This is a genomic window from Kiloniellales bacterium (assembly GCA_030066685.1).
GTDB lineage: Bacteria > Pseudomonadota > Alphaproteobacteria > Kiloniellales > JAKSBE01 > JAKSBE01.
In genome coordinates this window covers 1-57,671 of record JASJBF010000035.1, presented here as the reverse complement: position 1 = coordinate 57,671, position 57,671 = coordinate 1, and the positions used below count along the sequence as shown (strand labels likewise).

45 protein-coding genes (1 of these 45 running past the window's edge) are annotated in these 57,671 nt (G+C 69.4%); 31 read left to right on the top strand and 14 right to left on the bottom strand.

The window, feature by feature from the left end; all coding sequences use genetic code 11:
• From QNJ30_20585 to QNJ30_20565, 5 genes are all read left to right on the top strand, one after another.
• Positions 1-702 carry the final stretch of an alkaline phosphatase family protein gene (locus QNJ30_20585; GenBank protein MDJ0945872.1) on the top strand. Its footprint begins 873 nt before the window's first position, so 702 of the gene's 1,575 nt are visible here — the last part of the coding sequence; its start codon lies beyond the left edge, outside the window; its stop codon occupies positions 700-702.
• 138 nt (positions 703-840) lie between these two features.
• Positions 841-3,753 carry a molybdopterin oxidoreductase family protein gene (locus QNJ30_20580; protein ID MDJ0945871.1) on the top strand — a complete coding sequence of 971 codons (2,913 nt, stop codon included), beginning with the start codon at positions 841-843 and terminating at the stop codon, positions 3,751-3,753.
• Positions 3,750-4,496: a 4Fe-4S dicluster domain-containing protein gene (locus QNJ30_20575; protein MDJ0945870.1), complete on the top strand. Its 747-nt coding sequence runs from the start codon at positions 3,750-3,752 to the stop codon at positions 4,494-4,496. The genes QNJ30_20580 and QNJ30_20575 overlap by 4 nt, the downstream gene beginning before the upstream one ends.
• A 7-nt stretch (positions 4,497-4,503) precedes the next feature.
• Positions 4,504-5,445 (top strand): dimethyl sulfoxide reductase anchor subunit, encoded by a 942-nt coding sequence (locus QNJ30_20570; protein ID MDJ0945869.1) that lies wholly within the window; start codon positions 4,504-4,506, stop codon positions 5,443-5,445.
• A gap of 94 nt (positions 5,446-5,539) precedes the next feature.
• Positions 5,540-6,739 carry a carboxylate-amine ligase gene (locus QNJ30_20565; GenBank protein ID MDJ0945868.1) on the top strand — a complete coding sequence of 400 codons (1,200 nt, stop codon included), beginning with the start codon at positions 5,540-5,542 and terminating at the stop codon, positions 6,737-6,739.
• A gap of 81 nt (positions 6,740-6,820) precedes the next feature.
• Here the strand turns inward: QNJ30_20565 and QNJ30_20560 are convergent, their stop codons facing one another.
• Positions 6,821-7,027, bottom strand: a complete 207-nt coding sequence (locus QNJ30_20560) for a hypothetical protein (GenBank protein MDJ0945867.1) — start codon at positions 7,025-7,027, stop codon at positions 6,821-6,823.
• 290 nt (positions 7,028-7,317) lie between these two features.
• Here QNJ30_20560 and QNJ30_20555 point away from each other — a divergent pair, with 290 nt between their 5' ends.
• The 4 genes from QNJ30_20555 (at position 7,318) to QNJ30_20540 (ending at position 10,422) form a co-directional block, all read left to right on the top strand.
• Positions 7,318-7,881, top strand: a complete 564-nt coding sequence (locus QNJ30_20555) for an RNA polymerase sigma factor (GenBank protein ID MDJ0945866.1) — start codon at positions 7,318-7,320, stop codon at positions 7,879-7,881.
• Positions 7,878-8,675: a hypothetical protein gene (locus tag QNJ30_20550; protein ID MDJ0945865.1), complete on the top strand. Its 798-nt coding sequence runs from the start codon at positions 7,878-7,880 to the stop codon at positions 8,673-8,675. The genes QNJ30_20555 and QNJ30_20550 overlap by 4 nt, the downstream gene beginning before the upstream one ends.
• A 119-nt stretch (positions 8,676-8,794) precedes the next feature.
• On the top strand, positions 8,795-10,108 hold the full coding sequence (locus QNJ30_20545; GenBank protein MDJ0945864.1) for a sulfite oxidase: 1,314 nt from the start codon (positions 8,795-8,797) through the stop codon (positions 10,106-10,108).
• The gene (locus tag QNJ30_20540; GenBank protein MDJ0945863.1) at positions 10,105-10,422 is read left to right on the top strand and encodes a hypothetical protein; all 318 of its coding nucleotides are present in this window, start codon (positions 10,105-10,107) and stop codon (positions 10,420-10,422) included. Before QNJ30_20545 ends, QNJ30_20540 begins: the two co-directional genes overlap by 4 nt.
• A gap of 63 nt (positions 10,423-10,485) precedes the next feature.
• Here QNJ30_20540 and QNJ30_20535 read toward each other — a convergent pair whose 3' ends face one another.
• Positions 10,486-10,848 carry a PilZ domain-containing protein gene (locus QNJ30_20535; GenBank protein MDJ0945862.1) on the bottom strand — a complete coding sequence of 121 codons (363 nt, stop codon included), beginning with the start codon at positions 10,846-10,848 and terminating at the stop codon, positions 10,486-10,488.
• Between the two features lie 141 nt (positions 10,849-10,989).
• Positions 10,990-11,334, bottom strand: a complete 345-nt coding sequence (locus QNJ30_20530) for a cupin domain-containing protein (protein ID MDJ0945861.1) — start codon at positions 11,332-11,334, stop codon at positions 10,990-10,992.
• A gap of 241 nt (positions 11,335-11,575) precedes the next feature.
• On the opposite strand from QNJ30_20530, the gene QNJ30_20525 reads away from it, so the two are divergent.
• From QNJ30_20525 to QNJ30_20485, 9 genes are all read left to right on the top strand, one after another.
• Positions 11,576-12,148: a TetR/AcrR family transcriptional regulator gene (locus QNJ30_20525; protein ID MDJ0945860.1), complete on the top strand. Its 573-nt coding sequence runs from the start codon at positions 11,576-11,578 to the stop codon at positions 12,146-12,148.
• 4 nt (positions 12,149-12,152) lie between these two features.
• Complete coding sequence (locus tag QNJ30_20520) at positions 12,153-13,082, top strand: hypothetical protein (GenBank protein MDJ0945859.1); 930 nt, start codon at positions 12,153-12,155, stop codon at positions 13,080-13,082.
• Between the two features lie 17 nt (positions 13,083-13,099).
• Positions 13,100-16,531, top strand: a complete 3,432-nt coding sequence (locus QNJ30_20515) for an acyl-[ACP]--phospholipid O-acyltransferase (protein MDJ0945858.1) — start codon at positions 13,100-13,102, stop codon at positions 16,529-16,531.
• Positions 16,528-18,432 (top strand): 3-oxoacyl-[acyl-carrier-protein] synthase III C-terminal domain-containing protein, encoded by a 1,905-nt coding sequence (locus QNJ30_20510; protein ID MDJ0945857.1) that lies wholly within the window; start codon positions 16,528-16,530, stop codon positions 18,430-18,432. Before QNJ30_20515 ends, QNJ30_20510 begins: the two co-directional genes overlap by 4 nt.
• Positions 18,429-19,385 (top strand): hypothetical protein, encoded by a 957-nt coding sequence (locus QNJ30_20505; GenBank protein ID MDJ0945856.1) that lies wholly within the window; start codon positions 18,429-18,431, stop codon positions 19,383-19,385. The genes QNJ30_20510 and QNJ30_20505 overlap by 4 nt, the downstream gene beginning before the upstream one ends.
• A 25-nt stretch (positions 19,386-19,410) precedes the next feature.
• The gene (locus tag QNJ30_20500) at positions 19,411-22,158 is read left to right on the top strand and encodes a DUF2339 domain-containing protein (GenBank protein ID MDJ0945855.1); all 2,748 of its coding nucleotides are present in this window, start codon (positions 19,411-19,413) and stop codon (positions 22,156-22,158) included.
• Between the two features lie 365 nt (positions 22,159-22,523).
• A complete protein-coding gene (locus QNJ30_20495; GenBank protein ID MDJ0945854.1) occupies positions 22,524-23,579 on the top strand; it encodes a histone H1-like repetitive region-containing protein in 1,056 nt (351 codons plus the stop codon).
• Positions 23,580-23,855: 276 nt separating this feature from the next.
• Positions 23,856-24,200 carry a hypothetical protein gene (locus QNJ30_20490; protein MDJ0945853.1) on the top strand — a complete coding sequence of 115 codons (345 nt, stop codon included), beginning with the start codon at positions 23,856-23,858 and terminating at the stop codon, positions 24,198-24,200.
• Positions 24,187-24,603, top strand: a complete 417-nt coding sequence (locus QNJ30_20485) for a hypothetical protein (GenBank protein ID MDJ0945852.1) — start codon at positions 24,187-24,189, stop codon at positions 24,601-24,603. Before QNJ30_20490 ends, QNJ30_20485 begins: the two co-directional genes overlap by 14 nt.
• Before the next feature lie 153 nt (positions 24,604-24,756).
• Here the strand turns inward: QNJ30_20485 and QNJ30_20480 are convergent, their stop codons facing one another.
• Positions 24,757-27,129, bottom strand: a complete 2,373-nt coding sequence (locus tag QNJ30_20480; protein ID MDJ0945851.1) for a hypothetical protein — start codon at positions 27,127-27,129, stop codon at positions 24,757-24,759.
• Between the two features lie 155 nt (positions 27,130-27,284).
• The gene (locus tag QNJ30_20475; GenBank protein MDJ0945850.1) at positions 27,285-27,965 is read right to left on the bottom strand and encodes a response regulator transcription factor; all 681 of its coding nucleotides are present in this window, start codon (positions 27,963-27,965) and stop codon (positions 27,285-27,287) included.
• A gap of 806 nt (positions 27,966-28,771) precedes the next feature.
• Here QNJ30_20475 and QNJ30_20470 point away from each other — a divergent pair.
• Positions 28,772-29,434, top strand: a complete 663-nt coding sequence (locus tag QNJ30_20470; protein ID MDJ0945849.1) for a FecR domain-containing protein — start codon at positions 28,772-28,774, stop codon at positions 29,432-29,434.
• A gap of 16 nt (positions 29,435-29,450) precedes the next feature.
• A complete protein-coding gene (locus tag QNJ30_20465; GenBank protein ID MDJ0945848.1) occupies positions 29,451-31,475 on the top strand; it encodes an adenylate/guanylate cyclase domain-containing protein in 2,025 nt (674 codons plus the stop codon).
• A 244-nt stretch (positions 31,476-31,719) separates the two neighbouring features.
• Here QNJ30_20465 and QNJ30_20460 read toward each other — a convergent pair whose 3' ends face one another.
• The 7 genes from QNJ30_20460 to glpD form a co-directional block, all read right to left on the bottom strand.
• Positions 31,720-33,477, bottom strand: coding sequence for an ABC transporter substrate-binding protein (locus tag QNJ30_20460; protein ID MDJ0945847.1), 1,758 nt, complete (start codon positions 33,475-33,477; stop codon positions 31,720-31,722).
• A gap of 121 nt (positions 33,478-33,598) precedes the next feature.
• Positions 33,599-33,877, bottom strand: coding sequence for a DUF2160 domain-containing protein (locus QNJ30_20455; protein MDJ0945846.1), 279 nt, complete (start codon positions 33,875-33,877; stop codon positions 33,599-33,601).
• Positions 33,878-33,902: 25 nt separating this feature from the next.
• On the bottom strand, positions 33,903-34,706 hold the full coding sequence (locus tag QNJ30_20450; GenBank protein ID MDJ0945845.1) for a carbohydrate ABC transporter permease: 804 nt from the start codon (positions 34,704-34,706) through the stop codon (positions 33,903-33,905).
• A gap of 10 nt (positions 34,707-34,716) precedes the next feature.
• Complete coding sequence (locus QNJ30_20445; protein ID MDJ0945844.1) at positions 34,717-35,586, bottom strand: sugar ABC transporter permease; 870 nt, start codon at positions 35,584-35,586, stop codon at positions 34,717-34,719.
• A gap of 14 nt (positions 35,587-35,600) precedes the next feature.
• A complete protein-coding gene (locus QNJ30_20440) occupies positions 35,601-36,686 on the bottom strand; it encodes an ABC transporter ATP-binding protein (GenBank protein MDJ0945843.1) in 1,086 nt (361 codons plus the stop codon).
• 10 nt (positions 36,687-36,696) lie between these two features.
• Positions 36,697-37,803 (bottom strand): ABC transporter ATP-binding protein, encoded by a 1,107-nt coding sequence (locus QNJ30_20435; GenBank protein ID MDJ0945842.1) that lies wholly within the window; start codon positions 37,801-37,803, stop codon positions 36,697-36,699.
• On the bottom strand, positions 37,800-39,320 hold the full coding sequence (gene glpD / locus QNJ30_20430; protein MDJ0945841.1) for a glycerol-3-phosphate dehydrogenase: 1,521 nt from the start codon (positions 39,318-39,320) through the stop codon (positions 37,800-37,802). The genes QNJ30_20435 and glpD overlap by 4 nt, the downstream gene beginning before the upstream one ends.
• A gap of 1,097 nt (positions 39,321-40,417) precedes the next feature.
• Here glpD and QNJ30_20425 point away from each other — a divergent pair.
• Complete coding sequence (locus tag QNJ30_20425; GenBank protein MDJ0945840.1) at positions 40,418-42,637, top strand: DNA/RNA non-specific endonuclease; 2,220 nt, start codon at positions 40,418-40,420, stop codon at positions 42,635-42,637.
• 80 nt (positions 42,638-42,717) lie between these two features.
• The gene (locus tag QNJ30_20420; GenBank protein ID MDJ0945839.1) at positions 42,718-44,154 is read left to right on the top strand and encodes a M6 family metalloprotease domain-containing protein; all 1,437 of its coding nucleotides are present in this window, start codon (positions 42,718-42,720) and stop codon (positions 44,152-44,154) included.
• A gap of 109 nt (positions 44,155-44,263) precedes the next feature.
• Here QNJ30_20420 and QNJ30_20415 read toward each other — a convergent pair whose 3' ends face one another.
• Complete coding sequence (locus QNJ30_20415; protein MDJ0945838.1) at positions 44,264-45,049, bottom strand: DeoR family transcriptional regulator; 786 nt, start codon at positions 45,047-45,049, stop codon at positions 44,264-44,266.
• A gap of 108 nt (positions 45,050-45,157) precedes the next feature.
• Positions 45,158-45,673, bottom strand: coding sequence for a DUF2846 domain-containing protein (locus QNJ30_20410; protein MDJ0945837.1), 516 nt, complete (start codon positions 45,671-45,673; stop codon positions 45,158-45,160).
• 226 nt (positions 45,674-45,899) lie between these two features.
• Here QNJ30_20410 and QNJ30_20405 point away from each other — a divergent pair, with 226 nt between their 5' ends.
• The 9 genes from QNJ30_20405 (at position 45,900) to mutL (ending at position 57,617) form a co-directional block, all read left to right on the top strand.
• Positions 45,900-46,346, top strand: a complete 447-nt coding sequence (locus QNJ30_20405; protein ID MDJ0945836.1) for a MaoC family dehydratase — start codon at positions 45,900-45,902, stop codon at positions 46,344-46,346.
• Positions 46,347-46,499: 153 nt separating this feature from the next.
• A complete protein-coding gene (locus QNJ30_20400) occupies positions 46,500-47,468 on the top strand; it encodes a bifunctional riboflavin kinase/FAD synthetase (protein MDJ0945835.1) in 969 nt (322 codons plus the stop codon).
• Between the two features lie 71 nt (positions 47,469-47,539).
• A complete protein-coding gene (ileS, locus tag QNJ30_20395) occupies positions 47,540-50,377 on the top strand; it encodes an isoleucine--tRNA ligase (protein ID MDJ0945834.1) in 2,838 nt (945 codons plus the stop codon).
• Entirely contained in the window at positions 50,374-50,949 is a 576-nt protein-coding gene (lspA, locus tag QNJ30_20390; GenBank protein MDJ0945833.1) for a signal peptidase II, read from the top strand. The genes ileS and lspA overlap by 4 nt, the downstream gene beginning before the upstream one ends.
• A complete protein-coding gene (locus QNJ30_20385; GenBank protein MDJ0945832.1) occupies positions 50,949-51,527 on the top strand; it encodes a DUF3035 domain-containing protein in 579 nt (192 codons plus the stop codon). The genes lspA and QNJ30_20385 overlap by 1 nt, the downstream gene beginning before the upstream one ends.
• A gap of 164 nt (positions 51,528-51,691) precedes the next feature.
• On the top strand, positions 51,692-53,047 hold the full coding sequence (locus tag QNJ30_20380) for a pitrilysin family protein (GenBank protein MDJ0945831.1): 1,356 nt from the start codon (positions 51,692-51,694) through the stop codon (positions 53,045-53,047).
• 9 nt (positions 53,048-53,056) lie between these two features.
• On the top strand, positions 53,057-54,418 hold the full coding sequence (locus tag QNJ30_20375) for a pitrilysin family protein (protein ID MDJ0945830.1): 1,362 nt from the start codon (positions 53,057-53,059) through the stop codon (positions 54,416-54,418).
• A gap of 101 nt (positions 54,419-54,519) precedes the next feature.
• The gene (locus QNJ30_20370) at positions 54,520-55,809 is read left to right on the top strand and encodes a glucose-6-phosphate isomerase (GenBank protein ID MDJ0945829.1); all 1,290 of its coding nucleotides are present in this window, start codon (positions 54,520-54,522) and stop codon (positions 55,807-55,809) included.
• Entirely contained in the window at positions 55,806-57,617 is a 1,812-nt protein-coding gene (gene mutL, locus QNJ30_20365; protein MDJ0945828.1) for a DNA mismatch repair endonuclease MutL, read from the top strand. The genes QNJ30_20370 and mutL overlap by 4 nt, the downstream gene beginning before the upstream one ends.
• Positions 57,618-57,671: the final 54 nt, after the last annotated feature.

The window sequence follows — 57,671 nt, the reverse complement described above, 5'->3', positions numbered from 1 at the left end:
CTCAGCGCCGGTCCGGACACGGGGGCCAGACGCGCCCTCAGGACCGCGATCCGCCCGCTGCGCCACCTGCCGCCGGCGCTCAAGCGTCTGGTCTATCGGCTGCGACGCCTGCCCGGTCCGGCGTGGCTGGATGCCCGGGCCGGGACCGCCGGCGTTGGCTCGGACGACAAGCGGCTCGGCTCGCCGGTCTGCAAGGCGCTGACGGTCAACAACAACCGCTGCGGCGCGGTCCGGCTCAACCTTCGGGGCCGCGACCGCTACGGCATCGTTCCGCCCGAGGACGCCGAGCCCCTGATGGCCTTTATCGAGCAGGAGCTCCTGGCCTTGACCGATCCCGGTTCCGGCCGCCGCCTGGTGGCCCGGGTCGAGCGCGCCGACGACCTCTTCGGCGCCGAACGCTCGCCGCTGGTCCCCGACCTGATCGTCGTCTTCCGCAGCGATCTCGGGGCCATCGAGGCCTGTGAATCGCCCTCGATCGGTCGCTTCCGCTACAGCCTGCACAAGGCGGCCTACAAGCGCATGGGCGACCACACGCCGGACAGCCGCGCCTGGATCAGGGCGCCGGGCTTTCCGGCCGGGCTCGAGGGTGCCAGCGGCAACGTGCTCGATCTCGCCCCGACCATCCTCTCCCTGCTCGACGTTCCGGTTCCCGCAGAAATGACGGGCGTGGCCTTGGACCGGGCACTCAGCTCCGCCGCCTGACGCGGCCCGCGGCCGTCCGACGGCGCCTGATTCCTCAGCCAGTTGCCGCAAAAACGGCAGTCCAAGTCGGGTCGGATATGGCCCAACCCTCTCGGAACAGGGTAAAACCTTGTCTCGGCAAGGCGAGGGAGACGGGACTTGGCATCCAATCCGGCGGACCGGAGAGGCTTCAGCCTCGGCCAGGCGGTGCCGGAGGAGTCCTGTGCGCTGCCGGCGGCCGAGGAGGTCAAGGCGACGACCTGCTACATGTGCGCCTGCCGCTGCGGCATCAAGGTGCACCTCAAGAACGGCCGCATCCGATACATCGAAGGCAACCGCGACCACCCGGTGAACCGCGGCGTGCTCTGCGCCAAGGGCGCCTCGGGCGCCATGCAGCACTACTCGCCGGCGCGCCTGACCAAGCCGCTGAAGCGGGTCGGCGAGCGCGGCAGCGGCGAATTCGAGGAGATCGAGTGGGAGGAAGCCCTCGCGCTCGCGAGCGGCTGGCTGTCGGATATCCGCGAGACCGACCCCAGGACGCTCGCCTTCTTCACCGGCCGCGACCAGAGCCAGGCCCTGACCGGCTGGTGGGCGCAGATGTTCGGCACGCCCAACTACGCCGCCCACGGCGGCTTCTGCTCGGTCAACATGGCCGCCGCCGGGCTCTACACCCTGGGCGGCGCATTCTGGGAGTTCGGCGAGCCCGATTGGGAGCACGCAAAGTACCTGCTGCTCTTCGGGGTCGCCGAGGACCACGGCAGCAACCCGATCAAGCGCGGCCTCGCCAAGCTCAAGGCGCGGGGCGCCAAGATCCTCTCGATCAACCCGATCCGCACCGGCTACTCCGCCATCGCCGACGAATGGATCGGCATCCGCCCGGGTAGCGACGGCCTCTTCATCCTCGCCCTGATCCACGAGCTGCTGTCGGCCGGCAAGGTCGACCTCGACTTCCTGGCCCAGACCACCAACGCGCCCTGGCTGGTGATCCGTGACGAGGGCGCCGCCGACGAAGGCCTCTTCGCCCGGGACGGCGACGGCAATCCCCTGGTGTGGGACCGCAAGGCCGGGGCGCCGCGCCCGGTCACGGAGGCCTGCGAGACCCCGGCGCTCAAGGGCGAGGTCACCCTGCCCGACGGACGCGCGGCGGTGCCGTCCTTCCAGTTGCTGGTCGAACGCTGCCTCGATCCGGCCCATGCGCCCGACGCCGTCGCCGGGCGCTGCGGCATCGAGGCCGCGACCATCCGGCGCATCGCGGCGGAGCTGGCCGAGGTCGCCTTCGAGCGGGCGCTGGTCTTCGACCAGCCCTGGACCGACTGGGCCGGGCGGCGCCACGAAAAGATGGTCGGGCGGCCGGTCAGCGTCCACGCCATGCGCGGCATCTCGGCCCATTCCAACGGCTTCCACACCTGCCGGATTTTGCATCTCCTGCAGGTCCTGCTGGGCGCCATCGATACCCCGGGCAGCTTCCGCTACAAGCCGCCCTATCCCAAGCCGGCGCCGCCGCCGGTCAAGCCGACCGGGCGGCCGGACCAGATCCGACCCGGCGCGCCCTTGCCGGGGCCGCCGCTCGGCTTCCCGCGCGGCCCGGAAGACCTGCTGATCGACGGCGAGGGCCGGCCGCAGCGCATCGACAAGGCCTTCTCCTGGGACGCGCCGCTCGCCAACCACGGCATGATGCACAGCGTCATCGTCAACGCCTGGAACGGCGATCCCTATCCCATCGACACGCTCTTCATGTACATGGCGAACATGGCTTGGAACTCGGCCATGAACACCGCCGGCACCATGGAGATGCTCTCCGACAAGGACGAAGCGACCGGCGCCTACAGGATCCCGCGCATCATCTACGCCGACGCCTACTACTCCGAGATGGTCGCCTACGCCGACCTGGTCCTGCCGGACACCACCTACCTCGAGCGTTGGGACTGCATGTCGCTGCTCGACCGGCCGATCTCCGAGGCCGACGGCCCGGCCGACTCGATCCGCCGGCCGGTGGTGGCGCCGGACCGCGACGTGCGGCCCTTCCAGGACGTGCTGCTCGACCTCGGCGCCCGGCTCGGCCTGCCCGGCTTCGTCGCCGAGGGCGGCGGGCCGCAATACCCGGGGGGCTACTCCGACTACCTGGTCAACCACGAGCGCCAGCCCGGCGTCGGCTCGCTCGCCGGCTGGCGCGGCCCCGGCGGGGCGGCCGACGGGGTCGGCGCGCCCAACCCGGCGCAGCTCGAACGCTATATCGAGAACGGCTGCTACTGGCACCGGGCGCTGCCGCTCGAGCACCGCTACTACCGCCACGTCAACCGGGGCTACCTCGACTACGCCGCGGAGATGAAGTTCCTCGGCGCCGCCGAGCCGGTCTTCCTCCAGCTCTACTGCGAGGAGCTGCAGCGCTTCCGCCTGGCCGCCCGCGGCCGCGGTCCGGTCCGGCCGCCGGCCGACAAGGCGCCGCGGATCGAGGCCTACTTCGATCCCCTGCCGCTTTGGTATCCGCCCTTCGAGGACGAGGTGACGGGCGCCGCCGACTATCCGCTCAGCGCCCTGACCCAGCGGCCCATGGCCATGTATCACTCCTGGGGCGGGCAGAACGCCTGGCTGCGCCAGATCATGGGCGCCAACCGGCTCTACGTGCCGCGCGGCGTCATGGCCGCGGCCGGGCTCAAGGACGACGACTGGGCCTGGGTCATCAGCCGCCACGACCGGGTCAAGGCGCGGGTCCGCGGCATGGACGGCGTCAACGACCGGGTGGTCTGGACCTGGAACGCCATCGGCAAGCGCGCCGGCGCCTGGAACCTGGCGGTGGACGTGCCGGAGGCGACCACCGGCTTCCTGCTCAACCACGTCATCGACGAGCTGCTGCCGGTCCGCGACGACGGCTACCGCTACGCCAATGCGGACCCGGTGACCGGCCAGGCGGCCTGGTTCGACCTGCGGGTCCGCCTGGAGCCGGCCGCGCCCGAGGAGGCGGCGCTGACCAGCCCCTTCTTCGACCCGGTCGAGACGCCCGGCGGCCTTCGCGAGAGCCCGGGCGAGCTGCGCTACGGCGCCGAGTTCCGCGCGCCGGAGGAGGACGCGTGACCTCGCTGCCCGGGACCCCGCCGGCCAAGAAGCTCGGGCTGGTCATCGACCTCGACACCTGCGTCGGCTGCCACGCCTGTGCGGTCGTCTGCAAGGAGTGGAACACCGGCGGCTACCCGGCGCCGCTCACCGACCAGGACCCCTACGGCGCCGGCGCGACCGGAACCTGGCTGAACCGCATCCACAGCTACGAGCTGGAGGCCGAGGGAGAAGAACCCGGGCGCACGGTCTATTTTCCGCGCTCCTGCCTGCACTGCGACGAGGCGCCCTGCGTCACGGTCTGCCCGACCGGCGCCTCCTACAAGCGTGGGGAGGACGGCATCGTCCTGGTCGACGAGGACAAGTGCTTCGGCTGCGGCCTCTGCGCCTGGGCCTGCCCCTACGGCGCGCGGGAGCTCGATGCCGGCACCGGCGTGATGAAGAAGTGCACCCTCTGCGTCGACCGCATCACCGACGAGGGCCTGGACCCGGTCGATCGGGTGCCGGCCTGCGTTCAGGCCTGCCCGGCCTCGGCGCGCCACTTCGGCGATCTCGCGGATCCGACCTCCGACGTCTCGCGCCTGGTCGCGGCGCGCGGCGGCTACGACCTCATGCCCGAGATGGACTGCGCGCCGACCAACAAGTACCTGCCGCCGCGGCCGCGGCGGGCCGAGACGGCGGGGCAGGGCGAGACCCGGCGCTTGGAGCCGCTGGCCGAGGCGGGCGGCTTCCTCGGCTGGCTCGACCGGGTGCTGGCGGACTGACGCCGCGATGCATCCCGCGTTCTCGGTCGTTATCTTCACCAGCTTCGCCGGCGCCGGCTACGGCATGCTGTTCCTGCTCGGGCTGCTGGCCGCGGCGCGGCACCATCCCGCCGACCTGCGCTTCAACCTGGTTTGCCTGGTCCTGACCTTCGTGTTGATGATCGTCGGGCTGCTGTCCTCGATCCGGCACCTCAAGCATCCGGAGCGGGCCTGGCGCGCCTTCTCCCAATGGCGCTCCTCGTGGCTGTCGCGCGAGGCCGTCGCGGTCGTGCTGACCTTCGTCCCGGCGGTGATCTTCGCCGTGGCTTGGCTGGCCTTCGTCCGGCTCGAGGGCATCTGGGCCCTCTTTCCCCTGCTCTCGGCCCTGGGCGCGGTGCTGGTCCTGGTCTGCACGGCGCAGATCTATGCCAGCCTGCGCACGATACCTGAGTGGCAGGATCCGCTGGTCCTGCCGCTCTACCTCGCCTACGCGCTGGCCACGGGCACGCTCTGGGTCAACGCGGTCACCTGGTCCTTCGGGGTCTCCGCCCCCTTCGCGCCGATCTTCGCCCTGATCGCCCTGGTCCTGGCCTGGGGACTCAAGCTGCTCTACTGGCGGCGCATCGACGGCCTCAAGCACGAGACCTCGACCGCCAGCGCGACCGGCCTGGGCCGCCCGGGCGGCATCCGCACCTTCGACCCGCCCCACGCCGGCGCCAACTACGTCATGACCGAGATGGGCTTCCGGATCGGCCGTCGGCACGCCCGCAAGCTGCGCCGGATCGCGCTCGCTCTCGGGTTCCTGCTGCCCGCCCTGGGCTGCCTGGTCATGATCCCCGGCACCGGCCCCCTCGGTATCCTCGCCGCCTGGCTCGCGGCCGGGGCCGGCCTGGCCGGCGTCGTGGTCGAGCGCTGGCTGTTCTTTGCCGAGGCCCGCCACGTGGTGATGTCCTACTACCGCAGCCAGTAGGAGGGCCGGATCGGAGCCTTGATCGAGGTCAAGGCGCGATCGCCGCGCTTTGCGCTGAAGTTCTTCCCAGGGGGGCAACGTCGCCGGGGGAGGCATGGCCGCGTTTGCCGAGAAGGACGGCTTGCAGTCGAGCATCGGGATCGAGGAGGAATACCTCCTCGTCGACCGTGAGACGCGCGACTTGGCCAAGGATCCGCCGCCCAGCCTGCTGGCGGACTGCGAGGCGCGGCTTGAGGGCCAGGTCAGCCCCGAGCTGCTGCGCTCGCAGATCGAGATCGGCACCCGGGTCTGCGCCAGCGTCGCCGAGGCGCGCCGCGAGCTCGGTCACCTGCGCGCCACCATCGCCGAGGTCGCGGCCCAGCACGGCCTGGCACCCCTGGCGGTCTCGACCCATCCCTTCGCGCAGTGGCGCGAGCAGCGGCACACCGACAAGGACCGCTACCGGGCGATCGCCGGCGAGATGGAGGTCGTGGGCCGGCGCGCCTTGATCTGCGGGATGCACGTCCACGTCGGCGTCGAGGACCCGGAGTTGCGCATCGACCTGATGAACCAGGTCCGCTACTTCCTGCCGCACCTCCTGGTGCTCAGCACCTCCTCGCCCTTCTGGGGCGGCGAGGAAACCGGCTTGATGTGCTACCGGCTCTCGATCTTCCACAACCTGCCGCGCACCGGCATGCCCGAGCGCTTCGAGAGCTACGGCGAGTTCGAGCGCCTGATCCGTAACCTGGTCGCCGCCGGGGTGCTCCAGGACGGCACCAAGCTCTGGTGGGACGTCCGGCCCAGCGTCCGCTTTCCGACCCTCGAGCTGCGGATCCCCGACGTCTGCACCCGCCTCGACGACGCCGTCACCGTCGCCGCCCTCTACCAATGCTTGATCCGCATGCTCTGCCGGTTGCGCCGCGAGAACCAGCGTTGGCGCATTTATCCGCAGATCCTGATGGAGGAGAACCGCTGGCGGGCCCAGCGCTACGGGACCGAGGGCGAGCTGATCGACTTCGGCCGCTGGACCGCGGTTCCGTTCGCCGACCTTCTGGAAGAGATGATCGAGCTGATCCGCGAGGACGCCGAGGCCCTGGGCTGCATCGCCGAGGTCGCGCACGCCCGCGAGATCCTCGCGCGCGGCACCAGCGCCGACACCCAGCGCCACGTCTTCCACGCCGCTCTGGCCGCCGGCGCCGATCGCAAGGAGGCCCTGCAGGCCGTGGTCGACTGGCTGATCGAAGAGACCGTCCACGGACTCGAGCCGCCGTCGTCCGCGGCGGCGGCGTCGCCCGCGTCATCCGGGGCGGCATAAAAGACGCCCCGCCGGCGGGGGCGGGGCGTCCAGCTCTACATGAGGAAGTTTGCAGTCGTCTCTCGCCGAGACGTCCGGGGCCTACTGCGTCTGCTGCTCGCCCGTCGCCTCTTGGACCTGGGTTTCGGTCGTGCCTTCCAAGGCCTGACCTTCCATGGCCTGGCCCGGCTGCTCTGCGGCGCCGTCGAGGCTTTCGCTGGGATTCTGGGCGCTCTGGTCCTCGCCACAGCCGGACAGCAGGGCGAGGGCCATCAGGGCCCCGGAGATCGTCGCAAGTACTTTAGGCATAAGGATGCCCTCCCTCAGTTTCGAGCCGGACCGACGCGCCTGCGTCGGTACGGTTCGGTCCGAACGCGCGTCCGGCAACCGAGAAGAAGGCGCGGACGCGTCGTCGCTCCCACAAAATGGCAAAGCGACGGGAGGGGGCAAGCGACCCGGCCCGCTTCACACAAGTATGCCACACTTTGGTCACGGCCCTCGGGATGGAAAGAAACGCGGTCGTGTTGAGTCGGTGTGCCGCAGCTCCGGGACCTCCCGGGTGTCAATCGTGCAGGCTCCCGACTTGCGGACGGCGAGCCTTGCCCCGAGAATCAGCCGTCGCCTTCGAGGAGGGTGCCTTGCGCCAGCGCCGTCGAATCGAGCCCTATCTGGAGCGCCTGTTCGGCTATGCCTTCAGCCTGACCCGCAACCGCGAGGACTCGGCGGAACTGGTGCAGGACTGCGCGCTGCGCGCGCTTTCGGCGCGGCGGACGCCCCGCGACGAGGCGGCCTATCGGGCCTGGCTGTTCCGGATCCTGCGCAACGCCTGGCTGGACCGGTTGCGTCGCCCCAGGCTGGAAGAGACCGGCTTGCCGGGCGACGAATGGGCTGCGGATGTCGACGTCTGGGTCGGCGACGCGCGCCGGATCGACACGCTCACCGTGCGCCTCGGCCTGGCCAAGCTCTCGGCGACCCATCGCGAGATCATCGCCCTGGTCGACATCGTCGGCCTTTCCTATGCCGAGACCTCCGAGGTCCTCGGCCTGCCGCGTGGCACCGTCATGAGCCGCCTCAGCCGGGCCCGGCGGGCGTTGCTCGGGGTCCTGTCCCAGGAGGCCGGGAGCGGCAGCGCCGTCGCGCGTCTGCGCCGAGGCGCCAGATGACCGCTTGCGAGCCGTCCTGGATCGAGCTCAACGCCTACGTCGACGGCGAGCTCGACGCCGGCCGCGCCGAGGCGGTCGCCCGGGCGGCCGCCGCCGATCCCGAGGTCGCCTCCCAGATCGCCGCGCTGCAGCGCCTCAAGGCGGTCGCGGACCGCGCCGTCGAGCAGACCCTGCCGAGCGTGCCCCCGCCGCCGCGACGGGGGGTCGGCCGAGGCCTCGGGATCGCGACCTGCCTGGCGCTGCTGGTCCTGGGCGCCGGGATTTTCCTCTCGGATCGGATCGCCGGGCCGGAGGGCAGCGCCCGGGTCGCCCGTGCCTGGGCCGGGCACGAGGCCTGGCTGGCCGGGGCGGGCGAGTCCGGCGCCCGGGCCGAGCCCGGCGTCGTCTTCGCGGCCCTGGCGGCGCTCGGCGCCGGGGCGCAGGTTCCGCAGCTCGATTCCGCGCGGCTGCATCTCGACCACGTCGCGGTGCTGCCGGGTGGCGAGACGGGCGGCGCGCTTCTTCACCTCGGCTATCGCGGCACGCGGGGCTGCCGGCTCTCGCTCTTCGTCTTCGCGGCCGACGCCGGCTGGCCGCAGGACCTGGCCCTGCCCGGCGGGCGATCGCGCCTCGGCGTCGGCTGGCGGGTCGCCGATTTGGGCTACCTGCTCCTGGCCGAGGGCATGGACCGCCGCCGCTTCGACCTGATCGCCGAGAAGGTCGGCGAGGCGACCCGCCGGGGGACGGCCTTTGACGAGGCCACCCGCAGCGCTTTGCGTCGCAGCCGCGAAGCCAGCCCGCCCTGCCAGGCCTGACGCCTGCGGCCCGCCGCGGCCGCGTCTCGGCGGAGGGAATATTCCGGCACCCTCGCTCGTTTCTTCCGCTACGGTAGTGAAACGCGCCGCCAGCGGCGGCGTCGGAGAAAGGGGACACCATGGCCATCACCAAACGGGAACGCGGACTCTGCGAGCTCTATGCCGAGGATCCGGAGCGCGCCGATCACTTGGTCTTCGGCCGGCGGGCCGAGGCCGACCGCAGGGGCTTTCTGAAGGGCGCCGGCCTGACCGCGCTCGGCGCCGTCGTGGGCGCCGCCTTGCCCTTCCATCGCAACTACCCGGCGGGCCTGATTCCCGCGGCCCTGGCGGAGACGACCGAGGACTTCAAGATCGCCGGCAAGTCCGGTCTGACTCTGCTCAACGACCGGCCGCTCAACGCCGAGACCCCGGCGCACCTGCTCGACGACGACGTGACCCCGGTCGAGCGGCATTTCATCCGCAACAACGGCATTCCGCCGGAGGAGGTCGACGCCGCGGGCTGGACGCTGACCGTCGACGGCGAGGTCGACACGCCGCTCGAGCTTTCGATCGACGACCTGCAGTCGCGCTTCGAGGTGGTCTCCCTCAAGCTGCAGCTCGAATGCGGCGGCAACGGCCGCGCCTCCTTCAATCCCCCGGCCAAGGGCAACCAGTGGACCGTCGGCGCCGTCGCCAATTCGGAATGGACCGGCGTGCGCTACGCCGAGGTCCTCAAGGCGGCAGGCGTGAAGGACAGCGCGGTCTACACCGGCCACATCGGCGCCGACGGCCACCTTTCCGGCAATCCGAAGACGCTGCCGATCTCGCGCGGCGTGCCCATCGCCAAGGCCATGGAGCCGCACACCCTGATCGCCTTCCAGATGAACGGCGGGCCGATCCACCCGATGAACGGCGCCCCCCTGCGGGTCGTCGCGCCCGGCTGGCCGGGCTCCTGCTCGCAGAAGTGGCTGCGCCGGATCTGGGTCCGCGACCAGGTCCACGACGGCCCGAAGATGACCGGCACCTCCTACCGGGTGCCGAGCTACCCGGTCGCGCCCGGCGAGAAGGTCGACAAGAAGGACTTCGTGATCATCGAGTCCATGCCGGTGAAGTCGCTGATCACCTTCCCGGAGACCGGGCTCGAGCTTTCCGGCGGCGGCCAGTCGCTCGAGGTCCGCGGCCAGGCCTGGGCCGGCGACCGCGCGGTCGCGTCGGTGCAGGTCAGCCACGACTTCGGTGTGAACTGGACCGAGGCGACGCTGCAGCCGGCGCCCAACCGCTACGCCTGGCAGCGCTGGCGGGCGACGGTCGAGCTGCCGCAGGCCGGCTACTACGAGGTCTGGGCCAAGGCGACCGACGACCAGGGCGCCATGCAGCCCTTCGCCATCGCCTGGAACCCCAAGGGCTACCTCAACAACTCGCTGCACCGCATCGCCCTGCGCGTGACGGCATGAGGCGGCGCCTGCTACTGGCCGCGCTGGCGCCGGTCCTGTCCCTGGGCTGCGGCATCTGGGCCGCGGCCGCCGACGAGTGGGACGGCTTGCCGGTGGGCGCCGGGCGGGAGGAGGTCTACGGCCTCTGCGGTGCCTGCCATTCCCTGATGATCGTCAAGCAGCAGGGCCTGAGCCGGGACGCCTGGGCGGAGACCATGGAGTGGATGGTCGAGGAGCAGGGCATGCCGGAACTGGACCGGGAGACCCTGGACCTGATCATCGACTACCTCGCCGAGCACTACGGCATCGACGGCCGCGGCGCGGGCTCGCAGTAGCGCAGGGCCGGCTCGGATCCCAAGCTTCCGAGCCGGCCCTTCGCGCGGGTCCGGCTCGGCGGCTCAGCAGCTTCCCGCTACTACGGCCTCCGGCCGGGCGGCGGCCTGCGCCAGAAAGTCCTCGAGCCGGCTGGCGGTTTCGGCATTGCTGTGGAACTCGACCCCGGTCTCGCCGTCCTCGGTCCAGCGCACGACGGCCGTGACTCCGCCGAAGCCGACGATCTCCAAGCGCAGCAGCTGCATCTCCTCCAGCAGGCAGGGTGAGATCAGGCAGGCGCCGCCGGCGGAGATGTTGGTCAGGACACAGGCGTACTCGAAGCCGCACTGCACGACGCAGGCCTTGATGTTGCAGGACTGGCGGGCATTGCGGCGCCGCTCGGGGACGGCGACGGCGGTCACGCCGACGGGGGTGATCGTCGCTGGCATTCGGCTTTCCTCTCTCTACTCTTCTGCTATGTCCGTCTCCAATTCTTGCTCAGTTGGAGTAGGACCGAAGAAAAGCCTAAGAGACAGCGACTTAAGAATATATGACCAGCTAAAAGGCGAAAGAAATACTGCGTAGCGCGCTCAAGCGAGCGGCTGGTAGCGCCTGGCCCCGGAGCCGTAGGCGATCATCAGCACCGCCGGACGGCTCCCGGGGTTGCGCAGGTCGTGCGGCCGGCCTTCGGGCACCAGGGCCGTGTCGCCGGCCTCCAGGACCCGAACGGCGCCGTCGACCCGAAGCTCGACGCGTCCGGACAGGAGGTGCAGCGCCTCCTGGCAGTCCGGATGCCGGTGCCGCGGCGCCGCGCAGCCGGGCCGGAGGGTCATCCTCGCCAGGCTGAGGTCCGCCCCGGCGTAGCTGCCCGCGTCCAGGAGCCAGGCCATCTCTCCCCAGTCGAAAACCTCGTGCCGGGGGCACGCTTCGGTCATGGTTAACGATTGGTTCATTTTGCTCCGTCTTGCTTAATCATTGGAGCTGGAACTTCGCGCTTGTCCAGGAGAGTCAGGGTCTTGTCGGATTTCATGCCGCGCTGCCGACGAAAGGAGTCCGGGCGCTCTGCGCGACAATCTGGCACAGTTCCGCCCTTGCCGGTGGCAAAAAGAACTTGGGGCCTTGAAATCCAGAACCGAAGATCGCAAGTGAGTATTCACTTACTTTAGAGGGAATGCCATGCCGCGGGCTTTGGCCACCAAAGCGAAGATCGAGACCTCGGCGATCAAGCTCTTCGCCGAGAAGGGCGTCGATCAGACGACGACCCGCGACATCGCGGCCGGGGCGGGCATTTCCGAGGGTGCGATCTATCGGCATTTCGAGGGCAAGGACGCCATGGTGCACGAGCTCTTCTCGGCCAACTACCTGCGTCTGGCCGGCGAGCTCGACGAGCTCCAGGGCCGTGAGACCGGCCTGCGCCGGAAGCTGGCGGCGATGGTCCGCGCTTTCTGCGTGCTCTTCGAGGAGGATCCGGACATGTTCCGCTTCCTGCTCCTGGTTCAGCACGGCGAGATCCAGAAGATGCCGCCAGATGCCCGGACCCCGGTCCGGGTCGTGCGCGGCGTCATCGAGGATGCGATCCAGCGCGGCGAGATCCCGGCGCAGGATCCCGATGTCGCCAACGCCCTGGTCTTCGGCGTCGTGCTGCAGCCGGCGCTCTTCAAGGTCTACGGCCAGATCGGCGAGCCGATGACGGCGCTCTCGGAGCGCCTCAGCGAGGCCTGCTGGCTGACCCTCGGCGGATCGGCATAGCTCCATGGCCGCGCCGACCCGCCCTGGCCCCAAGCCGAGCCGCTGGCTGCGCCGCGGCCTTCTCGCGGTTCTGCTTCTCGCCGCCGGCGGCCTCCTGGTCTTTGCCGAGACCCAGCTCTGGCAGGACCGGGCGCTCTCGGCGGGCTGGCGTCTCCAGGCCCAGGCCGTCAGCGGACGCTGCCGGGTCCTCGATCCGGCCGGCGAGGTGGTCGAGCGCGGGTTCGGCGAAGCCTGCGGGGGCGCCTACGCGGCCTTGCGCCCCGAGGCGGCGCCCGGCGAGCTGGTGATCCTGCTGCACGGCCTGGGCCGGACGCCGGCGATGTTCGGCGACCTGAAGCCGGCGCTGGATTCCGAGGGCCGCCTGGTTGTCGCCCTGCGCTATCCCAGCGTAACCCGGGACCTAGAATCCCACGGCCTTTGGCTGAATGCTCTGCTCGACCAGCATCCGCGGGTGAACAAGGTCTCCTTCGTCACCCATTCCCTCGGGGCGCTGGTGCTGCGCGCGGCCCTGGCCCAGGATCCGGCTTGGCGCAAGCGGGTGGCCCTGGGCCCGGTCGTCATGCTGGCGCCGCCCAACCAGGGGGCGCTGATCGCCCGCAAGCTCGACCGCTGGACGCCTGCGCGCTTCCTGCTCGGGCCGAGCTTTGCGGACCTGGCCGAAGGCAAGGTGCTGCCGGCGGCGCTGCCCGACGAGGTCGCGCTCGGCATCATCGCCGGCGGCTGCTGCGCGGGCCGGGGCTACAACCCGCTGCTGCCGGGCGACGACGACGGCGTGGTCCGGGTCGCCGAGACGCCGCTCAAGGGCGGCGATGCGGCCTTGCGCGTCGACGCGTTGCATACCTTCATAGCTGAGGACGGCGACGCCATCGCGGCGACCCGCAGCTTCCTCGATCACGGCCGGCTCGGACCGGCCGAGACGCGCGACGATTTGTGAGCCAAGGGGGCAACGAGATGTCGAAGTCAGCCTATCAGATCCTGGGGAACCGGCGCTTCCTGCCGCTCTTCGTCACCCAGTTCCTGGGCGCCTTCAACGACAACCTCTTCAAGACCGCGCTGGTCACCCTGATCACCTTCCGCCTGGTGCAGGAGCCCGGGCAGGGCGAGCTGCTGGTCACCGTGGCCGGCGGCCTCTTCATCCTGCCCTTCTTCCTCTTCTCGGCAACCGCCGGCCAACTCGCCGACAAGTTCGACAAGGCGCGCATGATCCGGGGAGTGAAGCTGCTCGAGGTCGGCATCATGGGCCTGGCCGCCTTCGGCTTCGCGACGCAGCAGCCGGAGTTCCTGCTCGCCGTGCTGTTCTTCATGGGCCTGCAGTCGACCTTCTTCGGCCCGTTGAAGTACGGAATCCTGCCGGACCACCTGAAGCGGGAAGAGCTGGTCGCCGGCAACGCGGTGATCGAAGCCGGCACCTCCCTGGCGATCCTCTTCGGCATGATCGCCGGCACCCAGGTCATCCTGCGCGGTGACGGCAGCGACCTGGTGATCGGTATGATCCTGGCCGTCGCCGCGGCCGGCTGGCTGGCCAGCCTGGCGATTCCCCGGGCGCCGGCGGCCGCGCCCCAGCTCAAGGTCAACTACAACGTCCTCGGCGAGACGGTGAGGCTGCTGCGCTACTCGGCCGAGAAGGAGTCGATCTTCCTGTCGATCCTCGGCATCTCCTGGTTCTGGCTGGTCGGCTTTGTCTTCCTGACCCAGGCGCCGAGCTACGTGAAGGCCGAGCTCGGCGGCAACGAGGACGTGCTCACCCTCTTCCTGACGGTCTTCTCGGTCGGCATCGGAGTCGGCTCGGTGCTCTGCGAGCGCCTGCTGAAGGGCGAGATCTCGGCCCGCACCGTGCCCTTCGGCGCACTCGGCATGGCGATCTTCTCCCTCGACCTCTACTTCGCCAGCACCCGCCTGGCGCCCAGCGGCGCCGAGCTGGGCCTGGCCGCCTACCTGGCCTCGCCCGGCGCCTGGCGGGTCCTGGTCGACCTGCTTCTGCTCTCGGCCGCCTCGGGCTACTTCATCGTGCCGCTCTACGCGATCCTGCAGAGCGAGGCCGCGCCGGAAGCCCGCGCCCGGGTCATCGCCAGCAACAACGTGATGAACGCGCTCTTCATGGTCGCGGCGGCGGGGGCCTGCGCCCTGCTGCTCGAGCTCGGCCTGAGCATCGCGGAGATCTTCCTGGTCACCGCGCTCGCCAACGTGCTGGTCGCGGTCAAGGCCTGCCGGCTGCTGTCGCACCACGTGATCAAGGGCTTCATCTCGGCGGTCTTTAAGCTGCTCTACCGGGCCGAGGTCCGCGGGCTGGAGCACATCAAGGCCGCCGGCGACACCGCGGTCATCGTGGTCAACCACGCCTCCTTCCTGGACGGCCCGCTGCTGGCCGCGCTGCTGCCCGGGCGGCCGATGTTCGCCATCGATACCCAGATGGCCGGGCGCTGGTGGGTGCGGCCCTTCATGAAGCTGGTCGATGCCTTTCCCATGGACCCGACCAGGCCGCTCTCGACCAAGGCGCTGATCCGCGAGGTCGCCAAGGGCAAGCACTGCGTGATCTTCCCCGAGGGCCGCCTGACCGTGACCGGCTCCCTGATGAAGGTTTACGACGGCCCGGGCATGGTCGCCGACAAGGCCGGCGCGACCGTGGTCCCGGTGCGGATCGAGGGCGCCCAGCACAGCCATTTCACCCGCCTCAAGGGCAAGCTGCGCCGGCGCTTCTTCCCCAAGATCACCGTGACCGTCTTGGCGCCCCGCCGCTTCGAGGTCCCGGACGACCTCAAGGGCCGGCGCCGGCGCCAGGCGATCGGCCGGCAGCTCTACGACGTCATGTCGCAGATGATCTTCGAGACCCAGAGCCGCAAGGCCCGCAGCCTCTTCGAGGCCCTGCTCGAAGCGCGCTATGTCCAGGGCGGCGGGCACGAGGTGCTGGAGGACATCAACCGCGAGCCGCTGCACTACGACCGGCTGGCGCTGGGCAGCCTGGTGCTGGGCGCGCGCATGGCGCGCAAGGTGCCGCGCGGCGGCATGGCCGGCGTGCTGCTGCCCAACACCGCCGCGGTCGCGGTCACCTTCTTCGGGCTCCAGGCCTTCGGCCGGGTGCCCGCCATGCTCAACTTCACCGCCGGGCCGGCGAACCTGCTTTCGGCCTGCAAGGCGGCGGAGATCGAGACCGTCTACACCTCGCGCCGCTTCATCGAGATGGCGCGCCTGGGGGAGACGGCGGCCGCCCTCGCCGAGCAGGTCGAGCTGGTCTACCTGGAGGACCTGCGCGAGAGCCTGGGTCTGGGCGACAAGCTGCTCGGCCTGTGGCGGAAGGTCCTGCTGCGCTTCGGCCTGCACAAGGCGAGCCGCGATCCCGATTCGCCGGCGGTGGTCCTCTTCACCTCCGGCTCCGAGGGCACGCCCAAGGGCGTGGTGCTCAGTCACGCCAACATCCTGGCCAACTGCAACCAGCTGGCGGCCCGGGTCGATTTCAACCCTACCGACGTGGTCCTCAACGCCCTGCCGGTCTTCCACGCCTTCGGCCTGACCGGCGGGATGCTGCTGCCGCTCTTCGCCGGGACCCGGACCTTCCTCTATCCCTCGCCGCTGCACTACCGCATCGTCCCGGAGATCGCCTACGCCATCAACGCGACCATCCTCTTCGGCACCGACACCTTCCTGACCGGCTACGCCCGGGTCGCGCACCCTTACGACTTCTACGCCCTGCGCCACATCTTCGCGGGTGCCGAGAAGATTCGCGAGGAGACCCACCGCACCTGGGCGGAGAAGTTCGGCAAGCGCATCCTCGAGGGCTACGGCGCCACCGAATGCGCGCCGGTCCTGGCGGTCAACACGCCGATGAACTTCAAGGCCGGCACGGTCGGCCGTCTGCTGCCCGGCATGGAGGCGCGGCTCGAGCCGGTCCCGGGCATCGAGGACGGACAGCGCCTCTCGGTCTCCGGCCCCAACGTCATGCTCGGCTACCTGCGGGCCGAGAACCCCGGGCAGCTCGAGCCCCCGCCCGAGGGCTGGTACGACACAGGCGACATCGTCGACATCGACGCCGAGGGCTACATCCGCATCCTCGGCCGGGCCAAGCGCTTCGCCAAGATCGCCGGCGAGATGGTCTCGCTCTCGGCGGTCGAAACCCTGGCCGGCGGCCTCTGGCCCGACAGCCTGCACGCCGTGGTCAGCCTGCCCGATGCGCGCAAGGGCGAGCAGCTCATCCTGGTGACCGAGCAGGAGGACGCGGCGCTGCCGGTCCTGCGCGACTGGGCCCGCAGCCAGGGCGCGACCGAGCTCATGGTTCCCAAGACCGTGCTGCCGGTGAAGCGACTTCCGGTCCTGGGCACCGGCAAGACCGACTACGTCGGGGCCACGACCCTGGCGCGCCGGGAAGTCCTGGGCGAGGCGGCCGCGTGACCGCCGGCGCCCTGATCAGGCCCGTCGAGGCGAGCGGCGACCGGCGGGCCTACATCACCGCTCTGGGCAAGTTCCTGCCGGGCGCGCCGGTCGGCAATGACGCGGTCGAGGGCTTCCTCGGCCCCCTCGACGCCCGGCAGCGGCGGATCAAGAACAAGGCGCTGCAGCAGAACGGCATCGCCACCCGCCACTACGCGCTCGACCGGGAGGGCCGGCCGCTGCACAGCAACGCCGGCATGGCCGCCGCGGCGGCGCGCGACGCGTTGGGCCGCAGCGAGCTGACTCTGGGCGAGCTGGAGATGCTCGCCGCCGCCTCCTCCCAGGGCGACCTCCTGGCCCCCGGCTTCGCCAGCCAGGTCCAGGGCGAGCTGGGCCTGCCTCAGGCCGAGATCGCCTCTTTCCTTAGCTTCTGCGCCAGCGGCATGATGGCGGTGAAGTCGGCCTGGTCGAACATCCTCGGCGGCCAGCGGCGCAACGGCTTGGTCTGCGCCTCCGAGTTCGCCAGCCGGTTCCTGCGCGCCGGCTACCTGCAGGGCGCCGAGACCAGCACCGACAGCGAGTTCCTGCGCTGGATGCTCTCCGACGGCGCCGGCGCCATGGTCCTGGAGGACCGGCCGAACCGCCAGGGCTTGTCGCTGCGGGTCGAGTTCGTCGACCTGGTGTCCTACGCCGGCCGCTTCGAGACCTGCATGTACGGCGGCGCGCTGAAGACCGGCGGCAACCGCCCCGGCCTGCCCTGGAGCAACTACCCCAGCCTGCAGGAGGCCGTGGCCGACGGCGCCTTCCACCTGCGCCAGGACCTCAAGCTGCTGGACAACATCGTCCTGCTCGGGGTGCGCCGCTACTTCGAGCTGGTCGAGGCCGGCCGCATCGATCCCGCGGCGGTCGACCACGCCCTCTACCACTTCTCCTCGGAGGTCTTCCGCGGCAAGACGATCCGGGCCGCGGCCGAGGCCGGCTGTCCCATCGACGAGGACCGGCTCTTCACCAACCTGGCCAGCAAGGGCAACACCGGCTCGGCCTCGATCTTCATCATGCTCGAGGAGCTCTTCAACGAGCGGGCGCTGGCGCCGGGCCAGCAGATCCTCTGCGTGGTCCCGGAGAGCGGCCGCTTTATCGTCGCGACCATGCTGCTGACCGTGGTCGGGCCCGAAGAGGCCGAGGCCAAGGGCGCTGGGGTCGAGACCGTCCCGATTTCCGCCGTGCCGGCGACCGCGGGGGAAGCGCCCTCGGCCGCCGAGCTCAAGGCCTCGCTGATCCGGCAGCTGACCCTGGTCTGGTCCGACTTCGAGGCCGAGCTCAACCGGGTCCCGGTCATCGACAAGCTGAACCGGGGCAAGCTGCGCCTCGAGGACTACAAGCTGGTGCTCTTGAACCTGCGCCAGCAGGTCGTCGAGGGCGCGCGCTGGATCGCCCGCGCCGCCTCCAACATCACCGCCGAGGGCTTCGACCTGCGCTCGACCTTCCTCGGCCACGCCCACGAGGAGCACCGCGACTTCCAGATGCTGGAGCGCAACTACGTCGCGGTCGGCGGCCGCCTGGAAGAGATCCAGAGTGCCGAGAAGAACATCGGCTCCGAGGCGCTCTCGGCCTGGATGTTCCACAAGGCCAGCCGCGAGAACCCCATCGACCTCCTGGGCGCCATGTTCATCATCGAGGGCCTGGGCAACCGCCTCGCCCTGAAGTGGGGCCAGGCCTTCCAGGACCAGCTCGGCCTGTCGCCGGAACAGGTCAGCTTCCTGCTCTACCACGGCGACAACGACGACCGGCACCTGGATAAGATGTGGGCGGCCTTCGACAGCGGCATCCTGACGCCGCAGCTGGTCAGGGACATCGTCAAGACCGCCAAGGTCACGGCGCGGCTCTATCGCTTGCAGCTTGAGGAGTTGGGCAAGACATGAGCAGACGCAAGCGGGACTCCGGGCGGGTCGCCGAGCTGGCGGCCGGGCCCTTCCCGCCGGACTTCGACCCGGCGACCCTGGAGCTCTCCGATCCCGATCCCTGGCTGACGCTCTACCTGGACCGCAGCATCCCGATCGACGATTCGGCGAAGGCGGCGCTGCTGCGCTCGATGCGCCGGCCGTCGCGGGCCCGACTGCTGCCCTTCGTGCGGCCCGTCGCGCGGGCCTTCATCATCCTCAACACCGTGGTCCGGATCCTGATCCCCAACCGCTGGCATTCCTCGGCCCGCCTGCACAGGCTGATCTACTGGGGCCTCAAGACCTTCGTCACGCCCGAGGCGAACTACCTGATCCTGCGCCACTTCCACATCGGCAGCGAGATCCTGGCCTTCATCGCCGACAACGTGCCCGGCTTCAAGGCGGACACGGTGCCGCTGCATCCCAACACCCTGGAGGATCTGATCGACGACGTCTTCCTCCAGCACGACCTCAACATCTTCATCTTCATCGCCCAGCTCAGCGCCCACCTGCGCCGCCAGGGCAAGGACCTGGCGCCGCGCGGCAAGCTGAACTTCCGGACCATCACCGACGCCGAGTTTCCCATCGAGGCCATGCCGGAGGGGCGCTGGAACTTCGTCGACCTGCAGACCGCGATCGAGGCCTACACCCCGCTCTACCAGCTCTTCCTGCGCAACAACGACTTCTGGCGCGCCAGCAACTCCCTGCAGCTCGACGAGACCATCGGCATCTACGTCGCCAAGCTGCTGGGCAGCCCCTTTCACCTCGCCTTCGCCAACAACCGCCATCCGATGATCCCGCTCGCGACCCTGCGCGCCGGCTTTCGGCTGATGCTGCACGGTTTGGCGGCCGAGCAGCTGCACTATCACCTGCGGCAGTGGAAGCGCGGCGAGTTCGACCATCTGAGCAGGACGGCGCCGGCGTCCGACGCCTGAGCGCGCGCAACACGGGGGAGAGACCATGGAGGCCATGCTCGGGCTGCTCGCGATCGTGATCCTGGGCTACCTTTTCATCGCACCGATCTTCGGAATCATCGCCCACTCCGGCGTCGGCCGCAGCGAGACCGAGCTCCGCAGCCTGCGGAACGCGGTCGCCCGTCTGGGCGAGGAGCTGGCCGCGGCCAGAAAGGCGATCGAGGCGCTGCAGAACGGTGCGCCCCCGGCGTCGCCGGCGCAGGACGACGCGCCCCGGCCCGCGCCCGAGGCGCCATCCCCCGCGCCCCCGCCCGATCCCGGGACCCCGCCACGGGAGGAGGCGCCGCAAGAGAGCCCGCCGGAGCCGGCGCGGCCCGTTGCGCCGCCGCCGGCCGCCGCCGCTCGCGCCCCCGACGCCGGCAAGCGAGCTGCGCCGGCGGAAAGCGGGTTCACCCGCTTGGCCGGCCTGGAGGAATCCCTGGCCTCGCGCTGGCTGGTCTGGGTCGGCGCCCTGGCCCTGGCCCTGGGCGGCGCCTTCCTGGTCAAGGTCTCGATCGAGCGCGGCTGGCTCGGGCCCGGCCTGCGCGTCACCCTCGGCTTCCTCTTCGGCCTGGCCTGCGTCGGCGCCGGCGAATGGCTGCGGCGCCGGCCCCTGCAGAAAGCGATCGCCAGCCTGCGCCCGGACTACGTGCCGCCGGCCTTGGCCGGCGCCGGGCTTTTCATCGCCTTTGCCAGCCTCTATGCGGCCTACGCGCTCTACGGCTTCCTCGGCCCGGTGACGGCCTTCATCGCCTTGGCCGCGGTCGCCCTGGGCGGGATCGCCCTGTCCCTGCTGCAAGGGCCGGTCATCGCCCTGATCGGCCTGACCGGCGGCTTCGCGACGCCCCTGCTGGTCTCCACCGGCACGCCGCAGCCCTGGCCGCTCTTCACCTATCTCCTGGTGATCTCCGCCGCCGCGCTTGGCGTGGTGCGCTACAAGGACTGGTGGTGGCTGGCCTGGGCGACCCTGGGCGGCAGCTTCGGCTGGGCCCTGCTCTGGCTGCTGACCACGCATGTCCCCGGCCAGACTCTGCCGCTCGGGCTCTACATCCTGGCAACGACCGTGGTCAGCTTTTTCGTCCGGGCGATGCCGCCCGAGGGCGCCGAGAAGGAGGAGTCCCTCCTGGAGGTCTTCCTGCCGCTCGCGCCGCCGGCTCGGCTCTTCCTAGTCGCCGCCTCGGCGGCCGCGGCGCTGCTTTGGGGCCTGGTCCAGAGCGACGACCACGGCAACCTCTCCCTGGCCTTCGCGGCGGTCGCGGTGGCCGGCTCGGTCCTGGTGGCCTGGCGCTTCAGCGTCCTCCAGCCGGTGAGCTATCTCGGCACCCTGCTCGCGTTGGCGCTGCTCGCGACCTGGCCGCTGTCCTATTCGGGCGGCGGGCCGGTCGCGGGCTCCGGCCTGCGGGCCATGGCTATGATCTTCGGGCTGATCCTCGGCGGCGGCGGCTTCGCCGTGCTCTGGGGCGCGCGCCGGCCGGACGTCTGGGCCGCCTTCTCGGCCTCCAGCTCTTTCCTGATCCTGGTCGTGATCTATTGGCGCGTCGGCCGCTTCGAGGCGGACCTGCCCTGGGCCGGCGTGGCCCTGGTCTTGGCCGCGCTCTCGGTCGGCGCCGCCAGCCTGCTGGCCCGCTACCGCGACCGGCCCGGCTACGACGGCGCGCTCGGCGTCTACGCCGCCTGCTGCTTCGCTGCGATCGGCCTGGGCACGGCGATCGGCCTGGAGCGGGCCTGGCTGACCGTCGGCCTGGCGCTTCAGCTGCCGGCGCTGGCCTGGGTCGCGCTCAACCTGCGCATCCACTTGCTGCGCAACCTGGCCTGGGTCGCCGCGGCGACGGTGCTGGTGCGCCTGCTGGCGAACCCCGAGGTCCTGTCCTATCCGCTCGGCACCTGGTCGGGCTTCACCTGGGTGCTCTACGGCTACGGTCTGCCGGCGGTCGCCTTCTTCTTCGCCGCCTGGTGGTTCCGCAAGCAGGAGGACGGGCCTCTGGTCATGTTGCTCGAGGCCGGCTGCATCGCCTTCGGCGTGCTGCTGATCAGCTTCGAGATCCGCACGCTCCTCTTCGGCGCGCTCGACCATCCGCGCTACGGGTTGCTCGAGCAGAGCCTGCACAGCATCGCCTGGCTCTCCGTCGCCTACGGGCTGGCGCAGTTGAATGCGCGCTATCCCCGCAAGGTGATGGAATGGGCCTGGGTGATTCTGGTCGGACTCGCGGCGCTGCAGATTGCCGGGTTGCAGGTCATCGTCGACAATCCCTTGTGGAGCGGCGAGGCGGTCGGCGACTGGCCGCTGCTCAACGTCCTGCTGCTCGCCTACGCTGCGCCCGCGGCCTTCGCATTGCTCTTCGTTCCGGTGTTTCGGCGAAGCGCGCATCCGAATTTTGCCACGCCGTCCGGAATCGCCGCGCTGGTACTAACTTTTTTTTACGTCAGCCTGGAGGTCCGACGCGCCTTCCAGGGGCCGGACCTGTCGCTGCCGGGCATGACCGACGGCGAGCTCTACGCCTATTCGCTGGTCTGGTTGGTCTACGCGGCCGGGCTGCTCGGGTTCGCCTTCCTGTGGTCCAGCGCGGTGCTGCGCTACGCTTCTCTGGCCATCGTATTGCTCGCCGTCGGCAAGGTCTTCCTGATCGACATGGCCGAGCTGACGGGCTTGCTGCGCGCCCTTTCCTTTGCCGGACTTGGCCTAGCGTTGATTGGAATCGGCATTTTCTATCAAAGGGTTGTCTTTGCTCCACAGAAGCCGCGAGAAGCCGTTTAGGGCTTCGTGAGAAGGCCGGCAGCGGGGCCAAGAATAGCTGCAGCTTCGGCCACGTCGTGCGGCGTAGTGAAGTCCAGGACTCCGTCCGGGAACTTGTCTGTCAAGAACTCGCTTCACAGTCTCGGCCATCCGATGCAAGTCGCTTGCGACTCCACTGCGCACTTCACTGAAGGTCGAAGATACAGGTGCGAGTCATGTCAGAAGATCTCCTTTCGCTTCTTTTAATCGCCAGGACCAACACCGAGTCGCTGCCTCGGATTTAAAGGATTCGGTAACCCTTTATCGCGATAGTTTTTTTGAGATCATCTCTATTGATGGCATCTCCAAGCCATATCCATACCCAATTCCCGAGGAGCGTGAGAGAGATGGCTACGACTCGAACGGCGAAAGCTTCGCCGAAACGTAAGCGTACGACGACGCGCAAGGCGGCCACGACCCGTCGCAAGGCTGCGACCGGTCGCCGGACCGTCTCCGCGCGGAGTGCGGCCGCGAAGCGTCGCACCACGACCAAGCGCAAGACCACTGCGAAGAAGACCACCGCTCGCAAGACGACCGCGAAGCGGAAGCCGGCCGCGAAGAAGACCGCGGCCCGCAAGACCACCGTCAAGCGCAAGACCACGGCCCGCAAGACCACCGCGCGCAGGACGACTGCGAAGCGGAAGACTGCGGCCAAGAAGCCGGTTCGCAAGACCGCGGCGAAGCGTAAGACGACCGCCCGCAAGCCGGTCCGCAAGACCGCCGCGAAGCGGAAGACCACGGCTCGCAAGCCGGTCCGCAAGACCGCTGCGAAGCGGAAGACCACGGCTCGCAAGCCGGTCCGCAAGACCGCGGCGAAGCGGAAGACCACCGCCCGCAAGCCGGTCCGCAAGACCGCGGCGAAGCGGAAGACGACCGCCCGCAAGCCGGTCCGCAAGACCGCGGCGAAGCGGAAGACGACCGCCCGCAAGCCGGTCCGCAAGACCGCTGCGAAGCGGAAGACGACCGCCCGCAAGCCGGTCCGCAAGACCGCCGCGAAGCGGAAGACCACGGCTCGCAAGCCGGTTCGCAAGACCGCTGCCAAGCGGAAGACCACGGCCCGCAAGCCGGTCCGCAAGACCGCGGCGAAGCGGAAGACGACCGCCCGCAAGCCGGTCCGCAAGACCGCTGCGAAGCGGAAGACCACGGCTCGCAAGCCGGTCCGCAAGACCGCGGCGAAGCGGAAGACTGCGGCCAAGAAGCCGGTTCGCAAGACCATGGCCAAGCGCAAGCCCGCCGCCAGGAAGACGGTCGCGAAAAAGCGCACGACGGTCAAAAAAAAAGCCGTCGCTAAGAAGCCGGTTGCCAAGAAGGTCGAATCGAAGGATTCGAGCTCGATGAGCCTGGCGATGCAGCCCGTGTTTCCCTCCTTCCCGGGCGGCAACCGAGGTTTCCCCAACTTCTGAGGGTTGCTTCGGACGAAAGCGAAACCAATGCGGCGGGGGTCGACCAACCTCCGCCGCATTTGCTTTTTCAAGCGATTCACGTCTGCCGCGCGCCGGTCGCCGCTCGGATTCCCTGTCCGCGGCAGCGGTTCGGTAAGTCCTTCTTTACGCCTGTACGGTTAACCTCCCGGCCGAGTCTCGGCGCGGCCGAACGGCGGCCGGCCAAGGGCTTCATTGCCGTGGAGTCGCCGGGGCGCCGCCTTGGCCGACGACCTTCATCGAACTGGGGACCGATCCATGTCACCACCCGATGGCACCCTGCCCAAAAGCAAAACCCAGGCGCCCGAGTCGCCCGCCGAGACCGGAGTCTCGGAAGCGGACCGGGTCGAGATCGTCAGGCTGGTCGCCAAGGCCTGGGAAGGCGCCGGGGTCGACGTGAACTGCGAGCTTTGCGGCTATCCGGACTGGAGCCTGGTCGCCACCGACAGCGCCGACGGCCTCGCCTTGCCGATTCGCCACGGTCCCGCCGTGGAGCTGGGCCAGTGCTACCTGGCCTACGCCCTGCAGTGCCGGCGCTGCGGCAATCTGCGGATGTTCGGAAAGCAGAGAATCGAGGAGCTCGCAGCCAGTGTCGAAGACTGACGCAGACAGCAGCGGCACGATCGAGGCGGCGGCCCTGCCGGCCGCGTCCCTGTCGCCGCTCCAGCCGCTGGGCCTCGCCATGGGCGGTTACCACGCAGTGGACAACAAGGAGCTGGGGGTTCTGATGAAGCAGAAGGCCTTGCCCATGATACTGGCCGCGATCTTCTGCGGCCTCTTCTTCGGCACCGCGTTCCAGGCGGGCGAGGCGGTCTTCGCCGCGCTGATGGACAGCCGGCCCGCGGAGCCGGGGTCCCTGCTCTACGTGGTCGTGGCCTGCCTCTCGCTCGGTATCGGCCTCTCTGCGATCGTGGTCGCCGCGCGGCGGCGATCGCAGGTTCTGCAGGCGCTCGAGGCGATCCGCAGACGGTCCCAGGGCGGCGCGCCGAAGTCGGCCCGACGTTAGCTCGTCGGCGCCGCGGGTCGGTGCCATAGGAGAGCGAGAAGCCGGGCCCTGGCCCGGCTTTCTTCTTTTGCCAAGAGGTCTATCTTCGCCCGCCGCGCTTGGCGCCCCGTCCGAGCGCTTGTCACGGCATCCGTGCGCGCTGCCGCGGCGGAGTCAGCGCCGAACCCGGACCACCGTCGACTTGGTCTCCTCGCCGTCCCCGTCGCCGTCCACCTCGTCGTCCGAGGACCTGCGCCGGCCGCGGCGGCCTCTGGCCTCTGCGGCCTTGGACTCCTCTTGAGGCTTGGCCGGCTCCTCGTCGCGGCGCTTGCTCTTGACCTCGATCGCCAGGCCGCCGCCCTGGGATGCCTGGGCGGCACTGCCGCCGCCGCGCTTGGCCCGGCGCCGCTCGGCACGGCTGTCCGTGTCCCCGGTGTCTTCGGGTGAAGCCGTGTCGCGCCCGGAGTCCGGCGCCAGGACCTCGTCGTCGGATTTCTGTGCCTTGGTGCCGAAGGCCTGGGCGATCATGCTCAGGGCCTCGGCCTTGCCGCTCGGCGCTGGCTTGATGTTCGCCGCCGGCTTGATGTTCGCCGCCGGCTTGCTGCCGGCCGGATGCAGGGGCTGCGGTTCCGCGACCACCTCCGGCTTGGGGCGCGCGCGGTTCTCGGCGCTGCGGCGGCGTTCCTCCTCGCGGCGGCGCTCCTCCTCGCTGCGCCGGCGCCGGGCGGCTTCTTCGGCCTGGCGCCGCTCGGATTCGGCGCGCCGTCGCTCGGCCTCCGCCTGCTGCTTGGCCTTCTCCGCCTGGCGCCGGGCCTCGTCGGCCTGGCGCTGGGCCTCCTCGGCCTTGCGGCGCTCGGCCTCGGCCATCTGCTGAGCTTCTTGGAGCTGCTGCTGGACCTGCTCTTCGGCCTTGCGGCGCTCTTCCTCGGCAGCCCGCTTGGCATCCTCTTCGGCCTTGCGGCGTTCTTCCTCGGCCAGGCGGCGTGCTTCCTCCTCGGCCTTGCGGCGCTCTTCTTCGGCCAGGCGCTTGGCCTCCGCCTCGGCCTTGCGGCGTTCCGCCTCCTCCAGGCGCTGGGCCAGCTCCTCGGCCTTGCGGCGTTCTTCCTCGGCGGCCTCCTTGGCGGCCGCCTCGGCCTCGCGGCGCTCCTCTTCGGCCTTCTTGCGCGCCTCTTCCTCGGCCTTGCGGCGTTGCTCCTCGACCTCGCGGCGGATGGTGTCCTCGGCCTTGCGGCGCTCCTCCTCGGCCTTCTTGCGCGCCTCTTCCTCGGCCTTGCGGCGCTCTTCCTCGGCCTTGGCCTTGGCCTTGGCGTCGGCATCGGCGACCTTGGACTCGGCCTCGCTCTTCAGCTTCTCGCGCAGCTCCGCCAGGCGCTTTTCTTCTTCCTTCTGCCAACGCTTCTCGGCCTCCAGCAGACGTCGCTCCATCTCGGCCTGGCGCTTGGCTTCGGCCTCGACCAGCTTGCGCTCGATCTCCGTCTGTCGCTTGGCTTCGGCCTCCGAGAGCTTTTCCTCGAGCTCCAGCTGGCGCTTCGCTGCGGACGAGGCCTGCTGCTGTTCGAGCTCTTCCTGGCGCTTCAGCTCCGCCTCGGCAAGGCGCCGCTCGAGCTCTGCCCGGCGCTCCGCCTCGGCCTCCGCCAGGCGCCGCTCGATCTCCGCCTGTCTTTCGGCCTCTCGTTCCGCCAGGCGCTGTTCGAGCTCTGCGACCTGCTCCGTCTCCGTGGCCTCGATCCGGCGCTTGATCTCTTCCTCGCGCTCGGATTCGGCGGCGGCCAGGCGGCTCTCGATTTCGGCGCGGCGCTTGGCTTCCTGCTCGAGTTGCTCCCTGAGCGACTGGGTCTGCTCCTTGGCTTCGGCGGAGACCTTCTTGCGCAGCTGCTCGGCCTTGAGCTTCTCCTCCTCGGCCTTGCGGAAGGCCTCGACCAGGCGCTGCTCCAGTTCCTCCTGGCGCGCGCTCTCCGCATCGACCAGCCGTTTCTCGATCTCGGCCTTGCGCTTCGCCTCGGCCTCGGCCAGGCGGCGCTCCATCTCTTCGCGCCGCTTCTCCTCGGCCTCGGCCAGCCGCTTTTCCATCTCCTCCTGGCGGCGCTTTTCCTCTTCCTTCCGCTTGCTGCTTTCCGCGTCCTTGGCTTGGGCGGCCGCCTCCGCCTTGCGCTTGGCTTCGTCCTCGGCCTTGGCCTTGGCGGCGCGCGCCTCGGCGAGGTTGAGCTCCAGGTCGAAGGCCCCGACGATGGTCGCGGCCAGCAGGCCCTCGTCGATGTTGGCGACCCGGATGTTGAGGGAGAAGGTCTCGTCGTCGTCGCTGCCGGCCGGCGGCTGGAACTCCAGCCCGGGCAGCTGATCCGGGGTCAGGGACCAGGTCCGGTCGCCATTGTTCCGGCCCGCCGAAAGGCGGGCGCCGTCGGGCAGGTTGGTCACCGTGATGGCGAGCTCTTCGCCTTCACGCTCGTCAATGATCGAAGACTCGATGATCAGCGGGACGCTGTTGCCGGCCACAGGCGGCGGGGCGCCGTCGTCGCCCGGGTCCGCTGGTCCGTATTCTTCGGACATAGGTGGGGCCTGCCTCCATGCCTAACCATCCGGCAGGCCAGGGTTTCCGGCCGCCAGCCCGGTTAACACTCATTTTCGTCGTATTTTGTGAATGAACCGTTGCCTTTAGCGGAGCCCGGGGCCACTTCGTTAGGCCCTGGACACCGGTCTTAGCACTAAGGTTCAATCTGCCCGGTCTTGGCGAACTGGGAGGCCGCGATCACCGCCTGGGTGCGGTTGTGCACGTTCAAGGCCTTCAAAATCCTCGACATGTGAACCTTGACCGTGCCGGCCGCCAGGCCCAGCTCGTTGGCGATCTGCTTGTTGGTCTTGCCCTGGGCCAGGAGCGCCAGGACTTCCCGTTGCCGTGGCGTCAGGTGCGACAGGGCCGCCTCCCCGCCGCCTTCGCCGCCGAGCGAAGCCGCGGCCCGCCCCGGCTCGCCGCGCAGCACGTTGGGCGGCAGGTAGACGCCGCCGGACAGCACCAGTTTCAGGGCGTTGACCATGACCTCGGGGCTCGAGGTCTTGGGGATGAAGCCCATCGCGCCGGCCTCGATGGAGCTGCGCACATCGTGTGCGCTGTCCTTGACCGAAAGCACCACCACCGGGATGTCCGGCGCCTTCTGGTGCAGCTGCCGCAGCCCGTCGAAGCCCCTCATGGCCTGGACCAGCAGGTCCGTGATGATCAGGTCGAAAGGACCTTCCCGATCCAGGATTTCCAGGGCGTCCTCCAGGCTCTTCGCCTCGAGGATCTCGACTTCATCGCTCAGTCGTGTCAGGAACTCCTGCAGACCGATGCGAATCAAGGGGTGTTCGTCGGCGACGATGATCCGCAGCCGCGAGATCCCCACATCCATAGATGCCCGACCTTCTGAAATGGCCATCAACGGCATACCCCCATGCTTTCGATGAAGGAGCGCTACCTACGCTGGTTCTGAAGAAACGCCGGTTTTGTCCTTCGACAGATCGCGGCAGATGCCCGATCCTCCATTGCAGTGGGAGCTTAGTGTCCTGATTACGTAAGTCAACAGTTAAATTAAAGTCCTATAAAAGACTATCAATACTATACATTGCAGTCTGATTAGTAAGGAGGCATTTCCACGTGTATGCCCTTAGCCATACTTTATTTATAGCTTAGGTAAGAACTATCCCGAGCAAAATCCGCAAGAATGTTGCGCCACACGAAACCTTAGGACCATATTCCAAGTATGGGCCTCCTTTCCCACGGCGTTCAACCAGGCATATACAATATTCTCCATGGTCATTATCGTGCCGCGTGTTGGTTTTACCTGGGCCCTGTCTCGGCAAGTATATCCAATGTAATGACCGTAATAGATAGGAGGACTTGTCCTCGGCCGTGCTCGCTTTCTCCTGTGCGGCGATGGCAGGGGCCGCGCCGCTGGCGGAGGCGTTCCGCCTCCGGCGGTTCTCGGGCCGCCCGGGCAAGCTTCTCGCGGCACCCCGGGCGGCTCCCGGCCCGGCCCGGAGGCCGCTCTGGCCGGGCCGTCGCCGCACCCTGATCGACCGGAACTCCACCCCCGGCGTCGCTTTCGCGCGCGTTTGCCGATTGACTCGCGACGGGGGCCTTCCCAAATTGGCCAAGCGGTCGCCTCGAGGGCTGTGATCCGAGCGGCCCGACCCCGGCGACTCGAGGGGGGAGAACGTGACGCAACGCTTCAGGCGCGGGCTGGCGCTTCTGCTGGCTGCCGCGATCTTGCCGGTCACAACGTGGAACGCGCACGCCGATCCGGCGGAGCGGGTCACCGCGGCCGCGCCCATTGCAAGGGTGATCCAGCAGGCCGGACCGGTCGAGGTGCGCCGGGACGACGCCAAGCTGGCATCGCATCTGGGCCGCCTGCTCTACGCGGGCGACAGCGTGGTCACGGGCGAGGGCGGCCGGCTCCTGCTGGAGTTCACCGATCGCTCCCTGCTCGCCTTGGGCTCCCGGACCGAAGTCCGCCTCGACGACTATGCCATCGAGAACGCTTCGGGGAGCCTCAAGGGCCTGCTTTCCCTTCTCGGCGGGATCCTGAGGATGAGCATTGTCCAGACCACCAAGGCCGAGAATTTCAGCGTCCGGACCCAGACCGCGGTCGCGTCCGCCCGCTCGACCGATTGGATCGTCGAGGCTCAGCCTTCGGAAACGACGGTTTTTGTGCTATCGGGGGTCGTGACGGTGGCGGACGCGTCGCGGTCCACCTCGGTCCGGGTTTCGCCGGGCGAGGGGACCAGCGTGGCGCTCACGGCGGCGGAGGGCCCGACGACACCGAAGATCTGGGGTGCAAAGCGGGCAGCCGATGCCCTTTCGAGGACCGGGATAGAGTAGGTCGAGCCTCCAAGTCGTGCCCAAGCATCTTGCCATAAGCCGGCCTTCGGGGCCTTTGCGCCGCTTTAAGAGCCAGGCCGGGCTGGTGATGGCCGCCGTGACCCTGGTCGCGCTGTTCTACGCGGTCTGGCACGACGCCGGCCTGTTGCGCGGGATCGAAGGGCGCCTGCTGGACTGGCGCTTCCAGTTGCGCGGCGAGCGGCAACCGGGAAGCGAAACCGTGATCGTCGAGATCGACGACGCCTCCGTCGCCGCCCTCGGCGGTTGGCCGCTGCCCAGGGAAAGCCTGGCCGCCATGGTCGGCGCGCTCTCGGCCGACGGGGCCAAGGTGATCGCGATCGACCTGCTGCTGGTCGACGCGCCGGGCTCCCGGGGCCGGCGGTCGGTTTCCAGCGACCGGGCGCTGGCCACCGCGCTCAGCCGCGCCGGCAACGTGATCCTGCCCTTCGCCTTCACCTTCGACTCGGCCGAGGCCAACTATCGCCAAGTGCCGAGCGAGATCGGCGAGGTCGCCTTCAAGGTGGTCAGGCAGAGCGCCGCGCAGGGCGCCGGCCTGGGCTTCGGCGGAGCGCCGCGGCCGACCGGGCTGCTGGCGCCGGCCAAGCGTTTCCTGCGGCCGTCCTTTCCGGCCCAGGTCAACGTCTTTCTGGAACCCGACGGCGCCCTGCGCCAGGCCAATCCGGCGCTCGCCTTCGGCGAACGCCACTTTCCCTCGCTCCCGGTCGAAGCCCTGCGGATGTTCCTCGACCAGCCGCGCAGCGCCGTTGCCCTTCACCTGGGCGAGGGGATCTCGATCGGCGAGCTTTTCGTGCCGACCGATGCCGACCTGCGCCTGCCGGTCAACTATTACGGGCCCGAGGGCAAGTTCAAGCACTACGTCCTGACCGACGTCCTCGAGGGACGCCTGCCGCCGGGCACCTTCAACGGGCGGATCGTCATGGTCGGCGCGACCGCGCTCGGGGTCGGTGACGCCTTCTCGACGCCCTTCAGCCAGCGGCTGCCCGGCGTCGAGCATTTCGCCACCCTGGTCGACAACATGCTCCACGACCGGGTCCTGCGCCGCGGCGACTGGACCTTCGCCCTCGACCTTCTGGTGATCTTCGCCTGTGGGCTGGCCAGCCTGATCCTGCTGCCGATCCGTGCACCGCTGGTCGGGGTCGGGGTTTCGCTGGGGCTGGTCGCGCTCTGCGTGGTCGGCAACCTTTTCGCCTTCACCGCCGCCGGTCTGTGGCTCAACATGACCTTTCCCCTGATCGCGATCGTGCTTTCGCTCGGCATCCTGACGGTCGGCAGCCACCTCGGCGCCCATCAGGACCGCCGCGTCGCCGAAGGCGAGCGCGCCGAGATGGCGCGCTTCGTCTCGCCGCTCGCGACCAGCCAGCTGTCGCAGGAGGTGCGGACCAACCCGGAGGGCCAGGGCCACCACGCCACCGTGGTCTTCGCCGATCTCAAGGGCTTCACCTCGCTCAGCGAGAACCTCTCGCCCGGCGAGACCATGACACTCCTGCGCCGCTTCCACCGTGCGGTGGAGCGCGCGGTGCTGTCCAACTCGGGGACCATCGACAAGTTCGTCGGCGACGGCGCGATGGCGGTCTTCGGGGTTCCGAACAGCGATCCGGCGGCCGCGGTCAACGCGCTCAGGGCGGTGCGCCAGCTGATCGCCGAGGTCGAGACTCTGAACGACGAGCTGGATCGCCAGCGCCTGCCCATGCTCGACGTCCGGGCCGGGCTGCATTTCGGCCCGGTGACCCTGGGCGTGCTGGGCGGCAACCGCCAGTCCCAGGTGACCGTGACCGGGGACACGGTCAACATCGCCAGCCGCCTGGAAAGCCTGACCCGCAACGAGAACGCCAAGATCATCGCCTCCGACGCCGTGATCGAGAGCGCCCGGGCGATGGGCGGCGAGGCCGTGGTCCGGGGCTTCCACGAGCTGCCGATGCGGACCATCCGCGGCCGCCGGCGCCCGCTCGGTGTCTGGGCCCTGCTCGCGCCACAGCGCAGCGGCGGCGCCCAGTCCCGCCTGGTCGGCCCGGTCGGCTAGCGCTCACCTCCACAGCTCCGAGAGTCACCCCCACCCCGACCCTCCCCCATCGAGGGGGAGGGGGATTTGCAGGCGGCGCCAGGACAAGCCCTCCCCCTCGATGGGGGAGGGTTGGGAGGGGGTGAGACCGCGGCTCACCAAATCGAGACCTAGCTCATAACAGGCTGCAGTCCGCCGCAAGGAAAACGGGCGGGGATCCTCTCCCCGCCCGTCGCCGTTCCTTCGGCCGTAGAGACCCGAGGCCCTACTTGACGCGGCCCTCGCGCCAGGCCTGGATCAGCTTGTCGTAGTCGACGGTCTCGCCCTGGGGCTTCTCGTTGGCGAGCTTCGCCTTGGGCGAGCCGGCCTTGTTGAGCCAGTTCGCCTCGTCCTCTTCCTTGTTGAGCTTGGGACCGCAGTCGCCCTGGACGCCGGAGCGCTCGAGACGGGCCAGGACCTTGTCCTGCTCGCGGGCCAGGTTGTCCATGGCCGTGTCCGGGGTCACCTCGCCGGCGACCGCCTCGCCGATGTTCTGCCACCAGAGCTGGGCCAGCTTCGGGTAGTCCGGCACGTTGGTGCCGCTGGGCGTCCAGGCGACGCGGGCCGGGCTGCGGTAGAACTCGACCAGGCCGCCCAGCTTGGGCGCCCGCTCGGTGAAGGACTTATGGTTGATGTCGCTGTCGCGGATGATCGTCAGGCCGACGTGCGACTTCTTCAGGGACACGGTCTTGGAGACCGTGAACTGGGCGAAGAGCCAGGCCGCCTTGCGCCGGTCGACCGGGGTCGAGTTCAGCAGGGTCCAGGACCCGGCGTCCTGATAGCCCAGCTTCTGGCCTTCCTCCCAGTAGGGGCCGTGGGGCGAGGGCGCCATGCGCCAAAGCGGCGTGCCCTCGGCGTCGACCGTGTTGTTGCCCTGCTCCTGGCTCTCGACCATCGAGGCGGTGAAGGCCGTGTACCAGAAGATCTGCTGGGCCACGTTGCCCTTCGCCAGGCTCGGCAGCGACTGGTAGAAGTCCATGCCCAGAGCGCCCGGAGGGGCGAACTTGCGCAGCCAGTCCATGTACTTGCGCAGGGCGTACTTGGCGGCCGGGCCGTTGGCCGCGCCGCCGCGGCTGACGCTGGCGCCGACCGGGCGGCAGCCGTCGACCCGGATGCCCCACTCGTCGACCGGCTTGCCGTTGGGCAGGCCCACGTCGCCGGCACCGGCCATGGACAGCCAGGCGTCGGTGAAGCGCCAGCCCAGGTCCGGCGCCTTCTTGCCGTAGTCCATGTGGCCGTAGACCGCCTTGCCGTCGATCTCGCGGACGTGCTCCGAGAAGAACTCGGCGATGTCCTCGTAGGCCGACCAGTTGACCGGCACGCCCAGCTCGTAGCCGTAGAGCTCCTTGAACTGCTCCTTGAAGTCGGCGCGCTGGAACCAGTCGTAGCGGAACCAGTAGAGGTTGGCGAACTGCTGGTCGGGCAGCTGGTAGAGCTTGCCGTCCGGGCCGGTGGTGAAGGACTTGCCGATGAAGTCGTCGACGTCGAGGGTCGGCAGGGTGACGTCCTTGCCCTCGCCGGCCATCCAGTCGGTCAGGTTCTGCACCTGGCCGTAGCGGAAGTGGGTGCCGATCAGGTCGGAGTCGTTGACGTAGGCGTCGTAGAGGTTCTCGCCCGACTGCATCTGCGACTGCAGCTTCTCGATGACGTCGCCTTCCTGGATCAGGTCGTGGGTCACCTTGATGCCGGTGATCTCCTCGAAGGCCTGGGTCAGGGTCTTGGATTCATACTCGTGGGTCGGGATGGTCTCCGAGACGACCTTGATCTCCATGCCCTTGAAGGGCTCGGCCGCCTTGATGAACCACTCCATCTCCTTGAGCTGTTCCTCCTTCGACAGGGTCGAGGGCTGGAACTCGTCGTCGATCCACTTCTCGGCGGCCGCCATGTCGGCCGAAGCGCTTGCCGTCCACCCGGCGAGGGCGAGCGCCGCGGCCGCCCCGGCGGTCGCGAAGCGGCCGAAGGCCGGTTTTCCTGGGGTCTTCATCTGCGTTACCTCCCATTCTTTGCTGTCTGTGCCTTTGGAGTTTCTCCGCACCCACGCCGAGGGCGTCGAGTCGCCGCCGGAGGAAGCTGCGGGTCTTCGGGTACGCGGCATCTTTTCGCCATCAAGCATATCGCAGGATCGCCAGGCCACATACGATCGAAACGCCGAGCGCGATCCACAGGCTCAAGTCGGTCAGGCCGATGAACCCGAGGTGGATGTAGGCCGCGGTCAGGAGCGCAATGAACAGCCGGTCGCCGCGGGTGGTCCGGATCGGCAGGAGCCCGCGCCGCTCCACGGTCGGCTGGACCAATTGCCAGATGGTCATGCCGATCAGGATCACCACGATGGTCGAGAAGAAGACCGCGGTCGGCAGGGTCCAGGCCATCCAGTCGAGGTTCATGGCAAGCCCCTCACGCCTTGCTCCATCAAACCCGACCAAGGGCGAAGCCCTTGGCCATGTAGTTGCGCACGAACCAGATCACCAGGGCGCCCGGCACAATGGTCAGGATCCCGGCCGCGGCCAGCAGTCCCCAGTCGAGGCCGGTGGCGCTGACCGTCCGGGTCATGGTCGCGGCGATCGGCTTGGCGTCGGTCGTGGTCAGGGTCCGCGCCAGAAGCAGCTCGACCCAGGAGAACATGAAGCAGAAGAAGGCGGTCACTCCGATCCCCGCGCGGATCAGGGGGATGAACACCGTGGCGAAGAAGCGCGGGAAGGAATAGCCGTCCAGGTAGGCGGTCTCGTCGATCTCGCGCGGCACCCCGGACATGAAGCCCTCCAGGATCCAGACCGCCAGCGGCACGTTGAACAGGCAGTGCGAGATCGCCACCGCGATGTGGGTGTCGATCAGCCCGAAGGTCGAATAGAGCTGCAGGAAGGGCAGCAGGAAGACCGCCGGCGGCGCCATGCGGTTGGTCAGCAGCCAGAAGAACATGTGCTTGTCGCCGATGAAGCGATAGCGCGAGAAGGCGTAGGCCGCGGGCAGGGCGACGGTCAGCGAGATCGCCGTGTTGATCGAGACGTAGATGATCGAGTTGAGGTAGCCCCAGTACCAGGAGGGGTCCTCGAAGATCTTGAGATAGTTCTGCAGCGTCAGGTTCCGGGGAAAGAGCGAGAATTCGGCCAGGATGTCGGCATTGGTCTGCAGCGACATGTTGAGCATCCAGTAGATCGGCAAAAGCAGGAAGCCGAAGTAGATGATCAATCCGACCAGGCCCTTGCGAATCCTCATGGTCGGGTCCTCATGCCTTGTCTCCCGTGCCGACGTTCTGCAGCGCCTGGTAGAACAGCCAGCAGAACAGCAGGACGATCAGGAAGTAGATGATCGAGAAGGCGGCCGCCGGCCCCAGGTCCATGGCGGTCGCCAGCTTGACCAGGTAGATCGACAGGAAGGTCGTCGCGTTGCCGGGCCCGCCGCCGGTCAGCACGAAGGGCTCGGCGTAGATCAGGAAGGAATCCATGAACCGGAGCAGCACCGCGATGGTCAGCACGCCGCGCATCTTGGGCAGCTGGATAAAGCGGAAGACCGCCCAGGCCGAGGCGCCGTCGATCCGCGCCGCCTGGTAGTAGGCGTCGGGGATCGCCCGCAGGCCGGCGTAGGCCAAGAGCGCGACCAGCGGCGTCCAGTGCCAGACCTCCATCAGCATGACGGTGACCCAGGCGTCCAGCGGGGCGGCGGTGTGGTCGAAGTCCAGGCCCAGGCCGTTCAGCGAGACCCCCATCAGGCCGATGTCGGGGCGGGTGAAGATGATCCAGATCGTGCCGATCACGTTCCAGGGAATCAGCAGCGGCAGCGCCAGCAGCACCAGGCAGAGCGAGGCCCGCCAGCCCTGGGCCGGCATCGCCAGGGCGATCAGCACCCCCAGCGGGATCTCGATCAGCAGGACCAGGCCGGAGAACATGAACTGGCGCCAGAGCGCGTCGTGCAGGCGGCGGTTCGACAGCATCTCGGCGAACCATTCGGTGCCGACGAAGTAGGCCTCGCCCGGGCCGAAGATGTCCTGGACCGAGTAGTTGACTACGGTCATCAGCGGGATGATCGCCGAGAAGGCGACGATCACGAAGACCGGCAGGACCATGAACCAGGCGCGGTTGTCTTCCCACTTCTCCATCGCGGTCCCCCTCCTCAGCCGATCAGCTGGTCGTCGGCGTAGAGCCGGGTGAAGTCGCGCGGGAAATCCAGGTAGGCGGTTTCGCCCGGCACCTCCTGGTCTTCCGGCACCTTGACCTTGACCATCCGGCCGCGCAGCTCGGTCGAGACGATCTTGAAGTTGCCCAGGTCCTCGACCGCGCGCACTGCGACCTCCAGGCGCGACTCGCCGTTTTCCCTGGCCAGGCTCAGGAACTCCGGCCGGATGCCCAGCTTCAACGCGCCCGCCGCGGCTGCGGCCTTCGCGGCCAGCTCGGCCTTCAGCGGCAGGCGCGCGCCCTCGATCGTCGCCGCGCCGGCCTCGAAGCCGCAGGGCAGGAAGTTCATGCCCGGGCTGCCGATGAAGAAGCCGACGAAGGTGTGCTGCGGCGCCTCGAAGAGCTCCTGGGGCGTGCCCATCTGCAGCACCCGGCCGTCGTTCATCACCGCGACCTTGTCGGCGAAGGTCAGGGCCTCGTTCTGGTCGTGGGTCACGTAGATCAGGGTCAGGCCCGAGCGCTCGTGGATTTCCTTCAGCTTGCGCCTGAGCTGCCACTTCAGGTGCGGGTCGATCACGGTCAGCGGCTCGTCGAAGAGGATCGCCGCGACGTCGGCCCGGACCAGGCCGCGGCCCAGGGAGATCTTCTGCTTGGCGTCGGCGGTCAGGCGCCGGGCCCTCTGGTTCAGCTGGCCGGTCAGCTCCAGCATCTCGGCGACGTCCTCGACCCGGTCGCGGATCTGGCTTTCCGGGACCTTGCGGTTGCGCAAGGGGAAGGCGAGGTTCTGGTAGACCGTCATGGTGTCGTAGATCACCGGGAACTGGAAGACCTGGGCGATGTTGCGCTGCGCCGTCGGCAGCGCGGTGACGTCGTCCTCGCCGAAGAGGACCTGCCCGCGGCTCGGCGTCACCAGGCCGGAGATGATGTTCAGGAGGGTCGTCTTGCCGCAGCCCGATGGGCCTAGCAGGGCGTAGGCGCCGCCGTCCTCCCAGACGTGCTTCAGCGGCTTCAGCGCCCAGTCCGCATCGGCCTGGGGGCTAGCCATGTAGCTGTGGGCGATGTCCTTGAGGACGATCCTGGCCATGCGCCGCCCCCTACTGTGCCGCCATGGGCGCCGCCGACCAGGCCGGCGCCGCCATCAGCCGGCCCGCGCCGTCGAAGGCGAAGAGGTGGCGCGGGTTGACGAAGACCTGGATCGCCTCGCCCAGGCCGAGGCTGTGCACCCCTTCCTCCTGGGCGACCCAGGCGGTGCCGCTGTGCGCCGCGTGGATGAAGGTCTCCGAGCCGCTGATCTCGGCCAGCTCGACCACCGCCTCGATCGCGACGTCGTCCTCCGACTGGCGCGCCACGAAGAGGTGGTTGGCCCGCACCCCGAAGGTGTAGTCGCCGGGGCTGAGGCGGTCCAGCTGCCCGGTCAGCGGCAGCTCCAGATCGGTGCCGAGCCGTGCCCGGCCGTCCGCGACCTCGCCGGCGATCAGGTTCATCGGCGGATCCGAGAAGACCTCGCCGACCCGCAAGGAAGCCGGCTCGTGGTAGGCGGCCAGAGTCGGCCCGGACTGCAGCAGGCGGCCCTGGTCCAGGACCAGCACGCTGCCCTGGCCGCCGATCATCAGGGCCTCGGCCGGCTCGGTCGTGGCGTAGACTACGATCGCGCTGCGCCGGCGGAAGATCGCCCGCAGCTCCTCGCGCAGCTCCTCGCGCAGCTTGTAGTCCAGGTTGACCAGCGGCTCGTCCAGCAGCAGCAGCTCGGCCTCCTTGGCCAGGGCCCGGGCCAGGGCGGTGCGCTGCTGCTGGCCGCCGGAGAGCTCGGCCGGCAGGCGTTGCAGCAGCGGCGTCAGCTTCAGGACCTCGGCGATCTCGCCGACCCGGCGGTCGATCTCGGCCCGGTCGAAGCCGGCGCGGCGCAGGGGCGAGGCGATGTTGTCGAAGACCGTGAAGGAGGGGTAGTTGATGAACTGCTGGTAGACCATGGCGACCTGGCGCCGGCGCAGCGGGATGCTACGGGAGTCCGCGCCGTCGATCAGGACCCGGCCGCCGGTCGGCTTGTCCAGGCCGGCCATCAGCCGCAGGATCGAGGTCTTGCCGGCCAGGGTCGGGCCGAGGATGACGTTCAGCGAGCCCGGCTCCAGGGCCAGGTCCATGGGGTAGATGTGGGTCTCGGCCCCGACCTTGCGGCTGACCCCCTCGAAGACCAGGCTCATCGCGCCGCCGCCTTTCCGGGACGCTGCCCGCTCAGCCAGGCCTCGACCCGCTTGGCGGTCCCGTCCGGGGCGTGCAGCCCCAGCTTGGAGCGGCGCCAGAGAATGTCCTCGGCCGAGCGCGCCCATTCCCGGCGCAGCAGGTAGTCGGCCTCGGCCTCGGTCAGGCCGCCGCCCAGGTCGGCGCCCAGGCCGGCCAGCCCCTGGGCATCGGCCAGGATTTCCTCGACCCGGGTGCCGTAGGCCCGCACCAAGCGCCGCGCCAGGGGCGCCGGCAGCCAGGGCCGGGCGGCTGTGAGCCCGCCCAGGAAAGCCTCGAAGTCGGCGTCCGGCATGTCGCCGCCGGGCAGCGCCGCGGCCGCGGTCCAGGGCTGCGCCGCGCTGCCCAGCAAGGGCGTCAGCCGGGCCAGGGCGTGCTCCGCCAGCTTGCGGTAGGTGGTGATCTTGCCGCCGAAGATGGACAGCAGCGGCGGGGTGTCCGCCGGCGCGTCGAGGTCGAAGACATAGTCCCGGGTCACGGTCGAGGCGGTCCCGCTGTCGTCGTCGTAGAGCGGCCGGACGCCGGCGTAGCTCCAGACCACGTCCTCGGGCCGCGGCGCCCGTTCGAAGTAGCGGCCGACCGTGGTACAGAGGTACGCCGTTTCCCCCGCCGTGATCGCCGCCCGCTCCGGATCGTCGTCGAAATCGACGTCGGTGGTGCCGATCAGGCTGAAGGCGCCCTCGTAGGGGATCACGAAGACCACGCGCTGGTCGGCGGCCTGCAGGATGTAGGCCTGCTCGCCCTCGTAGAGCCGGGGCACCACGATGTGGCTGCCCTTGATCAGGCGCAGGGTGCTGCGCCGGTTGGCGCCGGCGACCTCGCCCAGGACCTCCATCACCCAGGGCCCGGCGGCGTTGACCAGGGCGCGGGCGCGGACCTGGCGCTCGCCGCCGCCTTCGGCCTCCAGGGTCGCGCTCCAGGCGCCGCCCTCGCGCCGGGCCGAGCGGCAACGGGTCCGGGTCAGCACTTCGGCGCCGCGCTCGGCGGCGTCCAGGGCGTTGAGCACGACCAGGCGGGAGTCCTCGACCCAGCAGTCGGCGTAGCTGAAGCCCCTGGTGATGCCCTCGACCAGGGGCGCGCCGGCGGGATCGCGCCGCAGGTTCAAGGCCTTGGAGGCCTCGAGGCGCTTGCGGCCGCCCAGGTGATCGTAGAGGAACAGCCCGGCGCGCAGCATCCAGGCCGGGCGCAGCTCCTTGACGTGGGGCAGCACGAAGCGCAGCGGCCAGATGATGTGCGGCGCCGCGGCCAGCAGCACCTCGCGCTCGATCAGGGCCTCGCGGACCAGGCGGAAGGCGTATTGCTCCAGGTAGCGCAGGCCGCCGTGGATCAGCTTGGAACTGGCCGAGGAGGTCGCGTGGCCCAGGTCGCCCTGCTCGCAGAGCAACACCTTGAAGCCGCGGCCGGCGGCGTCGCGCGCGATGCCGACACCGTTGATTCCGCCGCCGATGACCAGAAGGTCGAAGGCCTCGTCGCGAGCCAAGCCCTGCTCCCCGTGGATCGGGCGTCTTGCCGTGCGCCCGCTTCGTTCGTTAACGTTTTACGCCCCACGGCGAATTTCGCAACCGAAAATTCTTGGCTTCCAGATGTTGGAAATCGAAAATCACTTGGCGAGCTACAGGTCTCGATGCTCCGCCGGAGAGTCGGGGTGCAGTGTCGGAGGCGCCCGGCCTGTCTTCGGCCTCCCAGGAGATCTGACACTGTCTCCAAGTGCCGATACGTGATCACCGAAAGGGGCGAGAATAGTCTGGGGAAGAAGAGCCCCAAAGTCTTTTGATCCCAGCGCCGCGACATTTGGGCTCTTGATCCGGTTTATAGATGTGCCGGGCATCGGACGGATAATTTACATTCCTTGAGCGATGTTGCCGGCGTAATGTCACGCGACCGACGCCGGTTCATTTGTGAGGCCGCGCGGATTGATACTTCAGGTGAGCGGTGAGAACAGCCGAGCATCGTCGAAATCATTTGAGCCCTACAACGGATCGCTTCACGCTTGGTTTCCGACCGGACTTCTCGTGGCAATACCTCGCAGGCCCCCATAAAGCGCCGCCCGACAGGCCGCACCGGAGCCCGGCGTAGCTCAGAGACCCAGTGGGCCTGCGGGACTTTCGTCGGTCTGCGGGTGGATCCCGGCGAGGCTCTTGGCATCGCCCGTCATCTGATTCTCGACGGAAGCGTGCGCAGACTCGGGTCTAACGCGTGATCTTTGCAAGGAGTCGCTGCGACTAAATTGCGTCGTTCCGTGCGCGACATTCGAATTTGCGCCAGACTTAATTGAGTTGGAACGGCCAGCTTGGCCTTGTGATTCTCCGGGCGCGTGTTATTGTTGTTCTTCGCCGAAAACGACCCAAGCGGGCATGTGACCCAGGGGTCCTGAGTTTCTTCGATCGGGCGCAATTGAATTCGCCGCCGAGGAACAGTGGCCGCTCACGGTGAGATGATCGGCGCGGGCAGAACCCAGACAAAGAGCGACACGAAGTCCTCACAAGAGTGATGGCCGGAGCGGCAAAGTTCAGCCGTTCCGAGTCCTTCTCGGTTGGGCTCCAACAGAGGTGGCGGCACATGGCGAGACTTCCCTACGTGGTTCCCTACGACCCGGCATTCCTAGGCGGCGGCTTCGAGGTACCCCTGCCGACACCCGTGTGCACGGGACGGCTTTTCCAGACGGGCGCTCCGCTCGACTACATCTACGCGTCGATCGTGATGCACGCGGATCGCCGGAGTGCGCTCTTCTCCGCGCACAACATCGACGCGTCTCGACGTTTCTCGGTCCCGCGCACGGACTGGGATCTCGATCCGCGGGCAACGGGCATCCAGACTCCGCCCGGCGCCTATACGGGCAATGTATGGGACCGCGGGCACCTTGTCCGACGCGCCGCCGTCGCCTTCGGGGATTCCGAGGCGGAAGCGCGCGCCGCCAGCGACGCGACCTTCTACTACACGAACGCCGCCCTCCAGCACGAGCGCTTCAACCAGGACGAATGGGTCCATCTCGAGGACTGGGTCCTGGGCCAGTCGGGTTCCACCGGATCCCGGCTCTGCGTGTTCACCGGTCCGATCTACACGCGCAATGACCAGACTCATCGAGGGTTCCGTGTTCCCTCCGCCTTCTGGAAGGTGGTTGTTCTCCGCGACCCCGCCGCCGAGGGCGAGGATCTGGCCGCCATCGGTTTCGTCATGAAGCAGAACGAGCTTTGGCACGACTGGAACGGTGCGGCGACCCTGGACCTGACCCTCTACCAGGTGGGCATTCGCGAGATTGGCCGCTATGCAGGGCTCGAGTTCGGCCAGCTCGCCTTGCTCGACGAGTTCGAATGGCGGCAGGCGCGCTTCCGGAGCCGGGGGCGCATGAGGCCCGTGAAGGTTTCGAAGCCTGAGGACATCGAGTTTCACGGCCATCGCAGACGCAGCCTGGGCGTTCGAGCGCTTCGCTCCGGTCCTCCGTCCGCGCCCACGGAGGTCGCGTCGGGTCCGGAGGCCGTTCGGCACTGTCCGAGCTGTGAAGATCGATCCGGCGTCGTTGACGAGCGCGTCGAGTTTCTGTCGCGCGAGGTCGATGCCTTGCGCGACGTCGTGGACGAGCTACTTGCGCGGGACAAGGGTTCGGACGACGGCGAGCGAAGAGCCTCTGCGTCGCTCGCGCTGCGGAACCTCGAAAGGATCGTCGGCGGCGAGACCGTCGCTCCGGGCACATATCCGGATTGCGCCTGCATCGGTGACGAAGATCGGTGGTTTTGTTCCGGGGTGCTGATTCATCCGCGCATTGTTCTGACCGCGGCGCACTGCGCGCCGGGGATCTCGCAGGTCTTTCTCGGCGGACGCTCCGTGCACCTCGCCGGCCAGCATGGCGAGGTGGTGGAGGTCGAGCACGTGCTGGTCCACCCGGACTACGACCCGGATCTCGTGCCCTCGCACGATATTGCCGTGCTCGTTCTCGCGACGGATTCGGGCGTCGAGCCCGCGTCAATTGCGTCGCAGGCCGACGTGGATCAATCCGCGAACGTCGAGCTGGTCGGCTTCGGGTTCAACCATCCTTCGATGAACATCGGCTTCGGCACCAAGCGTCGCGCGAACCTCGGCCGAACCGTGCTGCACGATCAGGAGGAGGAGGCTGTCGCGCTGAGCGAGGCGCTGCACGGATTCGACAATACCTTCGAGATGCACGCCGGGCGCAAGGAGCTGGGCATCGACAGCTGCAACGGCGACAGCGGCGGGCCGGCCTACGTGTATCAGGGTGACGCGATGAGCCTGGCGGCCCTGACCTCTCGGGCGTCTTTTTCCTCCGAGAAACGCTGCGGAGATGGCGGGATCTACACCCGCGTTGTGCCCTATCTCGGGTGGATCAGCGCGGCCGTCGGCGAGGCGACCGACGGCGCCGTGTCTTTCGAGGCGCCGGCGCCGGATCACGCCACCGGGCCCGAGACGGACTTCATCTATCTCAGCGCGGCCCTGCCGAATCCCACGGGCTCGGACTTCGGAAACGAGTGGATCGAGGTGTCGAATGCCAGCGGCGAAGCCGTGGCACTGGGCCGCTATGCGGTCGGCGACAAGCAGGGCGCCAGGGAAACGCTGTCCGGTTCCTTGTCCGGGGGTGCGACCCATCGCTTCCGGATTCCGGCGGGCTCCCAGGTTCAGTTGTCGAACCGCGGCGACGAGGTGCGCCTCTATCGCGACGGGATGGAGATCCAGAGGGAGGAATACGGCAAAGTCTCGTCCGGCGAGGTCGTGAGGTTCCACCGGCCGGAGACGGGCGACGGCACCGGCGAGGGCGAGTTCCTCGAATGGGCTGATCCCTGCTGAGGCGCGCCGACGGCGGCGCGGAAGCGCAAGAACCTGCGCCCAGAACGGCGCCGCCCGCAGATCGAAGAGGAGGCTGATCCATGACTCTCCTGCGCCTGCCCGCCTTGCCGGGCCCGCATTGCTGTCGCCGCTCGCGTTGCCTGGTGCCTCCGTCACCCGGTCTCATGGCGGACCTCTTGTCGCGCTATAGCGTCCTGGTCGCGGAGGGCAGGCTTCCCGCCGGTTTCACCTTCGCGCAGTTCTTCGCGGTCTGGCGCTCGACCCGTCGCGGCGAGAACCTGGTGGGGCTCGACGATGGGACAATCGAGTCGGGCGCGCGGCTGCAGCCTCAGTTGATCGAGCGTCCGCCCAAGAAGCTCGAGGGCCTGATCCGAACACTGGTGCTCTTGGTGGACTTCGACGATCGGCCTCACCATCCGTCAAAGACACCTGCGCATTTCCGGAACCTGCTCTTCGGCGAGTCCTTCCCGACAGGCAGCATGCGCAGCTACTACCGCGAGATCAGCCGATCGAAGGTCGACATCGATGGGGAGGTGCACGGTTGGTTTCGCATGCCGCAAGATATGAGCTTCTACGCCGGGCAGAACTCGGGGACCAGCGGAACCCAGCCGAACGCGCGAACGCTCGCTCATCACGCCGTCATGGCCGCTCTCGACGCTGGTGTCGATTTTTCGGACTACGATGCGCTGGGCGAGGGCATCGTGACCGCGCTGTTCATCGTGCATGCCGGTCGCGGCGCAGAGGAAACCGGGGACACGGGCGATCTCTGGAGCTTGAAATGGGTCCTGCCGGCTCCCGTCGACGTCGCGGATGGGGTGCGCGTCAACACCTTCCTGACGGTGCCTGAGGACTGCAAGGTCGGTGTCTGTGCCCACGAATGGGGGCATCTCGCAGCGCGTTGGGCGGACTTCTACGACACCGGCAGCAGCGAGCTGTTTAAGAGCAACGGCCTCGGCCACTATTGCCTGATGGCGAGCGGTTCCTGGGGGAACAGCGGTCTTCGCCCGACCTATCCCAACGGCATGCTGCGGATGTTCCACGATTGGGTGGACGTCGAGCTCATTCAGGAATCCAGGGACAGCGTCGAGCTCACGCCCGCCAACGAAGGCGGCGGTGTTGCTGTTCTATTCAATCCGGAGGTGATGAAAGAGGGACAGTACGTTCTCTGCGAGTACCGGAGGCGGTCGGATCAGGAAGCCTTTCTTCCCGATGAGGGCCTCGCCGTCTACGTCGTTGATGAGGACATCGACAACGTGAACGACGAGCAGAACCTCGCGATCGAGCTGATTCAGGCCGACGGGAAACGCGATCTCGCGCAGATCTTCAACCAAGGCAATTCCGGCGACGCACAAGACCTCTACCCCCTGGACGACAAGCGCAAGATCGACGAAGCGAGCGTTCCGCCCCTCAACTTGCCCGACGGTGAGTGGACCGGGATCCGATTGACGGTTTCGGGGGATCCGGGTGATGCAAGTCTCCGGCTCAAGGTCGAAATGAACCCTTCAGCGCCGAACTGAAATCAAGGCCTGCGACGCGCCGGGACTCGGGCGAAGAAAAGAGGGGTCCAGAAGGCCCGCGGTTTGGGGGAAGAGCTGGAGGGGCCGACAGGCGATCGTCGATCTTCGCCTACTCCGCCGCCCGGGCCTCGTCGCGGGCGACGTGGACCGCGACCTTGGCGGCCTTGAGCACCGGCAGCATGGCCGCCGGCGGCGGGCGGTCGGTGAAGAGGGCGTCGACGTCTTCCAGGTGCCCCAGGCGGACCATGGGCTGGCGGCCGAACTTGCTGTGGTCGGCGGCCAGGAAGACGGCGCGCGACTGCTCGATGATGGTCTTGGCGACCTGCACCTCGCGGTAGTCGTAGTCCAGTAGGCTGCCGTCGGCGTCGATGCCGCTGATCCCGATGATCCCGAAGTCGACCCGGAACTGGCGGACCAGCTCGATGGTCGCCTCGCCGACGATGCCCCGATCCCGGCTGCGCACCACCCCGCCGGCGACGATCACCTCGAAGTCTGGGTTGCCGCTCATCAGGCCGGCGACGTTCAGGTTGTTGGTGATGACCCGTAGGCCCTGGTGGTCGAGCAGGGCCCGGGCGACCTCCTCGGTGGTGGTGCCGATGTTGATGAACAGCGAGGCCTGGTCCGGGATCTCGGCCGCGACCGCCCGGGCGATGCGCTGCTTCTCGGGCAGGCAGAGCACCTGGCGGGTCGAATAGGAGAGGTTGGCGACCGAGGAGGGCAGGCCGGCCCCGCCGTGGTAGCGCTGCAGCTGGGCCTTCTCGCAGAGCTGGTTGATGTCGCGCCGGATGGTCTGCGGGGTCACACCGAAGAGCTGGGCCAGGGCCTCGATCGACACGAAGCCCTGGCGCCCGGCCAGGGCGAGGATTTCCTTCTGTCGGCGATCCTGAGAGCTCACCGTCGCGTCCCTCCCGTTCCGGATCCTCGGCGCAGGGCCTTCGGGTCCGTGGGGAGGGCAGCATAGCTCAAAGGCGGCGGCTCGGCGATGGCCTCCGCCCGGCGGCGCTCAGCGCGGGTCGCAGCAGTGCCGCTCGGCCGGCCGCAGCACGATCTGCGGCGCGCCCTGCGGCCCGGCCGGCGGCCGGCCGTCGGTCAGCACCAGGCCGGCGGATTCCGAACGGCCGAGGTCCGGCGTGACCAGCACGGCGCCGACCCCGAAGCCGATGCTGCCGAGCTGGCTCTGGGCGCGGACATAGGCGACGTCGCCGGCCTCCAGGCTCAGGTAGATGATGCTGGCCTCGTCGTCCACGGTATGGATGCGGTAGCGCCCCGGCAGGGCATCGCGGAAGAAGACCGCGCCGGAGACCGCCAGGCCGATGCGCTGGTCGTTGATCACGAACTCGGTGTCGCGGGCGATCAGGAAGGCGTCGAGCGGCCGGTAGAAGTAGATCCGCGCCTGGCCGGGCTCGGGGCCCGGCGGCTCGGCGTAGATCTCGTTCAGCTTCGGGCCCGCCGCGCAGCCGGACAGAAGCACGAGTCCGAGGGCGGCGGCGAGAAGGTGCTGTGCCAGGCGGCGCGGCATCGCGGGTTTCCTGAGCCTTGAGGACCGGATTTCCAGGGCCGGTTTCCCGGCACGGACCCCGGGCGGCAGCGGCGGAAACCGCCAAGGTCTCATCGCAATGCGAAGAAAGCCTTAAACCGTCGCAGCTTAGGCCGCTTGCCCCGTCGTAAAGGTTTGGTTATCTTGCATTGCGGTATAATTGCTGCAGCGCACAACAAGAACATGGCGGAAAGAGGGGGACTGCAGGATGCACGAGGGGCACGGCTACTTCCTGGAGGAGCTCTCCGTGGGCATGAGCGAGAGCTTCACCAAGCAGGTCAGCGACCAGGACATCATCGGCTTCGCGAACGTCTCCGGGGACACCAATCCGGTTCACCTCGAAGACGACTTCGCCCGGCAGACCCGCTTCAGGGAACGAATCGCCCACGGCCTGCTTTCGGCCAGCTTCATCTCCGCCGTCCTGGGTACCCGGCTGCCCGGCCCCGGCTGCATCTACCTGAGCCAGAACCTGAAGTTCCGGGCGCCGGTGCGGATCGGCGACACGGTGACCGCCAAGGCGACCATCACCGCCATCGACCCGGAGAAGGGCAAGATCGACCTCGAGACCGTGTGCACGGTGGGCGACAAGGTCGTGATCGACGGCCAGGCGCAGCTCCTGGTGTCCAAGCGCGCGGCCGTCGACCGGGTCGCGTAGGGCGCCGGGGCCGCCCGGGCCTTCGGCGAGGCGGCGCAGGCCCGGCCCGGGCCTCGGCGGCAGGGGCCTACCCAGCCGCCGCCCGCCGCGATAAGGTGTCGCCCGCTTGAGGCAGCTCGGCTGCGACGGGAGCGGGCAGTTCGCGGGACGTTCATGGCGATCTACAGGCATAGCGAGGGTTTGCCGTCGGAGGCGCGCGGCGCGGTGATCGCGGTCGGCAACTTCGACGGCGTTCACCTGGGCCACCAGGCGGTGATCGCGGCTGCGCGCGACCGGGCGGACGGCCTCGGCGCCGCGCTCAACGTCCTGACCTTCGAGCCGCACCCCCGCCAGGTCTTTCAGCCCGGCCTGCCGCCCTTTCGCCTGACCCCCCTGCGGATCAAGGCCCGCGCGCTGGAGGCGGTCGGGGTCGACAACATGATCGTGCTGCACTTCGACCTCGACTTCTCCAAGCGTTCGGCCGAGGCCTTCGTCGACGAGGTCCTGCTGCGCGACCTCGGCGCCCGCCACGTGGTGACCGGCTGGGACTTCCACTTCGGGCACAAGCGCGGCGGCGACGTCGCGCTGCTGGACGCCCTGGGCGCCGAGCGCGGCTTCGGCACCACCGCCGTGGCCCCGGTCGCGGCGCCCGGCGGCGAGGTCTACGCCTCCAGCCGGATCCGGACCTACCTCCAGGACGCCGCCCCGGCCAAGGCGGCGGCCCTGCTCGGCCGCTCCTGGGAGATCGAGGGCCGGGTCGACCGCGGCCGCGGCCGGGGCCGGACCCTCGGCTTCCCGACCGCTAACATCGACCTCGGCGACTACCTCTCGCCGGCCCACGGCATCTATGCGGTCCGCGCCGGGGTCGACGCCGGCGCCGAGACCGTCTTCGCCGAGGGGGTCGGCTACTTCGGCGAGGAGCCGGTCACGGCCGGCCAGCGGCCGCCCTTCGAGGTCCATTTCTTCGCCGACCCCGGCGACCTCTACGGCCGCCACCTCCGGGTGCAGCTGGTCGACTACGTCCGGGCGGACAAGAGGTTTGACGGCCTGGAGCCTTTGAAGGCACAAATCGCCGAGGACTGCCGCGCGGCCCGGCGAATTCTGGAGGGTCGGGACCCGGCGGCGGCCAGCGCCGCAGGGTAACGGCCCGCCCCAAGCCCAGCCGGACACGGCCTGATCGTCAGCCACCAAGACAAGATCGCGAGACCTTCGTTATGAGCGAAGACTACAAATCCACGGTGTTCCTGCCGCGCACGGATTTCCCGATGCGCGCCGGCCTGCCCAAGCGCGAGCCCGAGATCCTGGCGCGCTGGGAGGCGATGGACCTCTACCGCCGCCAGCGCGAGGCCGCCAGGGGCCGCGAGAAGTTCATCCTCCACGACGGGCCGCCCTACGCCAACGGGCACCTTCACATGGGCCACGCCATGAACAAGGTGCTGAAGGACGTCATCAACCGCTCCCAGCAGATGCTGGGCAAGGACGCCAACTACGTGCCCGGCTGGGACTGCCACGGCCTGCCCATCGAATGGAAGGTCGAGGAGCGCTACCGCGCCGAGGGCAAGGACAAGGACGAGGTCCCGGCGGTCGAGTTCCGCCGCGAATGCCGCGACTTCGCGACCCACTGGATCGGCGTCCAGACCGAGGAGTTCAAGCGCCTGGGCGTGATCGGCGACTGGGAGACGCCCTACACCACCATGAGCTATGCCGCCGAGGCGCAGATCGTGCGCGAGCTCGGCAAGTTCCTGATGAACGGCGGGCTCTACGCCGGCGCCCGCCCGGTGCTCTGGTCGGTGGTCGAGAAGACCGCCCTGGCCGACGCCGAGGTCGAGTACCACGACCACGTCTCGCCGACCATCTGGGTGCGCTTCCCGGTGACGAAGGCGAGCGTCCCGGCGCTCGATGGCGCCGCCGTGGTGATCTGGACCACCACGCCCTGGACCATCCCCGGCAACCGGGCGATCGCCTTCGCCGCGGAGGAGGCCTACCTCGTGGTCGAGCTGGGCGCCGCGGAGGAGAAATCCGGCGTGCGGCCGGGCGAGAAGATCGTCGTCGCCAAGGCCCTGCTGGAGACCGTGCTCGCCGACGCCAAGGTCACGGCGCACAGCGTCCTGGCCGAGGTCAAGGGCGCCGAACTCGCCGGCACGCTGACCGCCCATCCCTTCCGCGGGCAAGGCTACGACTTCGACGTGCCGCTCTTCCCTGCCGATTTCGTCACCATGGACCAGGGGACGGGCTTCGTGCACATCGCGCCCGGCCACGGCGCCGACGACTTCGAGCTGGGCCGCGCCAAGGGCCTGGAGGTGCCGCAGACCCTCGACGGCGCCGGCCGCTTCCTGCCCCACGTCCCGCTCTTCGCCGGGACCGTCGTCTACGACGCCGACGGCAAGGAAGGTGATGCCAACGGCAAGGTGATCTCGGCCCTGGCCGGGGCCGGGGCGTTGCTCGCCAAAGGTAAGCTCAAGCACAGCTATCCCCATTCCTGGCGCTCCAAGGCGCCGCTGATCTTCCGCAACACGCCGCAGTGGTTCATCTCCATGGAGGCCAACGACCTGCGGGCCAAGGCGCTGAAGAGCATCGAGGACACCCGCTTCGTGCCGGCCGCCGGCAAGCAGCGGCTCTACGCCATGATCGAGCAGCGCCCGGACTGGTGCGTCTCGCGCCAGCGCTTCTGGGGCACGCCCCTGCCGCTCTTCGTCCACAAGGCGAGCGGCGAGGTGCTGCGCGACCAGGCGGTGATCGACCGGGTCGCCGCAGCCTTCGAAGAGGAGGGCGGGGATGCCTGGTTCGCCAGCGATCCGCAGCGCTTCCTGGGCAACGACCATGCGGCCGCGGACTACGACCAGATCACCGACGTGGTCGAGGTCTGGTTCGATTCCGGCTCGACCCACGCCTTCGTGCTCGAGGCCCGCGACGACCTGGAGTGGCCGGCCTCGCTCTACCTCGAAGGCTCGGACCAGCACCGCGGCTGGTTCCACACCTCGCTCCTGGAATCGGCCGGCACCCGCGGCCGGGCGCCCTACGACGCGGTCCTGACCCACGGCTTCGCCCTCGACGAGGACGGCAAGAAGATGTCCAAGTCCCTGGGCAACATCACCTCGCCCCAGGAGGTCATCGACAAGAGCGGCGCCGACATCCTGCGGCTCTGGGTCGTCGCCTCCGACTATGCCGAGGACGTGCGGATCGGCCCCGAGATCCTGCGCACCCAGGTCGACGCCTACCGCCGCCTGCGCAACACCCTGCGCTACCTGCTCGGCAACCTGGACGGCTTCGCCGAGAAGGAGCGCCTGGCGCCGGCCGAGATGCCGGAGCTCGAGCGATGGGTCCTGCACCGTCTGGCGGAGCTCGACCGGATCGTGCGCCAGGGCTGCGCGGACTTCGACTTCCACGCCATCTACCAGGCGCTCAACGCCTTCTGCGCGGTCGACCTCTCGGCCTTCTACTTCGACGTCCGCAAGGACTCGCTCTACTGCGACCATCCGGACTCGATCCGGCGCCGTGCCTGCCGCAGCGTGCTGGACCGGGTCTTCTCCTGCCTGACCGCCTGGCTGGCGCCGATCCTCTGCTTCACCGCCGAGGAGGCCTGGCTGAGCCGCTTCGGCGAGACCCCGGCGGCCGAGGACAGCGTCCACCTGCGGCTCTTCCCGGAGGTCCCGGCCGAATGGCGCGACGAGGCCCTGGCCGCGAAGTGGGCCAAGGTGCGCCAGGTCCGCCGGGTCGTGACCGGCGCGCTGGAGCTGGAGCGCGCCGAGAAGCGGATCGGCTCGAGCCTCCAGGCCGGCCCCGAGGTCTTCATCGCGGACGAAACGCTCCGCCGGGCGCTCGACGGGGTCGACCTGGCCGAAGTCTCGATCACCTCCGGAATCGAGCTCGCCGCCGGCGCGGCGCCGGCCGGGGCCTTCACCCTGGAGGAGGTGCCGGGGGTCGGGGTGGTCCCGGGGCCGGCGGCCGGCGACAAGTGCGCCCGCTGCTGGCGGATCCTGCCCGAGGTCGGCAAGCAGGCCGAGTCCGCGGCCCTCTGCGGCCGCTGCGCCGACGTGCTGGCGCCGGCATGACCGTGCCGGCGGACCGCAAGGGCCTGGGCGGGCTGCAGCGGCTGGGCCTCGGGCTGGCCGCCCTGGTCCTGGTCCTCGATCAGCTCAGCAAGTGGCTGATCCTTGACCTCGTCCTGGCCGAGCGCCGCTTCGTCGAGGTGACCAGCTTCTTCAACATCGTGCTGGTCTACAACCGCGGCGTCAGCTTCGGTATGTTCGCCGAGGGCGCCGCGACCTGGCAGCCCTGGGCGCTCTCCGCCCTGGCGATCGCCATTTCCCTGGGGCTGGTCTACTGGCTCTGGCAGATCCGGCACTGGCTGCCGGCGACCGCGATCGGGCTGATCATCGGCGGCGCCCTCGGCAACACCGTCGACCGGCTGTTCCGGGCCGAGCGGGCGGTGGTCGACTTCCTCGACTTCCACGGCTTCCTGTTCAGCTTTCCGCCGCTGAACGGTCACTGGCCGGCCTTCAACCTCGCCGACAGCGCGATCGTCGTCGGGGTTCTGGCCTTGGTTTACGATGGCTTGTTCCTTCAGCAACAGGGCGATACACTTGCACCCTCGGGGGAAGGAAGGAAGCAAGGGGACGGTTGATGAGACGCGCGGCCTTCGTCGCAGGCGCGGCCTTTTTGGTTTTTGGGCTGGCGGCCTGCAGTGGTGTGCAAAAGCAGTTGGGGATGGGCAAGCAGTCGCCCGACGAGTTCCGGGTGGCCTCGCAGGCGCCCTTGAGCCTGCCGCCCGACTACCGCCTCCGCCCGCCGGAGCCGGGCGCCGTCCGGCCCCAGGAGGGCACGCCGACCCAGCGGGCGCGCAGCAGCGTCTTCAAACTGAACGGCGCGGACGGCGCAACGCCGGTGCGGGTCTACGGCGCCCAGGGCGCCCAGAGCGCCGGCGAGCGGGCGCTGACCCAACGCGCTGGGGCCGATCGGGTGGATCCGCAGATCCGTCAGATGGTCGAGCTCGAGACCGAGCAGATCAACGAGGACTCCAACACCTTTCTCGACAACCTGATCTTCTGGCGTGATCCCGAGCCGACCGGCAACGTGGTCGATGCCCGGGCCGAGTCGGACCGCCTGCGCGAGAACCGGGCCCTGAACCGCCCGGTCAACACCGGCGAGACCCCGGTCATCAAACGCCGTCAGCGGGGCATCCTCGAAGGCGTCTTCGACTGATACCAAGGGCGTGACGGCCGGGCCCGCCGTGGCTCGGCGTTAACCTTCGCACAAGCTTCGGCCGTCACCCTGGCGTGCCTGTTGCGCGCCCGCGCAGACACGCCTATATCGATGCGGTGAGCGGCCTGCGCCGGCGCAGGTCGGACCGCCCTTCCGGAGGAACCGTGACACGCTTTCGCTCGCTGCGGCGGCTCGCCGTCCTGACCGGCCTGACCGCGCTCCTGCTCACCTCTGGCCGGGTCGTCCAGGCCCGCGTCTTCGAACCCGAGAGCTTCACCCTCGACAACGGCCTCCAGGTCGTGGTCGTCACAAACCGGCGGGCGCCGATCGTCAACCACATGGTCTGGTACAAGGTCGGCGCCGCGGACGAGGCGCCGGGCAAGTCGGGCCTGGCCCACTTCCTCGAGCACCTGCTGTTCAAGGGCACCGAGACCGCGGGGCCCGGCGAGTTCTCCGACCTGATCGCGCGCAACGGCGGCCGGGAGAACGCCTTCACCAGCTACGACTACACCGGCTACTTCCAGACCATCGCCAGCGACCGCCTGGCGCTCATGATGGAGTACGAGGCCGACCGCATGGCCAACCTGGTCCTGACCGATGAGGTGGTCCTGTCCGAGCGCGACGTGATCCTGGAGGAGCGGCGCAGCCGGGTCGACAACGAGCCCGGCGCCCAGCTCTCGGAGATGGCCCGGGCCGCGCTCTTCATGAACCACCCCTACGGCATCTCGATCATCGGTTGGGAGCACGAGATGCGGCAGCTCACCACCGAGGACGCCCTGGCCTTCTACCGGCGCTGGTACGCGCCGAACAACGCGGTGGTGGTGATCTCCGGCGACGTCTCGCTGGAGGAGGTCCGGCCGCTGGCCGAGAAGTACTATGGCGCCGTCCCGCGGCGCGCGGTGCCCGAACGGGCGCGCCCGCAGGAGCCGGCCCAGATGGCGCCGCGCCGCGTGACCTTGCAGAGCCCGCGCGTACGCCAGCCCTCGCTCTCGATCTCCTACCTGGCGCCCAGCTACAACCGCGGCGAGGAGGGCGAGGCCTACGCCCTCCAGGTCCTGTCCGAGATCCTGGGCGGCGGCACCGTCAGCCGGCTCTACCTCTCCCTGGTGGTCGAGCAGGGGCTTGCCGCCTCGGCCGGCAGCGGCTACGGCGGCGACGATTTCGATCTCAGCACCTTCACCTTCTACGCCTCGCCGCGCCCGGGCACCGAGCTGGCCCTGACCGAGGCGGCGCTGCGCAAGGAGATCGACAAGCTGCTGGAAGACGGCGTCACCGACGAGGAGGTCGCCGAGGCCAAGGAGCGGCTGCAGTCCGCGGCGGTCTTCGCCCGCGACAGCGTCTCGACCCCCTCGCGGGTCATCGGCGCCGCCCTGGTGACCGGCCAGACCCTGGAGGACGTCGAGTCCTGGCCCGAGCGCATCGGCGCGGTCACCGCCGAACAGATCAACGCCGTGGCCCGGGCCGTCTTCGACGAGCGCCGCTCGGTGACCGCCGTGCTCGAACCCGAACCGACCAGCTGAGGACCGACCATGACCTCCGGAACCCGAGCGATCCTCCAGGGGCTTGCGGCCGTGGTCGCCCTGGCCCTCGTCGCGGTCCAGCCGGCCAAGGCCGTCGAGGTGCAGCGGGTGGTCAGCCCCGGCGGCATCGAGGCCTGGTTGGTCGAGGACCACAGCAACCCGATCATCGCCGTCGAGCTCGCCTTCCGCGACGGCGGCAGCGTCATCGACCCGGAGGGCCGGGAAGGCCTGGCCAACATGGTCTCCGGGCTGATCGACGAGGGCGCCGGCGAGCTGGACTCGCGCGGCTTCCGGCGCGAGATGGAGAACCGCTCGATCTCGCTGTCCTTCACCGCCGGGCTTGACCGCTTCTTCGGCGGCGTCCAGACCCTGACCAAGCACCGCGACAAGGCCTTCGACCTGCTGCGCCTGGCGCTGACCGAGCCGCGCTTCGACGAAGAGCCGGTCGAGCGGATCCGCAGCCAGATCCTGGCCCGCCTGGCCCGGGACTCCGAGGATGCGGACACCATCGCCATCCTCACGATGCGCCGGCTGCTGCTGCCCGACCATCCCTACCGGCGGCCCCTGCGCGGCACGGCGGAAAGCGTCGGCGGCATCACCCGCGACGACCTGGTCGCCTACACGCGGCGGATCTTCAGCCGGGACCGCCTGGTGGTCGGGGTCTCCGGCGACATCACGCCGGAGGACCTGGCAGACTTGCTCGACGAGACCTTCCTCGGCCTGCCCGCGACCGGCGATCCGATCGAGGTCGCGGCGGCCGAGCCCCGGGCCGAGGGCGACGTGGTCGTGGTCGAGCGCGACATCCCGCAGTCGACGGCGATCTTCGGCCATGCCGGGATCCGCCGCGACGATCCGGACTACTACGCCGCCCGGGTGGTCAACTACGTGCTCGGCGGCGGCAGCTTCGCCTCGCGGCTCTATGAGGAGGTGCGCGAGAAGCGCGGCTTGGCCTACTCGGTCTACAGCTTTCTCCAGCCCCTGGACCACGGCGCCATGATCCTCGGCGGGGTGGCGACCCAGAACGGCCGGATCGGCGAGTCCCTCGACCTGATCCGCGCCGAATGGAAGCGCATGGCCGAAGCCGGGCCGACCGCCGAGGAGCTGAAAGACGCCAAGACTTACCTGACCGGCTCCTTCCCGCTGCGGCTCTCCAGCACCGGGCGCATCGCCCGCATGATGGTCGGCATCCAGCTCCAGGAGCTGGGCATCGACTACCTGGACCGCCAGAAGGAGCTGATCGAAGCGGTGACCCCGGAAGACGCCAAGCGGGTCGCGCGCCGGCTCTTCGATCCCGAAGCCTTGACCGTGGTCGTGGTCGGCCAGCCGGACGGCGTCGAGGCGACCCGCGAGGCCCCGCCCGACAACTCCTGACCGCACGGCCGGTTTTGCCGCGCCGGGGGCTCTGCTAGACTCGGACGCAGGCGATTCGCCTCCAGGATCGCCTGGAGAATCGTCCCCGGAGCCGGCTGGCCATGAGCTTTTCCCAAGAGATCGAGACCTGCCTGGCGGCGGCGGTCGGCGCCGCCGGCCTGAGCGAGGCCGAGCTGGCCGAGGACTTGGCCCGCAGTCTGCCAAGCCTGGCCCGCCTGCGCGCCGCCCGCGAGGCCGGCAGCCTGCCGCACCTGACCATCGCCGCCCGGCGCGACGACCTGCCCGCCATCGAGGCCGCGGCGGACCGCCTGCGCGCCGCCTGCGATACGGTCGTGCTGCTCGGCACCGGCGGCTCCTCCCTCGGCGCCCGCACCCTCCAGGCCTTGGCCGAGCCCGGGACGACGCCACGCCTCCGGGTCCTGGAGAACGTCGACCCGGTGACCGTAGAACGCCTGCTCGCCGGCCTCGACCTGGCCCGGACCGGGCTGGTCGTGGTCTCCAAGTCCGGCTCGACCCCGGAGACCCTGAGCCAGTTCCTGATCCTCCTGGCGGCGATGGAGGCGGCCCTCGGCCGCGCCGCCCTGGCCGAGCGCATCGTCGCCGTGACCGAGCCCAAGGACAGCCCGCTCACGCGCCTCGCCCGGGATTACGGCCTCACCTGCCTGGACCACGACCCGGAGCTCGGCGGCCGCTACTCCGTGCTCTCGGTGGTCGGCGCCCTGCCGGCCCGGCTCCTCGGCCTCGACGTCGAGCGCCTGCGCGCCGGCGCCCAGGCCGTCCTCGACGCCACCCTGGACGCGCCCGAGCCGGCGCAGGCGCCGCCGGCGCTGGGCGCCGCCGTTGCCGTCGGCCTGGCCGAGCGGCGCGGGCTGCCGATGAGCGTACTGCTGGCCTACTGCGACCGCCTGGACCCCTTCGTGCTCTGGTACCGCCAGCTCTGGGCCGAGAGCCTGGGCAAGGACGGCAAGGGCACGACCCCGGTCAAGGCCCTGGGCACGGTCGACCAGCACAGCCAGCTCCAGCTCTACCTCGCCGGCCCGGCCGACAAGGCCTACACGGTCCTGACCGTCGCCGCGGCCGGCCAGGGCCCCGAGATCCCGGCCGCCCTGGCCGAGGGCGCCTCCCTGGGCTACCTGGCCGGGCGCCGGATCGGCGACCTCTTCGCCGCCGCCGGCCGGGCGACCGCCGAGACCCTGGTCGCCGAGAAGCGCCCCGTCCGGCGGATCCACCTGCCGCGCCTGGACGAGGAGAGCCTCGGCGCCCTCTTCATGCACTTCATGCTGGAGACCATCATCGCCGCCGACCTGCTCGGCGTGGAGCCCTTCGACCAGCCGGCGGTCGAGGCCGGCAAGCGCCTGACCCGCCGGTACCTGGAAGAGGCCGGGTCATGAGCCTGCGCCTGCTGCCCGAGACCCTGGTCAACCGCATCGCCGCCGGCGAGGTCGTCGAGCGCCCGGCCTCGGCGGTCAAGGAGCTGGTCGAGAACGCCCTCGACGCCGGCGCCGGCCAGGTCGAGGTCGTGCTGCGCGACGGCGGCCGCAGCCTGATCGCGGTGACCGACGACGGCTGCGGCATGGGCCCTGAGGAGCTGGCCCTGGCGGTCGAGCGCCACGCCACCTCCAAGCTGCCCGACGACGACCTGGTCCGCATCGCCAGCCTCGGCTTCCGCGGCGAGGCCCTGCCCTCGATCGGCGCGGTCAGCCGCATGACCGTGACCAGCCGCCCGGCCGGCGCCGACCAGGCCTGGCGCCTGACGATCGAGGGCGGCCGCAAGGCCGCGCCCGAGCCGGCGGCCCAGGGCCCGGGCACCCGGGTCGAGGTCCGCGACCTCTTCTTCGCGACCCCGGCCCGGCTCAAGTTCCTCAAGACCCCGCGCACCGAGTACGGCCACGCCGAGGACGTGGTCGCCCGCCTGGCCATGGCCTTCCCCCAGGTCGGCGTCTCCCTCTCCGACGGCAGCCGCACCACCCTGCGCCTGACCGCCGCCACGGGCGACCTCTTCGATGCCCGGCTCGCCCGCCTGGGCGCGATCCTGGGCAAGGACTTCGCCGAGAACGCGCTGGCCATCGCGGCCGAGCGCGAGGGCCTCAAGCTCTCCGGCCACATCGGCCTGCCGACCCTCAACCGCGCCAACGCCCGCCACCAGTACCTCTTCGTCAACGGCCGGCCGGTGCGCGACAAGCTGCTGCACGGCGCGGTGCGCGGCGCCTACCGCGACTTCCTGGCCCACGACCGCCATCCCCTGCTGGCGCTCTTTCTGGAGCTGCCGCCCGAGGCGGTCGACGTCAACGTCCATCCCATGAAGGCCGAGGTCCGGTTCCGCGACCCCGGCCTGGTCCGCGGCCTGATCGTCGGCGCCTGCCGCCACGCCCTGTCGGAGGCCGGCCACCGCGCCTCGACCACGGTCGCCCAGGCCGCCCTCGGCGCCCTGCGCGCCGCCGAGGCGCCGGCCGGGCCGAACGCCAACGGGGCCTACGCCTACCGCCCGCCGACCACGGTCCTGCCGCGCGGCCTAGCCGAGGCCGGCGCCGCCTACCACGCCCCCCTGCCGGAGCTGGCCCAACCCCCCGGCGCCCGCGGCGCCGAGCCCGCCGCCGAAGCGGCCGAGGCTGCGCCCGACTATCCCCTGGGCGCCGCCCGCGCCCAGCTGCACGCGACCTACATCGTCGCCCAGACCGGGGACGGCATCGTCATCGTCGACCAGCACGCCGCCCACGAGCGCCTGGTCTACGAGCGCATGAAGCGCGAGCTGGCAGAAAAGGGCGTCGCCCGGCAGATCCTGCTGATCCCCGAGGTGGTCGAGCTGGGCGAGGACTCGGCGGCCCGCCTCCTGGCCCGCGCCCCGGAGCTGGCCGAGATCGGCCTGGTGCTCGAGGCCTTCGGCCCCGGCGCCGTGGTGGTGCGCGAGGTCCCGGCGCTGCTCGGCCAGCCCGACGTCCAGCGCCTGGTCGCCGACCTCGCCGACGAGCTGGCCGAGCTCGACCAGGCCTTCACGGTCAAGGAGAAGCTGGAAGAGGTCTGCGGCACCCTGGCCTGCCACGGCTCGGTGCGCGCCGGGCGCCGGCTCAACACCGAGGAGATGAACGCCCTCCTGCGCCAGATGGAGGCGACCCCCCACTCCGGCCAGTGCAACCACGGCCGCCCCACCTACGTCGAACTCAAGCTCGCCGACATCGAAAGGCTCTTCGGCCGCCGCTAGCGCACTTCCCGATCAGACGCGTTCGCGTCTGGCCGGGAGTCGTGCGCTATCGCT

Excerpts from the sequence above, each read along its gene's own strand:
- QNJ30_20570 (MDJ0945869.1), top strand. The coding sequence starts at position 4,504 with ATGCATCCCGCGTTCTCGGTCGTTATCTTCACCAGCTTCGCCGGCGCC.
- QNJ30_20565 (MDJ0945868.1), top strand. The coding sequence starts at position 5,540 with ATGGCCGCGTTTGCCGAGAAGGACGGCTTGCAGTCGAGCATCGGGATC.
- QNJ30_20560 (MDJ0945867.1), bottom strand. The coding sequence starts at position 7,027 with ATGCCTAAAGTACTTGCGACGATCTCCGGGGCCCTGATGGCCCTCGCC.
- QNJ30_20550 (MDJ0945865.1), top strand. The coding sequence starts at position 7,878 with ATGACCGCTTGCGAGCCGTCCTGGATCGAGCTCAACGCCTACGTCGAC.
- QNJ30_20545 (MDJ0945864.1), top strand. The coding sequence starts at position 8,795 with ATGGCCATCACCAAACGGGAACGCGGACTCTGCGAGCTCTATGCCGAG.
- QNJ30_20540 (MDJ0945863.1), top strand. The coding sequence starts at position 10,105 with ATGAGGCGGCGCCTGCTACTGGCCGCGCTGGCGCCGGTCCTGTCCCTG.
- QNJ30_20535 (MDJ0945862.1), bottom strand. The coding sequence starts at position 10,848 with ATGCCAGCGACGATCACCCCCGTCGGCGTGACCGCCGTCGCCGTCCCC.
- QNJ30_20530 (MDJ0945861.1), bottom strand. The coding sequence starts at position 11,334 with ATGACCGAAGCGTGCCCCCGGCACGAGGTTTTCGACTGGGGAGAGATG.
- QNJ30_20525 (MDJ0945860.1), top strand. The coding sequence starts at position 11,576 with ATGCCGCGGGCTTTGGCCACCAAAGCGAAGATCGAGACCTCGGCGATC.
- QNJ30_20520 (MDJ0945859.1), top strand. The coding sequence starts at position 12,153 with ATGGCCGCGCCGACCCGCCCTGGCCCCAAGCCGAGCCGCTGGCTGCGC.
- QNJ30_20515 (MDJ0945858.1), top strand. The coding sequence starts at position 13,100 with ATGTCGAAGTCAGCCTATCAGATCCTGGGGAACCGGCGCTTCCTGCCG.
- QNJ30_20505 (MDJ0945856.1), top strand. The coding sequence starts at position 18,429 with ATGAGCAGACGCAAGCGGGACTCCGGGCGGGTCGCCGAGCTGGCGGCC.
- QNJ30_20500 (MDJ0945855.1), top strand. The coding sequence starts at position 19,411 with ATGGAGGCCATGCTCGGGCTGCTCGCGATCGTGATCCTGGGCTACCTT.
- QNJ30_20495 (MDJ0945854.1), top strand. The coding sequence starts at position 22,524 with ATGGCTACGACTCGAACGGCGAAAGCTTCGCCGAAACGTAAGCGTACG.
- QNJ30_20490 (MDJ0945853.1), top strand. The coding sequence starts at position 23,856 with ATGTCACCACCCGATGGCACCCTGCCCAAAAGCAAAACCCAGGCGCCC.
- QNJ30_20480 (MDJ0945851.1), bottom strand. The coding sequence starts at position 27,129 with ATGTCCGAAGAATACGGACCAGCGGACCCGGGCGACGACGGCGCCCCG.
- QNJ30_20475 (MDJ0945850.1), bottom strand. The coding sequence starts at position 27,965 with ATGGATGTGGGGATCTCGCGGCTGCGGATCATCGTCGCCGACGAACAC.
- QNJ30_20460 (MDJ0945847.1), bottom strand. The coding sequence starts at position 33,477 with ATGAAGACCCCAGGAAAACCGGCCTTCGGCCGCTTCGCGACCGCCGGG.
- QNJ30_20455 (MDJ0945846.1), bottom strand. The coding sequence starts at position 33,877 with ATGAACCTCGACTGGATGGCCTGGACCCTGCCGACCGCGGTCTTCTTC.
- QNJ30_20450 (MDJ0945845.1), bottom strand. The coding sequence starts at position 34,706 with ATGAGGATTCGCAAGGGCCTGGTCGGATTGATCATCTACTTCGGCTTC.
- QNJ30_20445 (MDJ0945844.1), bottom strand. The coding sequence starts at position 35,586 with ATGGAGAAGTGGGAAGACAACCGCGCCTGGTTCATGGTCCTGCCGGTC.
- QNJ30_20440 (MDJ0945843.1), bottom strand. The coding sequence starts at position 36,686 with ATGGCCAGGATCGTCCTCAAGGACATCGCCCACAGCTACATGGCTAGC.
- QNJ30_20435 (MDJ0945842.1), bottom strand. The coding sequence starts at position 37,803 with ATGAGCCTGGTCTTCGAGGGGGTCAGCCGCAAGGTCGGGGCCGAGACC.
- QNJ30_20420 (MDJ0945839.1), top strand. The coding sequence starts at position 42,718 with ATGACTCTCCTGCGCCTGCCCGCCTTGCCGGGCCCGCATTGCTGTCGC.
- QNJ30_20410 (MDJ0945837.1), bottom strand. The coding sequence starts at position 45,673 with ATGCCGCGCCGCCTGGCACAGCACCTTCTCGCCGCCGCCCTCGGACTC.
- QNJ30_20405 (MDJ0945836.1), top strand. The coding sequence starts at position 45,900 with ATGCACGAGGGGCACGGCTACTTCCTGGAGGAGCTCTCCGTGGGCATG.
- QNJ30_20400 (MDJ0945835.1), top strand. The coding sequence starts at position 46,500 with ATGGCGATCTACAGGCATAGCGAGGGTTTGCCGTCGGAGGCGCGCGGC.
- ileS (MDJ0945834.1), top strand. The coding sequence starts at position 47,540 with ATGAGCGAAGACTACAAATCCACGGTGTTCCTGCCGCGCACGGATTTC.
- lspA (MDJ0945833.1), top strand. The coding sequence starts at position 50,374 with ATGACCGTGCCGGCGGACCGCAAGGGCCTGGGCGGGCTGCAGCGGCTG.
- QNJ30_20385 (MDJ0945832.1), top strand. The coding sequence starts at position 50,949 with ATGAGACGCGCGGCCTTCGTCGCAGGCGCGGCCTTTTTGGTTTTTGGG.
- QNJ30_20375 (MDJ0945830.1), top strand. The coding sequence starts at position 53,057 with ATGACCTCCGGAACCCGAGCGATCCTCCAGGGGCTTGCGGCCGTGGTC.
- QNJ30_20370 (MDJ0945829.1), top strand. The coding sequence starts at position 54,520 with ATGAGCTTTTCCCAAGAGATCGAGACCTGCCTGGCGGCGGCGGTCGGC.
- mutL (MDJ0945828.1), top strand. The coding sequence starts at position 55,806 with ATGAGCCTGCGCCTGCTGCCCGAGACCCTGGTCAACCGCATCGCCGCC.